This is a genomic window from Neobacillus sp. NPDC058068 (genome assembly GCF_042885335.1).
Classification (GTDB): domain Bacteria; phylum Bacillota; class Bacilli; order Bacillales; family Cytobacillaceae; genus Neobacillus.
The window spans coordinates 1-57,671 of record NZ_JBHVSI010000022.1; the positions used below are offsets into that span (position 1 = coordinate 1).

At 40.0% G+C, this 57,671-nt stretch carries 51 protein-coding genes and 1 pseudogene (1 of these 52 running past the window's edge); 1 reads left to right on the forward strand and 51 read right to left on the reverse strand.

Annotated elements, in window-relative coordinates:
• Positions 1 to 99: 99 nt before the first annotated feature.
• The 24 genes from recA to ACFVSW_RS22420 form a co-directional block, all read right to left on the reverse strand.
• Positions 100 to 1,140, reverse strand: coding sequence for a recombinase RecA (recA, locus tag ACFVSW_RS22305; RefSeq protein ID WP_387318813.1), 1,041 nt, complete (start codon positions 1,138 to 1,140; stop codon positions 100 to 102).
• A gap of 282 nt (positions 1,141 to 1,422) precedes the next feature.
• On the reverse strand, positions 1,423 to 2,676 hold the full coding sequence (locus ACFVSW_RS22310) for a competence/damage-inducible protein A (RefSeq protein ID WP_387318814.1): 1,254 nt from the start codon (positions 2,674 to 2,676) through the stop codon (positions 1,423 to 1,425).
• Positions 2,677 to 2,699: 23 nt separating this feature from the next.
• Positions 2,700 to 3,284 carry a CDP-diacylglycerol--glycerol-3-phosphate 3-phosphatidyltransferase gene (gene pgsA, locus ACFVSW_RS22315; RefSeq protein ID WP_387318815.1) on the reverse strand — a complete coding sequence of 195 codons (585 nt, stop codon included), beginning with the start codon at positions 3,282 to 3,284 and terminating at the stop codon, positions 2,700 to 2,702.
• 51 nt (positions 3,285 to 3,335) lie between these two features.
• Positions 3,336 to 4,256 (reverse strand): helix-turn-helix domain-containing protein, encoded by a 921-nt coding sequence (locus ACFVSW_RS22320; protein ID WP_387318816.1) that lies wholly within the window; start codon positions 4,254 to 4,256, stop codon positions 3,336 to 3,338.
• A gap of 21 nt (positions 4,257 to 4,277) precedes the next feature.
• Positions 4,278 to 5,069 (reverse strand): DUF3388 domain-containing protein, encoded by a 792-nt coding sequence (locus ACFVSW_RS22325; protein ID WP_387318885.1) that lies wholly within the window; start codon positions 5,067 to 5,069, stop codon positions 4,278 to 4,280.
• Positions 5,070 to 5,251: 182 nt separating this feature from the next.
• Positions 5,252 to 5,497, reverse strand: a complete 246-nt coding sequence (locus tag ACFVSW_RS22330; RefSeq protein ID WP_387318817.1) for a DUF3243 domain-containing protein — start codon at positions 5,495 to 5,497, stop codon at positions 5,252 to 5,254.
• Positions 5,498 to 5,576: 79 nt separating this feature from the next.
• Positions 5,577 to 6,299, reverse strand: a complete 723-nt coding sequence (gene ymfI, locus ACFVSW_RS22335; RefSeq protein ID WP_387318818.1) for an elongation factor P 5-aminopentanone reductase — start codon at positions 6,297 to 6,299, stop codon at positions 5,577 to 5,579.
• A gap of 74 nt (positions 6,300 to 6,373) precedes the next feature.
• A complete protein-coding gene (gene yfmH, locus ACFVSW_RS22340; protein WP_387318819.1) occupies positions 6,374 to 7,663 on the reverse strand; it encodes an EF-P 5-aminopentanol modification-associated protein YfmH in 1,290 nt (429 codons plus the stop codon).
• Positions 7,663 to 8,943, reverse strand: a complete 1,281-nt coding sequence (yfmF, locus tag ACFVSW_RS22345; protein WP_387318820.1) for an EF-P 5-aminopentanol modification-associated protein YfmF — start codon at positions 8,941 to 8,943, stop codon at positions 7,663 to 7,665. The genes yfmH and yfmF overlap by 1 nt, the downstream gene beginning before the upstream one ends.
• A 178-nt stretch (positions 8,944 to 9,121) precedes the next feature.
• A complete protein-coding gene (locus tag ACFVSW_RS22350) occupies positions 9,122 to 10,072 on the reverse strand; it encodes an ABC transporter permease (protein ID WP_387318886.1) in 951 nt (316 codons plus the stop codon).
• A gap of 76 nt (positions 10,073 to 10,148) precedes the next feature.
• Positions 10,149 to 11,192, reverse strand: coding sequence for an ABC transporter permease (locus ACFVSW_RS22355; RefSeq protein WP_387318821.1), 1,044 nt, complete (start codon positions 11,190 to 11,192; stop codon positions 10,149 to 10,151).
• A complete protein-coding gene (locus ACFVSW_RS22360) occupies positions 11,185 to 12,720 on the reverse strand; it encodes an ABC transporter ATP-binding protein (protein WP_387318822.1) in 1,536 nt (511 codons plus the stop codon). Before ACFVSW_RS22360 ends, ACFVSW_RS22355 begins: the two co-directional genes overlap by 8 nt.
• Before the next feature lie 206 nt (positions 12,721 to 12,926).
• A complete protein-coding gene (locus ACFVSW_RS22365; RefSeq protein WP_387318823.1) occupies positions 12,927 to 14,012 on the reverse strand; it encodes a BMP family lipoprotein in 1,086 nt (361 codons plus the stop codon).
• Positions 14,013 to 14,097: 85 nt separating this feature from the next.
• Positions 14,098 to 14,823 (reverse strand): GntR family transcriptional regulator, encoded by a 726-nt coding sequence (locus ACFVSW_RS22370; RefSeq protein ID WP_387318824.1) that lies wholly within the window; start codon positions 14,821 to 14,823, stop codon positions 14,098 to 14,100.
• Positions 14,824 to 15,212: 389 nt separating this feature from the next.
• Positions 15,213 to 17,561, reverse strand: coding sequence for a DNA translocase FtsK (locus ACFVSW_RS22375; RefSeq protein ID WP_387318825.1), 2,349 nt, complete (start codon positions 17,559 to 17,561; stop codon positions 15,213 to 15,215).
• Positions 17,562 to 17,673: 112 nt separating this feature from the next.
• Entirely contained in the window at positions 17,674 to 17,907 is a 234-nt protein-coding gene (locus ACFVSW_RS22380; protein WP_387318826.1) for a YlzJ-like family protein, read from the reverse strand.
• Positions 17,904 to 18,659 carry a ClpP family protease gene (locus ACFVSW_RS22385; RefSeq protein WP_387318827.1) on the reverse strand — a complete coding sequence of 252 codons (756 nt, stop codon included), beginning with the start codon at positions 18,657 to 18,659 and terminating at the stop codon, positions 17,904 to 17,906. Before ACFVSW_RS22385 ends, ACFVSW_RS22380 begins: the two co-directional genes overlap by 4 nt.
• Positions 18,660 to 18,763: 104 nt before the next feature.
• The gene (locus tag ACFVSW_RS22390; protein WP_387318828.1) at positions 18,764 to 20,431 is read right to left on the reverse strand and encodes a ribonuclease J; all 1,668 of its coding nucleotides are present in this window, start codon (positions 20,429 to 20,431) and stop codon (positions 18,764 to 18,766) included.
• Positions 20,432 to 20,581: 150 nt separating this feature from the next.
• A complete protein-coding gene (gene dapA, locus ACFVSW_RS22395; protein ID WP_387318829.1) occupies positions 20,582 to 21,454 on the reverse strand; it encodes a 4-hydroxy-tetrahydrodipicolinate synthase in 873 nt (290 codons plus the stop codon).
• Between the two features lie 92 nt (positions 21,455 to 21,546).
• Positions 21,547 to 22,791, reverse strand: coding sequence for an aspartate kinase (gene dapG / locus ACFVSW_RS22400; RefSeq protein ID WP_387318830.1), 1,245 nt, complete (start codon positions 22,789 to 22,791; stop codon positions 21,547 to 21,549).
• Positions 22,792 to 22,826: 35 nt separating this feature from the next.
• The gene (asd, locus tag ACFVSW_RS22405) at positions 22,827 to 23,876 is read right to left on the reverse strand and encodes an aspartate-semialdehyde dehydrogenase (RefSeq protein WP_387318831.1); all 1,050 of its coding nucleotides are present in this window, start codon (positions 23,874 to 23,876) and stop codon (positions 22,827 to 22,829) included.
• A gap of 199 nt (positions 23,877 to 24,075) precedes the next feature.
• Positions 24,076 to 24,675, reverse strand: a complete 600-nt coding sequence (dpaB, locus tag ACFVSW_RS22410; protein WP_387318832.1) for a dipicolinate synthase subunit B — start codon at positions 24,673 to 24,675, stop codon at positions 24,076 to 24,078.
• The gene (gene dpaA, locus ACFVSW_RS22415; RefSeq protein WP_387318887.1) at positions 24,672 to 25,574 is read right to left on the reverse strand and encodes a dipicolinic acid synthetase subunit A; all 903 of its coding nucleotides are present in this window, start codon (positions 25,572 to 25,574) and stop codon (positions 24,672 to 24,674) included. The genes dpaB and dpaA overlap by 4 nt, the downstream gene beginning before the upstream one ends.
• 187 nt (positions 25,575 to 25,761) lie before the next feature.
• Positions 25,762 to 26,004: a YlmC/YmxH family sporulation protein gene (locus ACFVSW_RS22420; RefSeq protein ID WP_387318833.1), complete on the reverse strand. Its 243-nt coding sequence runs from the start codon at positions 26,002 to 26,004 to the stop codon at positions 25,762 to 25,764.
• A gap of 326 nt (positions 26,005 to 26,330) precedes the next feature.
• On the opposite strand from ACFVSW_RS22420, the pseudogene ACFVSW_RS22425 reads away from it, so the two are divergent.
• Positions 26,331 to 26,516 (forward strand): annotated as a pseudogene (locus ACFVSW_RS22425) (IS5/IS1182 family transposase); the annotation flags it as partial.
• Between the two features lie 309 nt (positions 26,517 to 26,825).
• Here the strand turns inward: ACFVSW_RS22425 and ACFVSW_RS22430 are convergent.
• From ACFVSW_RS22430 to topA, 27 genes are all read right to left on the reverse strand, one after another.
• Positions 26,826 to 28,064: a M16 family metallopeptidase gene (locus ACFVSW_RS22430; RefSeq protein WP_387318834.1), complete on the reverse strand. Its 1,239-nt coding sequence runs from the start codon at positions 28,062 to 28,064 to the stop codon at positions 26,826 to 26,828.
• 101 nt (positions 28,065 to 28,165) lie between these two features.
• On the reverse strand, positions 28,166 to 29,113 hold the full coding sequence (locus ACFVSW_RS22435; RefSeq protein ID WP_387318835.1) for a polysaccharide deacetylase family protein: 948 nt from the start codon (positions 29,111 to 29,113) through the stop codon (positions 28,166 to 28,168).
• Positions 29,114 to 29,515: 402 nt separating this feature from the next.
• Entirely contained in the window at positions 29,516 to 31,633 is a 2,118-nt protein-coding gene (pnp, locus tag ACFVSW_RS22440; protein WP_387318836.1) for a polyribonucleotide nucleotidyltransferase, read from the reverse strand.
• Positions 31,634 to 31,852: 219 nt separating this feature from the next.
• A complete protein-coding gene (gene rpsO / locus ACFVSW_RS22445) occupies positions 31,853 to 32,122 on the reverse strand; it encodes a 30S ribosomal protein S15 (protein WP_387318837.1) in 270 nt (89 codons plus the stop codon).
• A gap of 170 nt (positions 32,123 to 32,292) precedes the next feature.
• A complete protein-coding gene (gene ribF, locus ACFVSW_RS22450; protein WP_387318838.1) occupies positions 32,293 to 33,243 on the reverse strand; it encodes a bifunctional riboflavin kinase/FAD synthetase in 951 nt (316 codons plus the stop codon).
• Between the two features lie 32 nt (positions 33,244 to 33,275).
• Positions 33,276 to 34,196 carry a tRNA pseudouridine(55) synthase TruB gene (gene truB / locus ACFVSW_RS22455; RefSeq protein ID WP_387318839.1) on the reverse strand — a complete coding sequence of 307 codons (921 nt, stop codon included), beginning with the start codon at positions 34,194 to 34,196 and terminating at the stop codon, positions 33,276 to 33,278.
• 71 nt (positions 34,197 to 34,267) lie between these two features.
• Entirely contained in the window at positions 34,268 to 34,639 is a 372-nt protein-coding gene (gene rbfA, locus ACFVSW_RS22460) for a 30S ribosome-binding factor RbfA (RefSeq protein ID WP_387318840.1), read from the reverse strand.
• Between the two features lie 17 nt (positions 34,640 to 34,656).
• Positions 34,657 to 34,938 (reverse strand): DUF503 domain-containing protein, encoded by a 282-nt coding sequence (locus ACFVSW_RS22465; protein ID WP_387318841.1) that lies wholly within the window; start codon positions 34,936 to 34,938, stop codon positions 34,657 to 34,659.
• A complete protein-coding gene (infB, locus tag ACFVSW_RS22470) occupies positions 34,935 to 37,289 on the reverse strand; it encodes a translation initiation factor IF-2 (protein ID WP_387318842.1) in 2,355 nt (784 codons plus the stop codon). Before infB ends, ACFVSW_RS22465 begins: the two co-directional genes overlap by 4 nt.
• 19 nt (positions 37,290 to 37,308) lie before the next feature.
• Complete coding sequence (locus ACFVSW_RS22475; protein WP_387318843.1) at positions 37,309 to 37,611, reverse strand: YlxQ family RNA-binding protein; 303 nt, start codon at positions 37,609 to 37,611, stop codon at positions 37,309 to 37,311.
• 8 nt (positions 37,612 to 37,619) lie between these two features.
• Entirely contained in the window at positions 37,620 to 37,892 is a 273-nt protein-coding gene (rnpM, locus tag ACFVSW_RS22480; protein ID WP_024026806.1) for an RNase P modulator RnpM, read from the reverse strand.
• A gap of 16 nt (positions 37,893 to 37,908) precedes the next feature.
• Positions 37,909 to 39,030, reverse strand: a complete 1,122-nt coding sequence (nusA, locus tag ACFVSW_RS22485; protein ID WP_387318844.1) for a transcription termination factor NusA — start codon at positions 39,028 to 39,030, stop codon at positions 37,909 to 37,911.
• A 34-nt stretch (positions 39,031 to 39,064) separates the two neighbouring features.
• A complete protein-coding gene (gene rimP, locus ACFVSW_RS22490; RefSeq protein ID WP_387318845.1) occupies positions 39,065 to 39,535 on the reverse strand; it encodes a ribosome maturation factor RimP in 471 nt (156 codons plus the stop codon).
• 206 nt (positions 39,536 to 39,741) lie between these two features.
• Positions 39,742 to 44,082 (reverse strand): PolC-type DNA polymerase III, encoded by a 4,341-nt coding sequence (locus ACFVSW_RS22495; RefSeq protein ID WP_387318846.1) that lies wholly within the window; start codon positions 44,080 to 44,082, stop codon positions 39,742 to 39,744.
• 154 nt (positions 44,083 to 44,236) lie between these two features.
• Complete coding sequence (gene rseP, locus ACFVSW_RS22500) at positions 44,237 to 45,496, reverse strand: RIP metalloprotease RseP (RefSeq protein WP_387318847.1); 1,260 nt, start codon at positions 45,494 to 45,496, stop codon at positions 44,237 to 44,239.
• 17 nt (positions 45,497 to 45,513) lie between these two features.
• Entirely contained in the window at positions 45,514 to 46,656 is a 1,143-nt protein-coding gene (gene dxr, locus ACFVSW_RS22505) for a 1-deoxy-D-xylulose-5-phosphate reductoisomerase (protein ID WP_387318848.1), read from the reverse strand.
• Between the two features lie 38 nt (positions 46,657 to 46,694).
• Positions 46,695 to 47,477 (reverse strand): phosphatidate cytidylyltransferase, encoded by a 783-nt coding sequence (locus ACFVSW_RS22510; RefSeq protein WP_387318849.1) that lies wholly within the window; start codon positions 47,475 to 47,477, stop codon positions 46,695 to 46,697.
• 26 nt (positions 47,478 to 47,503) lie between these two features.
• A complete protein-coding gene (locus tag ACFVSW_RS22515) occupies positions 47,504 to 48,280 on the reverse strand; it encodes an undecaprenyl pyrophosphate synthase (protein ID WP_387318850.1) in 777 nt (258 codons plus the stop codon).
• Positions 48,281 to 48,564: 284 nt separating this feature from the next.
• On the reverse strand, positions 48,565 to 49,122 hold the full coding sequence (gene frr / locus ACFVSW_RS22520; protein ID WP_387318851.1) for a ribosome recycling factor: 558 nt from the start codon (positions 49,120 to 49,122) through the stop codon (positions 48,565 to 48,567).
• Positions 49,122 to 49,847, reverse strand: coding sequence for a UMP kinase (gene pyrH / locus ACFVSW_RS22525; RefSeq protein WP_387318852.1), 726 nt, complete (start codon positions 49,845 to 49,847; stop codon positions 49,122 to 49,124). Before pyrH ends, frr begins: the two co-directional genes overlap by 1 nt.
• A gap of 121 nt (positions 49,848 to 49,968) precedes the next feature.
• A complete protein-coding gene (gene tsf, locus ACFVSW_RS22530) occupies positions 49,969 to 50,853 on the reverse strand; it encodes a translation elongation factor Ts (RefSeq protein ID WP_387318853.1) in 885 nt (294 codons plus the stop codon).
• A 138-nt stretch (positions 50,854 to 50,991) separates the two neighbouring features.
• The gene (gene rpsB / locus ACFVSW_RS22535; protein ID WP_024026817.1) at positions 50,992 to 51,690 is read right to left on the reverse strand and encodes a 30S ribosomal protein S2; all 699 of its coding nucleotides are present in this window, start codon (positions 51,688 to 51,690) and stop codon (positions 50,992 to 50,994) included.
• Between the two features lie 188 nt (positions 51,691 to 51,878).
• A complete protein-coding gene (codY, locus tag ACFVSW_RS22540; RefSeq protein ID WP_387318854.1) occupies positions 51,879 to 52,658 on the reverse strand; it encodes a GTP-sensing pleiotropic transcriptional regulator CodY in 780 nt (259 codons plus the stop codon).
• Between the two features lie 115 nt (positions 52,659 to 52,773).
• Positions 52,774 to 54,177, reverse strand: a complete 1,404-nt coding sequence (gene hslU / locus ACFVSW_RS22545) for an ATP-dependent protease ATPase subunit HslU (protein ID WP_387318855.1) — start codon at positions 54,175 to 54,177, stop codon at positions 52,774 to 52,776.
• Positions 54,178 to 54,197: 20 nt separating this feature from the next.
• Complete coding sequence (hslV, locus tag ACFVSW_RS22550; RefSeq protein ID WP_387318856.1) at positions 54,198 to 54,740, reverse strand: ATP-dependent protease subunit HslV; 543 nt, start codon at positions 54,738 to 54,740, stop codon at positions 54,198 to 54,200.
• Positions 54,741 to 55,077: 337 nt separating this feature from the next.
• Positions 55,078 to 56,379, reverse strand: coding sequence for an FADH(2)-oxidizing methylenetetrahydrofolate--tRNA-(uracil(54)-C(5))-methyltransferase TrmFO (gene trmFO / locus ACFVSW_RS22555; protein ID WP_387318857.1), 1,302 nt, complete (start codon positions 56,377 to 56,379; stop codon positions 55,078 to 55,080).
• 173 nt (positions 56,380 to 56,552) lie between these two features.
• Positions 56,553 to 57,671, reverse strand: partial view of a type I DNA topoisomerase gene (topA, locus tag ACFVSW_RS22560; RefSeq protein ID WP_387318858.1) — the 3' portion only. 960 nt of this gene lie beyond the right edge of the window; only the last 1,119 of its 2,079 coding nucleotides appear in the window; its start codon lies beyond the right edge, outside the window; its stop codon occupies positions 56,553 to 56,555.

Here is a 57,671-nt window from a genome sequence, read left to right on the forward strand (position 1 = left end):
GTCTCACCTGTCCCGCTGCTCCCGCAGGAGTCTCGCGCCTTCCACTCCAATCAACATTGTGCTCAAAATCAACAATGTGCTTTAACACAGCCAAATTAATTAATCAATTAACTCAAATTGATCGTCATCATCTGTTTCTGTAATAACCTTTTCGCTGTCTAAACCGTAATGATCGCGAATTTTTTGATGAATTTCTTGACGGAGATCAGGATTTTCCTTCAAGAATAACTTTGCGTTTTCACGCCCTTGACCAAGTCTTTCATCATTATAGGAATACCAAGAACCGCTCTTCTGAACGATATCTAATTCAGAGCCTAAATCAATGATTTCGCCTTCTTTAGAAATTCCTTCACCATACATAATATCTACTTCAGCAGTCCGGAATGGTGGCGCAACTTTATTCTTAACAACTTTGATCTTTGTCTTGTTACCGACCATATCAGTGCCTTGCTTAAGTGTTTCAGCACGGCGTACTTCTAGACGAATTGTCGAATAAAACTTGAGCGCACGGCCCCCAGGCGTGGTCTCGGGGTTTCCAAACATAATTCCAATTTTTTCGCGAATTTGGTTAATGAAGACAGCAATTGTCTTCGATTTGTTAATGGAGCCGGATAGTTTACGAAGTGCTTGGGACATCAAGCGTGCTTGTAAACCAACGTGAGAATCTCCCATTTCCCCTTCAATCTCCGCTTTTGGAACTAGTGCAGCTACTGAGTCGACTACAATAATATCAATTGCACCGCTTCGGACAAGTGCCTCTGCGATTTCAAGAGCTTGTTCACCGGTATCAGGCTGCGATAACAATAACTCATCAATATTAACACCCAACTTTTGTGCATATGTTGGATCGAGGGCATGCTCGGCGTCGATAAACGCTGCTTGTCCACCATTTGCTTGTACTTCAGCAATTGCATGCAAAGCAACTGTTGTTTTACCCGAGCTTTCTGGCCCATATATTTCGATTATTCTGCCGCGGGGGTACCCGCCAACCCCTAGTGCTGCATCAAGTGCTAATGAGCCGCTGGGAGATGTTAAGATCTTCGTATCTGTTTTCTCTCCCATCTTCATGACGGAACCTTTACCAAATTGTTTTTCTATTTGTTTTAACGCCATTTCTAAGGCGGCCTTACGGTCACTCACAAATAGTTCCTCCTTTTATAATAAAAATTTTTTTAAAATTTACTTGAATCTAGCAAAATAATACCTATTAATAATATAACCTCTTTCATCCAATTTGTCGAGTAAAAACACGAACATTTATTCTGTATCATTCCAAACTATTTATTCTGGCAAAATTGACAATTTAGCCCTTCAAACGCCTCTTATTACATAGTTAGTGGCTCGATAAGCACTAATTCTTAATTTGTCGGAAAATTCACCAAAACAGCATAAAAAAAACTCCAAAAAAAAATCACGGAATGCTTATTTCGCATTCTGTGATTCTTTCAGATTCTTTAATAAAAAATAACAGCCGAATTTTACGGCTCGATTACGGATCGCATCTCTTGTACCACTAAAGGTAATCTTTTCAACAATTGTCGGGCTTCCCTTAGCGGCAATTCCAATATAAACAGTGCCGACTGGTTTACCTTCCAGTTCTTCCGGACCAGCTACACCAGTAAAGCTAATTCCGATATCCGCAGCCAAAATCCTTGCCGCATTTTCCGCGAGCTCTTTTGCGCATTGCTCACTCACGGCGCCGTGTTTTTCTAGCGTTTCTTGATTCACCTGCAAAATATGCTGCTTAACCTCATTTGAATAGCAAACGACTCCGCCCTTAAACACTGAGCTTGCACTTGAAATCGCAGTTAACTCCTGCTGGAACAGCCCGCCTGTTAAACTCTCGGCAGCTGTAACGGTTAATTTTCTTTCCTTTAACACTTTCATCAGCTCATGCAATAGCGAAGTGTTGTCATAGCCATAAAGGAATTCTCCCACACGCTGATTGATCCTTTTTTCCACATCATCAAGCATAGTGTGTGCAATATTTTCATCAGGATGTTTTGCAGTCAATCTTAATGTTACCTCGCCATCACCTGCGAGCGGAGCAATTGTAGGATTGCTTTGCGCTTCAATGATATCTATGACTTCCGTTTCCAGTGCCGCTTCCCCAATACCGTAAAACCGCAGCACTCTTGAGACAATCTTCTCATTGGAACCAGTTTTTGAGGAAAGCGCTGGACCTCCATAATCAAGAAACATTGGTTCCATTTCTTTTGGCGGCCCAGGCAGGAGCATATAAATATGGCCCCCTGTTTCTAACACCATTCCTGGTGCCATTCCATGATCATTGGCAAGAATCTGAGATCCTTCTAGGACAAGGGCTTGCTTACGGTTGTTTTCTGTCATGACCCGGTTTGTCCGCTTGAAAAAAAGCTCAATCGAAGCAAATGCCATTTCGTCCATAACGAGCCCTTTTCCAAGGTGACGAGCAATCGTTTCCTTTGTCAAATCATCCTTTGTAGGTCCGAGCCCGCCAGTAAAAATAATGATTTCGGAGCGCGCTTCTGCATGTTCAATCGCAGCTTTTAATCTTTCAGGATTATCACCTACGACCGTATGATAATAAACATCAATTCCTAGTCCCGCTAAGTGCTGAGATAAGAATCTTGCATTCGTATTAACAATTTGACCGAGTAACAATTCCGATCCAACGGCGATAATCTCAGCGTTCACATTCATCTCTCCTCAGTCAAAGCCTACTTTGAGTTTTTTAGTATATGACTATTTTTCGCAAAATAATCCCAGCCAGACCATACCGTAAAAAATAATGCTACCCACAATGACACGATGTCAAAGCGAAATGGTATCAGCACAAAAATAAAATTATGTAACAAAATGGACGATATCGCGATTATCTGAGTCCATGTCTTAATTTTCCCCAGCATATTAGCGGCCACCACTTCACCCTCACCGGCAAGAAGCAGGCGCAGACCGGTTACAGCAAATTCCCTGCTGATAATAATGATGACGATCCAAGAAGGGGCATACACGTCATTAAGTTCCACTAGGACAATAAGTGCAGCCGATACTAACAGTTTGTCCGCAAGCGGGTCGAGAAATTTCCCCATATTGGTCACGAGATTATACTTTCGGGCGTAATGACCATCAATCCAGTCGGTTGATGAAGCGATAATAAAAATCAATGCCCCGACAAAATGGGTTACTGGCAGATTCGCCCCAAGAAAATTCATTTTCCCCCAATCAAAAGGAGCTAGCATAATGATCAAGAATAAGGGGATTAAAAGAATTCTTGATACAGTTATTTTGTTTGGAATATTCATAATTTTCCTCCACAAGTTTATTGAAAGCGAAAAATAGCCATCAATAGATGACTATTCGCTCTTCGGAACATATTGAATCGTAATGTTCTGAACATCTTTAGTCGGTGCAACTGCATACTCAAGCAATTGGTCATTTACATAGATTTCAGTATCAGCCGCGTTTCCAACTCTAATAACGGCACTGCTTTCTGCCGATAAATCTACGGTTTGGCTCTCGGGTCCGCCAGTTTCAAGTGTTTTTAGTGTTCCTTGAAAAAAGGATTTCCCTTTCCCATTTTTAATACTAACCCAAGTTTGACCTTTTGACACCAATTTGACAACAAATTTGTCTGCATTTTTTAAATCATAAGTTGAATTCTTGCCACTGCTTTGTACGACCGAAACTTCTTGTTTAGGTGCTTCTACTACAGGCGGCTTCTCTTCTTCCGGTTTTGTCGTTTCCTTGTCTTTTCCGCTGTCTTTTTCACTATCTTTTTCCTTATTATTATCTTTTTCATTCCCTTTTTCTAGCTTTTCGTTCGTAGTAAGTTTAACGGGATCATTCTCTTTATTCGTCAAGCTCTTTGAATCAGTGCCGGAATAGTGAGAAAAAAAATAATAGGCAGTAGATAATATACCAATAACAAACACACCGATTAAGATCTTCGGAAGAATATCAAAGATTTTTGAATTTCCATCTGTCATCGTTTTTTGTGTTTTCACTCTTGATAATTGCTGCGGTAAATCCTCATTTAAAGGTGCCGGAATTTCACTTTTATACGTTTCAAAAATTTCATCAGGATTGAGGCTCAGTGCCTCGGAATACTGCTTGATAAAGGCACGCACATAAAAATTCCCGGGCATGCTTGAATAATTACCCTCTTCAATACCAATTAAATAACGTTTTTGAATCTTTGTCATGGATTGTACGTCATCCAAACTTAATCCTTTCGCTATTCGGGCTTCTTTTAGTCGATTCCCTAATTCTGTCACCTATTAACACCTTCCAATTTATTAAAAATCAAAATCTCCAAAATCAGATCCGGAGAACATATTATGCTGGTCAACAATATCGTATGTAATCTCTTCTTCAGAGTCATTCCTTAGTTCGATAATGTAATCAAAATCTTCCAGGGTATATTCCGAGTTTTGTACGAATATATCAGGATGCTCCACTACCTTAACAGCCGGTAATCGCATAATTTCACGGACAAGCTGCCAGTGACGCTCATTTGCACGCCTTGTCGAGACAATCCCATCAAGAATGAACAGGTTATTTTCATTGTATTCATCTTCAATTAGTTGATTGCGAATCGTTTGTTTCAAAAGCGTGGATGATACAAACAACCAGCGCTTATTTGCACAAACACTTGCAGCTACAAGTGATTCTGTTTTGCCAACTCGGGGCATTCCGCGAATACCAATTAGCTTATGTCCATCCTGCATAAATAATTCTGCCATAAAGTCTACTAATAATCCAAGCTCATCCCTTACAAAACGGAAAGTTTTTTTATCATCGGCGTCCCTTTGAATATAGCGACCGTGTCTGACCGCTAGTATGTCACGGAGCTTCGGTTCTCTTAGTTTGATTAATTTTATTGTGTCCATTGTATGTAAAATTGACTCAAGTCGTTTAATTTGATCATCATCTTTTGCTAAAATAAGCAGACCACGTCTTCCTTCATCAACACCATTGATGGTGACAATATTAATTGAAAGCATACCCAACAAAGAAGAAATGTCTCCTAATAGCCCTGGACGGTTCTTTTGGATTTCATATTCTAAATACCATTCTTTTTTCAAAATTAAAAACCTCCTAAAAAGAAGTTTCGACAATTTTTTCACAATTCCTCATCTAAACCTAATAATAAATGATTTTGTATAAAGATGAAAGGAAAAACATATAAAACTTATATGGAGTACCACGCCGCAATAGGCAAGCCCCTTTTCCATACAAAAAAGAGAGGAGATGCCCCCTCTCTTTCCGATTATTCTCTAACAAGTTTAACCATAATATTCGCAATTGCCTGTTGTTCCGTCTTGTCAGCAACTGACCACATGTCAGAAAGAATTCTTTCCTGCTCATTTTTCGGATCCACTTGATTTGCTAAATAATCCCCAATTTGAAAAGCAAGATTGTTGATTGCACCTTCACTCATACCTTCATTTTGTGCGTGTTCAAGACGACCACCAAGAAATTCTTGCCACTGCTTCCAATTATCTAAAACAGACATCATCATACCTCCTTTTAAAATAGTACATCGTTATTTTGCGAATAAGCGGCTTAAACTATTCATGAAATATTTCCGATTATTATGTGTACCAGCCACCGTTAATAGCAAGGACTTGCCCCGTAATGTAGGAAGACTCGTCTGATAGTAAAAAGGCAACACTTCTCGCTATTTCTTCAGGCTGCCCAAGTCTTCCCATTGGGATCTCAAAAGAAATCCGTTCGAGCTCTTCCGTTGTAAATCCCTCCATCATCTTTGTTTCAACCGCACCAGGAGCGATTGCGTTAACCCGAATGCCGTTTAAAGCTACTTCTTTACTTAGGGCCTTTACAAACGCAATCTGTGCACCCTTTGATGCCGAATAGGCCACCTCACATGCAGCCCCAGTTTGACCCCAAACAGAGGTAATCACAATAATATTTCCTGTTCCCTTATTTAATAATTTCGGAAGCAGCTCTTTTGTCATCATTAGCGGACTTAATACATGAACATTTAGTAAAGCTTCTGCTTCTTCTTGCCTTAAATCCATTAATAATCCATAATGACTGTTTCCTCCACAGTGAATAATCGCATCCAAGGAAAAAATTTGCGAACATACTGTCTTATATCCATTTACGTCCCCCAAATCGGCATGGATGGGAATATACTCTCCACCATAAGGCTGAAGCTTGTTCAGTAAGTCTTTAATTGCTTGTTCATTTTTATGATAATGTAAATATAAATGATAACCTTTTGCTGCCAAGTTACAAGCAACCGCTTGTCCGATTCCACCGCTTGCTCCCGTGATTAGCGCGAATTTTTTCATAAAAACCACTCTCTCTCTAAAATAAACAATAATTCGGAGGAAAAGCGCCGAATAAACGGCGCTTCCTCACTTTGTTACTTTTTTGGAATTACCTGACATACGGAAAAGCGCTCCTCGGAAATAACTTCTGCAGCTAAAGTTTGTACTTCACCCAGGGTAATCTTTTCAAGTGTTGGCACAACATCGAATAAGTTCATCTCATTAAATGCATAACGGGTAAATTGATTCGCGATATATTCAGGTGAATTAATCGCCCGCAAAAATCCGCCAATCTTTTTCCTCTTTGCCCTTTCTAACTGCTCTTCTGAAAAAGTACTGCTGTTCGTAGCTTCTAAGAGCATTTTTTTAAGCTTTTCTGCCAGTTGATCCGGTTCGCTCGTGTCTCCGCCTATCATGGCGAAGCCAAAGCCTTGTTCCTGGGTATAGTCGTAGGCAAATGTTTCATCAATCAAACCTTCATTATACAGCTGGTTATAGTGTTCTGAACTTTTCCCAAACAATAAATCAAGAAATACATTCATTGTTAACTCGTTTTTTAACATTTCATTACCTGTTTGGTCTACATGGAGTGCTTTGATGCCTACTAAACATTTCGGTGTTTGCACATTCATTTGCAGCACTTGTTTTTTTTCTGCCGCACCTTGCGGCTCGTCTGAAAATTGACGCTTGATTTCAGGCATATCCTTATATTCTTTTTTTGCTTGGTTTTCCCTCACTTGATTCATGAAAAGCTCTGGGTCAACAGGCCCGACAATAAACAATAGCATATTGCTCGGATGGTAGAAGGTATTGTAACACTCATACAGCCAATCTTTTGTGATATGTGAAATCGATTCGATGGTGCCTGCAATATCGATTTTTACAGGATGATGTTGATATAGATTTTGAATCAGGCCAAAATATAAGCGCCAATCAGGATTATCATCATACATTGTAATTTCTTGCCCGATAATTCCTTTTTCTTTTTCCACTGTTTTTTCGGAAAAATAAGGTTCTTGGACAAAATCAATCAATGTTTCTAAGTTTTTTTCAACATCGGACGTGCTCGAAAACAAATAAGCAGTCCTTGTAAACGATGTAAATGCGTTTGCGGATGCTCCTTGGCGGCTAAACTGCTGAAACACATCGCCATCTTCCTTTTCAAAAAGCTTATGCTCAAGGAAATGAGCAATCCCATCAGGAACCTTGACATACTCCTCTTTTCCTAATGGAACGAATGTATTATCTACTGAACCATACTTGGTGGTAAAGGTGGCATACGTTTTATTGAAGCCTTTCTTTGGCAAAATATAAACATTGAGCCCGTTCGCCATTTTTTCATGATATAGTTCTTCCTGAACCTGGTCAAAAGTTATTTTCTCCATCAATCTCCCGCCTCCGTTCCTGTTAGGAAATAGATTGTATCAAGATCAATCTTTTTGGCCACAGCCATAATGGCTTCTTTCGTTGTTTTCTGCATCTCAGTCAGCCACGCTTCAAGATTGATATCTGTTTTTGCTATGATATTATGATAAAGTATTTCCTGCAGTCCTCTTGATGTATCAAGTGTTTCGAGCATTTGATTTTGAATGACAGCTTTTGTCTGGGCAATTTCCTGGTCAGTGAAATCCCCGTTTCGCATTGCTTCCATTTGTTCATGAATGATGCTAACTGCCTGGTCATAGTTCTTTAAATCAATCCCTGACATCACCATCATTAACCCTTTATGGCTTTCTAAACGACTGGCAGCATAATAGGCAAGGCTGGCTTTTTCACGGACGTTGATGAATAGCTTAGAATGTGAAAAGCCGCCGAAAATGCCATTGAAAACCTGAAGATCAAAATAATCGGGGTCACCATAAACAATGTTTGTTCGATAACCCATATTTAATTTACCTTGTTTTACATCCTGTTCTTCTTTAATCTCGTTTACTTCAGCCCGTTTGTTAATTTCCTGTGTTTTCACCTTTTTAGGTGTCCGGTCTTCAAACTGCAGCAGCTCTCCTGCTAGTTTTTTTACTTCTTCCTCGTTTACATCCCCAATTACATAAAGATCCATTTCATCCTCTAGAAACGCTCTTTTATAATAATCGTATAAATTCTCCGGCGTAATTTCATCGACATCTGCTGCTTCTCCATTCACCTGAAGGGCATAGGGTTCATTCTTACACATTTCTTCTAAAAGACGGACATTGGAATAGCGCATTTTATCATCAAAAACAGAGTGAATTCTCGCTTTATGTGTTCGCTTTTCTTTTTCAACCGTTTCGTGGTCAAAAGCACTTTCCGAAATGTTTGGATTGGTCAAAATTTCTGCCAGTAATTCAAAGCCTTTTTTTAATAAAGGAGTTGAATCGCTTAAAAATTTCTCATTAGCAATTTCTAATGTGAAACTCATGATATGGTATTCACCTTTTTTAGCTAAATCAACAAATAGCGTCGCACCATATAATTCATCGAGGTAGGACCGAAGTGCCGGTGTTGAAGTATATTTAGCTGAACTGCTCTGGAGCACTTGTGGAAGGAGAGCCCTTTTCGTTACGTCTTCTTTTGTCAAAGGTGCTTTCATTTTCCAAAAAAATGTATTCGTTTTGTATTTTTCCGTTTCAATTACATGGAGTTTAAACCCCTGCAATTCTGTGATGTTTTCCTTTACAGCGTCCATTTACGTTCCTCCTTATCTAATAAAGGTCATACTTAACAATATGTAAACATTTTTATAGTTTTTCCTCAGAAATAAAACATATACTTCTACTATAATTTGCCAAGCATGTTCAATACAAGTATTTACCCTTTAAAAGCGCAAAAGAACCCTCGATTTATCGAGGGTTCAAAGATTAAGATTATCTGCTTCCTTTGATGTAATGCACACCGTCTGCTTTTGGTGCTTCTGCACGGCCGATAAAGCCCGTTAGTGCTAATATCGTCAATACATATGGTGCGATAAACAGATAGACGTTTGGAATGTTGCTTAAGAAAGGTAAGCTTGATCCAATAATACTAATACTTTGGGCAAAACCAAAGAAAAGGGCTGCACCCATCGCACCAAGTGGATGCCATTTACCGAAAATCATTGCGGCCAACGCCATGAAACCTTGACCGCTGATGGTGGCATGGTTAAAGTTTTGAGAGATCGATTGGGCATACACTCCACCGCCAATTCCACCAAGAGCTCCAGAGATAATAACGCCATAATACCGCATTTTCGTTACATTAATCCCCATCGTATCAGCCGCCATTGGATGTTCACCAACAGAGCGAAGTCGTAAGCCAAATGGAGTTTTATAAATAAAATACCAGGCAATTACAGCGACAATAATCGCTACAAATGATGTCCAATACGTGTTTTGGAAAAATATCTCTCCAATATATGGAATTTTACTCAAATAAGGAATATCAACTTTACCAAAACTATGCTTTATGATATCTGTTTCACCTTTATCATAAATTAACTTGACTAGGAACATGGTTAAACCAACCGCAAGCAAGTTAATCGCTACCCCGGAAACCGTATGGTCTGCACGGAAGGTAATCGCTGCGACCGCATGCAGAATGGAGAAAATCGCACCGGCTGCCATCGCAACCAATAAAGCAATCCATGGTGTCGCACTTCCAAATGTATCAGAAAATGTTAAGTTAAAGACAATTGATGAGAATGCTCCAATAACCATTAAACCTTCTAGACCGATATTGACAACCCCAGAACGCTCGGAGAAAACTCCTCCTAATGAAGTGAAGACTAGTGGGGCTGCCCATAATAATGTTGAAGGAACAACAATCATTAATATTTGCATTAAGCTTAAGCCGCTATGTCCATTAGAAGCGGTGGCAAGAACAGTGTTTGATAGAGAAAATAATAATCCACTCATCTTACTTCACCTCCTTTTTGCTGAATCGTTCAAGAACAATCCTTATGATGTAGCTTGATGCGACGAAGAATACAATCAAGGCAATGATAATATCAACTAATTCTTTTGGCACCCCTGCAAGCGGCATCGATAAGGCACCAATTTTTAATATACCAAATAATAAAGCTGCGAAGAATACCCCAAGTGCCGTATTGCCGCCTAATAACGCTACGGCGATTCCGTTAAATCCGACACCAGTAAACCCGCCTTGAACAGCCATATAACCGAAAGTTCCCAACCCTTCCATCGCACCGGCAATTCCAGCAAAACATCCGGAAATAACCATGGAAAGAATAATATTTTTATTTACATTCATCCCGGCATAATGAGCGGCATCCTGATTGAAACCAACAGCACGTAATTCATAGCCCCTTGTAGTTTTCTCTAACAGGAACCACATGATAAAACAACAAATAATGGCAATGATAATACCCCAGTGGATGGAAGATCCAGTCGTAAGGTTTGACAGCCAGTCAGAACGTAATGATGCAGTCTCGTGAATCTTCGCTGTTTTTGATGAACCTTGGTTCATTTTCGTATTAACAATGTAGTTAACCGTGTGCAAGGCAATATAGTTCATCATGATCGTAACAATAACTTCATGGACGCGGAAACGTGCTTTTAACAATCCTGGAACGAAGGCCCAAAGACCACCGGCTATCATTGCGGCTAAAATGGCTAGCGGTAAATGAATAATTGCAGGAAGGTCGAAAGTTACTCCAACCCAAACAGCAGCAAGCCAGCCAACGATAAATTGTCCTTCAACCCCAATATTAAATAAGCCAACCCGAAAGGCAAAGGCAACGGCAAGACCCGCTAGTATATAGGGTGTCACCTGTCTAACGACCTCACCAATTTGATACACATCCCCAAAAGCCCCTTGTCCTAAGGCAATAAATGCATCTACTGGATTGTATCCACTCACAAGCATGATGATCGTTCCAAAAATAATTCCTAATATTACAGCAAAAATGGGTGTTAAGATATTGACTAAGCGTTTAGACATGTGTTCCTTCCCCCGCTTCTTTTCGATTCGAGCCTGCCATTAACAATCCGAGCTCTTGCTCTGTTGTTTCTTTTGGATCGACAACGGCAACAATTTGACCTTCATAAATAACAGCAATCCGATCGCTGACATTGATAATTTCATCCAACTCGAATGACACTAGTAAAACAGCTTTTCCATTGTCACGCTGTTCAATTAACCGTTTATGAATAAACTCAATCGCGCCAACATCTAGACCACGTGTCGGTTGTGCAGCAATTAATAAATCCGGGTTTCGATCCACTTCACGGCCAATAATAGCTTTTTGTTGATTTCCACCTGAAAGAGCCCGTGCCAAAACATATTCACTTGGTGTCCGAACGTCAAACTCTTTAATTAATGTTCTTGCCTTATTGTAAATTTCCTTAAAGTTTAAGATTCCGTTTTTCGAAAATGGCCGTTTATAATACGTTTGCAAAACCATGTTCTCGCCGATTGGGTAATTCAAAACTAATCCATGCTTATGGCGATCCTGTGGAATATGGCCAAGACCTGATTCGGTGATTTTCCTAGGAGAAAGACCAAACAGCTCTTTTCCATTTAACTTAACACTGCCTCTTTCTGCTTTTAGTAAACCAGTAATTGCTTCAATAAATTCAGATTGTCCATTCCCATCGATTCCGGCAATACCGACAATTTCACCGGCACGAACGGATAAATTCAATCCGTTGACAACCGTTACGCCACGAGAATCCTTAACGACCAAATCTTTAATATCCAATACATCTTCTTTAGGAACAGAAGGTGTTTTTTCCGTTTTAAAATCAACCTCACGTCCGACCATTAGACTAGCTAATTCATTCGGATTCGTTTCACTCACATTGACCGTTCCAATCCCTTTTCCTTTTCGGATGACTGTACAACGATCAGCCACTTCCATAATTTCTTTTAATTTATGAGTGATAATGATAATTGATTTACCCTCTTTAATGAGTGTTTTCATTATTTGAATGAGTTCTTTAATTTCTTGTGGTGTAAGTACAGCTGTTGGTTCGTCGAAAATTAATATCTCAGCTCCGCGATAGAGTGTTTTTAATATTTCTACCCGTTGCTGCATTCCAACGGAAATATCTGAGATTTTCGCTTGGGGGTCAACAGCCAATCCATAACGTTCCGAAATGTCGCGAACTTCTTTCTCAGCCTTTTTAATATTGATTTGTCCACCAGACGTAATTTCTTTACCAAGAATAATGTTCTCGGTAACCGTGAACTTATCAACAAGCATAAAATGTTGGTGAACCATCCCGATTCCAAGATCGTTCGCAATATTCGGATTTGATATGTGTACCGGTTCTCCCTTTACCCTAATCTCACCTTTTTCTGGTTGGTATAATCCGAAAAGAACATTCATCAATGTTGTTTTTCCGGCACCATTTTCACCGAGTAAAGCATGAATTTCTCCCTTTTTCAATTGAAGGGTAATGTTATCATTCGCGACGAAATTGCCAAATTCCTTACGAATGTTGAGCATTTCAATTACAAATTCCATCTTTTCTCACTCCCTGTGATAAGATAAAAGGAAATTATGACCAATAGTAGTAAGAGGTCAGACCTTTCCAAGTTTTAAAAAAACAGGGAATTTCTCCCCACTAAAATCTTCAATGAAATGCAGAATGTAGGTTTCTACACTTCAGTTAAGATTTCATTAAGAAGGAATAAGCGGGCAGGTACCATCCCGCTTATTCCTCAGTTGTATTATTTTGCACTAAATGTTTTTAATTCATCATGTGTTCCAGGAACTTTTACATCGCCTGATTTAATCTTTTCAATCCATTCTTTAACTGCCTTATCAATAGCATCTTTGTTTGCTGCTTTAGCATTGATTGGGGCTAAACCTACACCATCTTCTTGTAAACCATAGATAGCCAGTTCACCGCCTGGGAATTTACCATCTTTTGCCTTAGTAGCGATGTCATTAACAGCAACGTCAACGCGTTTAATCGCAGATGTTAAAACTACATCTGGACCCATATCGTTTTGGTCACGGTCTACACCAATTGCCCAAATTTCACGTGCTGGATCTTTTTTCTTTAAGTCACCAGCTTCTTTAAATAAACCGTTTCCAGTTGCACCGGCAGCGTGGAAGACGACGTCTGCACCCGAAGCGTACATTGTAGAAGCAATCGTTTGACCAAGCTCAGCTTTGTCAAATGCGCCTGAATATTTAACATCAACTTTTGCTTCTGGTTTTGCTGCTTTAACACCTGCTACGAAACCAGATTCAAAACGTTCAATTACTGGGATTTCCATACCGCCAATGAATCCAATATGATTCGTTTTTGTCGTAAGAGCTGCAGCTACACCAGCAAGGAAAGCAGCTTCTTGCTCTTTGAATAGAACACTAGCAACGTTTGGTTGTTTCACTTCATCATCGATGATGGCAAAGTTTGTTTTTGGCTGTTGTTTTGCGATTCCATCAACCGCGTCATGCATTAAGAAGCCAATACCATATACTAAATCAAAGCCTTCACGAGCAAGAGAATTCAAGTTTGTTGTGTAATCAGCATCAGAAGTAGATTGAAGGTAATTAAAACCACCTTTGCCTTTTTTCAAGCCGTTGTCTGCACCAAACTTTTGTAGACCTTCCCAAGCAGATTGGTTAAATGATTTGTCATCAACACCACCAACGTCAGTAACCATCGCTACAGAGAAAGCTTTTTCTTTGTCTCCACCCTTTGATGTATCAGTGGTTTTGTTGTCATCACTTTTTCCACAAGCACCTAAAAGTGTTCCAGCAGCAAGAACTAGTGATAGCGCCATTCCAATTTTACGCTTTTTCAAGGTATTGTACCCCCTATGAATTATGTTTGATATTGTAGGAATTTAATAAAGAAGACTGATTGCGTTTTCAAAAAGGAAAAAAAAATTATGTTCGCTTCCTTAATACGTGAAAACTAAATTTGTCCGCTTTAAAATAGTTTACCGAAAACAGGATTGGTTCATCTAATTCGTTGAAATGCATTTGTTTTAATACTAACAATGCAGTTTCAGGATCACATTCTAGGATCGGCGAAATTCTTTCATGATAGCCAATTGGCTCGATTTGGGCAACCGCGTAGGTAATTCTTCGGTTTGCCTCCTCGTCCAAAATATGGAAGATAGATTCTTCCTCATAGGAAAATGTTTTAGGCAAAAGTCTTTCAGGCACTTTGTCGACACAATAGACGACTGGTTCCCCATTTGCGGTTCTAACCCTTTCCATCACGAAAATTTCCTCATCAGCAGAACATGAGAAACGACGAATATCCTCATCGGTAGGACTATGAGTTGATGAGCTTAAGAAAATGGTGCCAGGTTTCATACCAACTTGTTTAATCATGTCAGTGACACTATTAAGCTGCTCAATACCGGAAGTAAACAGCGGCTTCGCATTTACAAACGTCCCGACACCATGGCGTCTAATGATAACGTTTTCTTCTTCGAGAATACGCAACGCTTCCCGAAGAGTTGCCCTGCTTACACCAAGCTGTTTAGCAAGATCGAATTCAGAAGGTAATTTTTCTTTTTCTTTGTATACTCCGTGTTCAATATCTTGCTTCAACCGATCGATCACTTGTAAATATAAATGCCGGTTATCTGACTTTATAGACATGCTGTTTCCTCCAGGCCTTTTCCTAAGACATCAGACATCTGATATCATTCCTACTAATCGAGATTTATAGTAACATTTTTTTCGAGATAAATAAATAGAAATTAAAAATTTCGTCGGAAAATGTCTGAATTAACGAAATGTCATAAAGTTTGCTGATATTTTTGTATGAAAATCTGCTATAATATAATATTTAAAATGAACGAAAGTGATATTTTAGGATAAAAGTAGTGATTTTTCTTTTTTTGATCATTCACCTCCTAATACTATAGTATCAAATTTTCTGAAAATTAGTATAAAAAAAGAGCCAAACGGCTCTTTTTTATTTTTATATAAGAAGTAATAAATTTCGACTTTGAGAATTGTCCAGCTCCACGGCGCTTGCATTTTTCTTATGAACTTTGTTCCTCTTTGGGTTTAGTTTGTAATACAGCCCTAGGTTTACTTCCTTCATATGGACCAACTACACCGCGTGCTTCCATTTCATCTATCAGCCGTGCGGCTCTTGTATAACCGATTCGGAAGCGGCGCTGAAGCATGGAAACGGATGCGGTTTGCATTTCTACGATTAACTCAACGGCCTCATCATATAGATCATCATCGACAGCACCTGTTACCTCGGGTATATCATCAGGGATCATCTCTTCTTGGTATTGTGCCTTTTGCTGCGAAATAACAAATTCAACTGTATTTTCAACCTCCTGGTCTGAAAGGAATGCTCCTTGGACCCGGACTGGTTTTGATGCACCTACTGGCAAGAATAACATATCTCCCCTGCCAAGCAGCTTTTCGGCTCCCCCCATATCCAAGATTGTTCGTGAATCGGTGGCGCTCGAAACGGCGAAAGCAATCCTTGATGGAATATTTGCTTTTATCACTCCTGTAATGACATCAACAGACGGTCTTTGAGTAGCAATGATTAAGTGAATGCCTGCTGCACGAGCCATTTGTGCAAGCCGGGTAATTGAGTCTTCCACATCTGATGAAGCGACCATCATTAAATCGGCCAATTCATCAACAATGACGACAATATACGGTAATAACGGCTGCTTGTCATTTTCTTCAAGATTATGCCTTCTTACATGGTCATTATAGCCTTCAATATTACGTGTTCCGGTATGGGAAAACAATTCATAACGTCTTTCCATTTCGCTGACTACCTTTTTTAACGCTTGTGACGCTTTCTTAGCATCGGTAACAACTGGCGCTAGCAAATGGGGGATTCCGTTGTAAACATTTAGTTCAACCATCTTCGGATCAATCATCATTAATTTCACTTCATGTGGTTTTGCCCTCATTAATATGCTCGTAATAATCCCATTAATGCAGACACTTTTCCCGCTCCCTGTTGCCCCCGCTACGAGTAAATGGGGCATCTTATTTAATTCTGCGAGAACTGCTTCACCGGTTATATCCCTGCCAAGACCGATAAGAAGTTTAGCATCAGGTTTGTCATTTTGGGTAGCTTCTAGAACCTCCCTTAGGGAAACCATCGCCACCTCTGAATTGGGAACCTCAATGCCGATGGCTGATTTTCCCGGGATAGGAGCTTCAATCCGAATATCTTTAGCAGCAAGGGCTAATGCCAGGTCATCACTTAGGCTGACAATTTTGCTTACCTTCACACCAACGTCTGGATGGACCTCATATTTTGTAACAGCTGGACCTAAATGCACTTGGGTTACACGTGCCTTCACCCCAAAGCTTTGAAATGTCCGTTCAAGTTTTGCGGCATTGGCATGGATAAGCTCATATTCCCCACTTTGGTCTGTTTTTTTCGGTAACATTAACAGTCTGAGCGGCGGCAATTCGTAAGCGACATTTTCCACTTCCGTAAACGTGATCGGTGGTGCATCATCATCCGCTTTTTCTTCTGGGGCGCTATTGCTTTCATTCGCAAGTTCTTTTGGATCTTTATTCTTTGGTGCCTCTTCTATGTAGGCCCTATCAGCAAAACTAGAAATAATCGGCTCTGGAATTTTGATTTCTTCCTGCTTAGGCTGCAGCCTTCCTTTTATCTCAGGTACGCTGGCATCTTGGCGTTTTTCTTTTGCTTGTTGTTTCTGAACTTTCAACTCCGTTTTACGTTCCTGTTGTTTTTGTTTCCAATCAGACATATCCGTTTTAAAGGCTTGCCATTGATTTTTTGAAAAATCTATCAGGGTAATAATAATTTTTCCAATAAAATCTCCAATCGATTTTCCGGTAAGTAGAATAATGCCGATAATGATAAAGATAAAGGCAATAATTTTCGTGCCTGTTTCTGCAAATAGATAATGAAATAGCGCAAACAATATTGCTCCGAGAATCCCGCCGCCTAAATCATGCGTGCTTGTTTCTCCGTTTAGTTCCATCCAAAATAATTCCCATGTATTTGCGATTACACTTGGATTCGTAAACTTCCCATTGTTCGTCAAGTTATGAAAGAGGGTTACATGACTAAGCAGCAAAATGGCCGAAACAAAAAAGTAGCTGCCAACTAACTTAATATGAAAAAAAAAGGGAATTTCCCGTTTCCACATCAAATACACACTTAATATCACCAGCCCGATTAAACCCAGCATATACCATTCACCCATCCAGAAACGGAAAAAGAGAACCGTTGCTTTGCCGACTGCCCCCAGCTTTGCTATTGAAATAATTGCTAACGCTAATATAGCAAGTGCGGATAGTTCATATTGGACGGTCCGTTTTAAATGGATATCTCTCTTTTTTGATTGTCTTCTCTTTTTCTTAGCCATCTAATCACCTTGTATGTATTATTTATGGTCGTCATTTTTTATTTGAAGAAAAAGGAGAGCAGCCGGTTTGGCTGCTCTTGTCTACATATCCTGATTATACCATACTCTATTACTACAATGCGGACAATCCTTCCTGGTTCACAGAAATTTTTGCCCCAGGGCAAATCCGTTCGTCCATAAAATGCTGGGGGTCGCTGCTAAGAATGCGGACAACCTGAACATTTTGCTGGTCAGCAGCATCTACCAATAGCGGTATCCCCTGAAAGGTAATCATCTGTTGTTTATTTATCATATCTGCTTCATATGGAAATATTAGTTCATTCGGCATCATCGTATATAAAATCACTGAATCAGCCCCTCATTTTTTTCTTTTTGCAGATCAATCATTTCATTTAACTTCTTCATTGCCTGTCCAAGCCCGCCGACATCATCTATTAATCCACTTTTTACGGCATCCGCCCCAATGACATTCGTGCCGATATCCCTTGTTAAATTCCCTTTCGCGAACATTAAATCTTTAAAAGTCTCTTCGGTTATTTTTGAATGCTTCGTGACAAAATTGACTACCCGCTCCTGCATTTTATCCAAATATTCAAAGGTAGCCGGGACGCCGATCACAAGACCTGTTAAACGAATCGGATGAATGGTCATTGTAGCCGTTTCAGCTATAAATGAATAGTCACAGGATACAGCAATTGGCACACCAATTGAATGCCCGCCGCCTAATACAATTGAGACAGTCGGTTTTGAAAGTGTCGCAAGCATTTCCGAAATCGCAAGACCCGCTTCCACATCACCGCCAACGGTATTTAAAATAATCAGAACTCCTTCAATCTTTGGGTTTTGTTCAATCGCTACAAGCTGAGGAATTATATGTTCATATTTTGTTGTTTTATTTTGCGGCGGCAAAGCTAAATGTCCTTCAATTTGCCCAATAATCGTTAAACAATGAATTTTAGAATCCTGTGAAAGCTGTGGTACATTTGTTTGCCCAAGCTGCTGAATTTTTTCCATTAAGGCAGAAGGAGCCTTTTCTTCTTTCTGCGGCTCTCCGCCTTCTTGGTTATCAGTATCATTTTTTTGAATATCGTTATTCATCCTAATACTCCCTTCAAGCATGATATATTTTAGTATTTACCTATGAAATGATTTCATGCTTGAAAGATTAAAAGGTACTGAAGCAGCGCCCCAGTACCTTATCTTTATACTTCCATAATTATTGGAAGTATCATTGGTCTTCTTTTTGTTTTTTCATATAGGTATCGGTATAAGTCATCTCTTATTTCTTGCTTTAAGCTTGCCCATTCAAATGAACCTTTTGCAGTAACTTTCTCAACAATATCCCGCACTAATTTTGTCGAATCCTCCATCAATTTTTCCGATTCGCGAACATAGACAAACCCTCTTGAAATGATTTCAGGTCCTGCAGCAATTTTCTTATCTTGCTTTGTTAAGGTTACAACTACGATGAGAATACCATCTTGAGATAAAAGTCTACGGTCCCTTAATACGATGTTCCCAACATCACCTACACCAATCCCATCAATGAGGACATTACCGGAGGGGACTTTTCCAGTAATAGACATTGTTCCTTCCTTCCATTCCAAGACATCACCGCGGTCAGGGATAAAAATCTGTTCATCTGTCAGTCCACACTCGATGGCCACTTTTCTATGTGCCTTTAACATCCGATATTCTCCATGTACAGGAATGAAAAATTTCGGTTTCATTAAATTGATCATAAACTTTAACTCTTCCTGGCTGCCATGGCTCGATACATGAATCGTTCGTTTGCCAGAAATCACATTAGCTCCTGCCCTAAACAGCAAATCAATTGTTTTGAATAAAAATACCTCGCTTCCCCTAAGTGGCGAAGCAGCGATTAAAACGGTATCCCCCGTTTGGATATTTAAAAGTTTATGTGTTTGCTTAGCCATTTTCTGAAGCGCCTCAATTGGCTCCCCTTGGCTGCCAGTCATTAAAATGACAATTTCACGTTCCTGATATTCCTTTAGCTCACTAATTGAGATTATTAAATCTTCCGGAACTTCTAAGTATCCTAAATCAAAGGCAATATGGTAAATTCGTTCAAGACTTTTCCCAACAACGGCAACTTTCCGTCCATTCTCCCTAGCAGCATTAAAAATATGCTGGACTCGGTTGATATCTGATGCAAAACAAGCGGCAATGATCCTGCCAGGTGCATTATAAAAAGCATTCGACATTTCTCGTTCTACTATCGCTTCAGATGCTGTATAGCCCGGTTTTTCAGCTTCGGTACTATCAGACAATAAACATAAAACTCCTTGGTCACCGATGGCTGCCATTTTTCCAATTTCCGGTTTATAAAGCTTGGTTGCCGCCTGATCAAATTTAAAGTCGCCAGTATAAACGATAATTCCTTCAGAAGTATGGATGCAAATTCCCACTGAATCAGGAATACTATGATTTGTTCGAAAGAAGCTTACATTTACAGAATCAAATTCTACAATCGAATCGGAATCCACTTCAATGAAATTCGCCTTCCTATTAAAGGTCTGCTCCTTTAGCTTTGCACTTGCAAGCGCAAGTGTTAGTTTCGTCCCATAGACGGGCACATCAACATGGCTTAAAACAAAGGAAAGCGCACCAATATGGTCTTCATGTCCGTGTGATAAAAAAATCGCCTTTATCCGTTCCTTATTGTCTTTTAAATAAGTAATATCAGGAATAACCATATCGATGCCAAGCATTTCTTCCTCGGGGAACATTAAGCCCGCATCAATGATAAATATGTCCTTATCCACTTCTACAAGGTACATATTCTTTCCGATTTCTCCTATACCACCAAGTGAAATGACCTTAATGGAATTATTTTTTTTCTGTATCAATTTCTATATCCTCCTATGCTATGCTGGGTTAACCCGACCGAAATCAGTTATGACTATTATACTTGATTTCAGAAAACCTTTACAACTTAATTAGCTATATTATCCAATGTGAAAAAAATAAGAGCCAACCGTTTTGGCTGGCTCATTCTTTTATTTCTTATTTAATATCGAAATTAAGGCTGCACGCTCTTGTTCGGTTAAGCCCACAAGCGGCAGTCTTACTGAGCCAACATCCATTCCTGCTACCTGCAGCGCAGTCTTAACAGGAGCAGGACTTGGAGCAGCAAATAATCCCTGCATAATCGGAAGCAAATGTTGATGTAATTGAGCTGCCTTGCGGTTCTCGCCGTCAAAAAATGCTTTAATCATTTCCTGCATCTCATTTCCAATTACATGTGAAGCAACTGAGACTATACCCACTCCGCCAATTGACAGAACGGGGATTGTTAAGCCATCATCACCACTATATAAAACAAAATCGTCATCCGTATTAGCAATTATATGCGTCATTGCATTTAAATCCCCGCTTGCTTCCTTTACAGCAACAATATTAGCTATCTTTGAAAGACGAATCACAGTTTCCGGAAGGATATTCACGGCTGCCCTTCCAGGAATATTATAAACCATTAGCGGAAGTGTAGTAACTTCAGCGATTGCTTTGAAATGCTGAAATAACCCCTCTTGATTTGGCTTATTATAATAGGGAGCGACTGCCATAATCGCATCCACACCAAGCTGTTCTGCTTTTTTAGTCAATTCAATCGAGGCATAAGTATTATTGCTTCCCGTCCCAGCAATCACTGGAATTCTCTTATTAACAACTTTTACAATATGATCAAATAATGCCAGCTTTTCTTCCTTCGATAATGTTGGGGATTCTCCGGTAGTCCCGGCAACTACTAAAGAATCTGTTCCATTTTCAATTAAATAATTTACTAATTGAGTGGTCTTTGCAAAGTCAATATGCCCTTTTCTATCAAAAGGGGTAACCATTGCCGTAGATACTCGCCCGAAATGAACCATTTTTTCCTACTCCTTTCGATACAGTTGGTCAGCCCCATCAGCCAATGTATCTCTTTATTTCTTTTCGCGAATGGTCCCTTTTTATATAACCATTAGAGATCTGTAAAATTGTATTCAAATATTTCTTCTTCTAATTGAAAGGCATCATGCAGGGCATTGACGGATTTAACTAGGTCATCCTGCTTTACCAGCACCCAAATAGTAGTATGGCTGTCCGCCGATTGTAAAATACGAATTCCTTTGTCGGAAAGGGCGGTAACGATTTTCGAGGTTACTCCTGGCACGCCTGCAATCCCTGCTCCTACAACAGAAACCTTCGCACAATGGCGTTCAATAACAGGGTCGTGACCCAATTCATTTAAGACTTGGATAGCACTGTCCGTCATTTCTTCCGTAACTGTATAAATAACACCGTTTGGTGAAATATTGATAAAATCTACACTGATTTTTTCATTAGCCATCGCCTTAAACACTTCGGACTGCAAATAGTATTGATCTTTTTTCGCAAAAACCTTTATTTGGGTGATATTTGAAACATGAGCAATCCCTGTTACAACTCGTTCCCTGATATCACTGCCGCGATTATTCCTATTTAATGTTGTTACTAATGTGCCAGGGGCTTCGGAATATGTGGAGCGAATGCGAATCGGCACTTTTGCCTGCATCGCAATTTCTACCGCCCTTGGGTGAATGACCTTTGCACCCTGATAGGCCATATTGCAAACTTCTGTATAAGTGACCACTGGAAGCGGACGGGCATTTTCAGCAATGCGCGGATCTGCGGTCATAATTCCTTCGACATCGGTAAAAATATCAATCCATTCGGCGTTAAGGGCCGCACCTAGGGCTGCGGCTGAGGTATCACTGCCGCCGCGGCCTATCGTCGTAATGTCACCATTTTTTGCCGCTCCTTGAAAACCGGCAACAATAACTACATCATTATTCTCTAATTCCCTTAGAAGCCTGTCACATTTCATTTCGTTGATTTTTGCATTTGTATGGTCGTTATTGGTCCTAAAACCTGCTTGAGCTCCCGTTAAAGCCACTGCCTTGATACCGCTCTCCACTAGCATATTCGAAAAAACGACACTAGAAATAACCTCGCCGCAAGACAATAACAAATCATGTTCTCGTTTTGAGATTTTACTTATATTCCCGCCGATTAATGATAATAAGGTGTCGGTTGCGTAGGGGTCTCCCTTTCTCCCCATTGCGGAAACAACGACAACTACTTTATAACCGTCTGATAATGCTTTTTTGATATGACCTTCTGCATGTTTCCTGCTCTTCTCATCTTTGACAGATGTACCGCCAAATTTTTGGACAATAATTTTCATGGTGACACCAAAACCTACCTTTGTTGGTTGTATCTTTATTTAACCAAACCTAATTTAACCAAACTTTCGGCAATTTGAACTGAATTCCATGCTGCTCCTTTAAGCAGGTTGTCGGAAACTACCCACATATGGAACCCGCGGTCTTCATCGATGTCTTTCCTGATCCGCCCAACAAAGACATCGTTTTTTCCAACGCAATTTGCCGGCATTGGATATACTTGATTTTCCGGATCATCTTGTAAAATAATTCCTGGAGCATCCATTAATAATGCTTTGATATCATTCGCACTTACGTCTTCTGCTTCAATTTCGAAATAAACAGATTCTGAATGCCCAACTGCAATTGGAAGACGGACGCACGTTGCCGAAACCTGTAATTCCGGCATGTTCATAATTTTCTTTGTTTCATTTATCATTTTCATTTCTTCGAATGTATAACCGTTTTCTTGGAACTTATCAATTTGTGGAATTGCATTAAATGCAATTTGGTAATGATTCTTATCAGCTTTCACCGGTAAAAGCTTTGGTTCAAATGCTTCTTTATTAAGAATAGACTTTGTCTGTTCCATTAATTCTTCTACTGCTGCAGCCCCGGCACCTGAAACCGCTTGATAGGTTGATACTATAACCTTTTTTAACCCATATTTCTGACGAACAGGTTCTAAGGCTACAACCATTTGAATCGTTGAGCAGTTTGGGTTAGCAATAATTCCATTATGGTGAAGCAAGTCCGCTTCGTTTACCTCCGGAACAACCAATGGTTTATCCTCATCCATTCTAAAGGCGCTAGTGTTGTCCACGACGATGGCACCACGTTTTACCGCTTCATGAGCAAGTTCCTTTGATACGCTTCCACCGGCACTGAATAACGCAATCTCTACTCCTTCAAAGCTCTCAGGCTTCGCTTCTTTAATCGTATATTCCTGACCATTTACATTCACTCTTTTCCCTGCCGACCGGGCTGAGGATAAGAGAGTAAGTTCTTTTATTGGGAAATTTTCATTAATTAGTGTTTGGATCATTTGTTGTCCTACTGCTCCTGTTGCTCCAACAACCGCAACATGATAACCATCGTGCTTACTCATGACATGTTCTCCCTTCAATCTTTCACGTGTATAATTTCTGGTCATTTTTATTATGAATATGTCACCAGCGGGAGTTATCCCCCCACTGATGAATAGTTAATTTATTTTAACATATTCCTATTAAGAAATAACCTTTTTTAATGGAAAATGGGCGGAACAGCATGAAACACCTTATTCATTTTGAAAGAAAGGGGAAGAATTAGTCACTGTCTTTATACCTTTCGACTAGGACAGGCTGAATCTGTCGGCCTTCAATTGCAGCTTCCACAGTTTCAGATAGTAGCGTCATCCTCGCAACCATTGAATTTGGTTTTTTCACCGGATCATCCTGACCATAGGGAATAAAATAGATGTTTTTTGTTGCCATTAACCTCATTAAATTTACACCATTTAAACCAAGTGCATCATTCGTTGAAATGCCAAGGACGACTGGCTTTAAATTTCTAAGAGTGGCTTTGGCAGCCATTAAGACGGGACTGTCGTTCATCGCATTAGCAAATTTACTCATTGAAACACCTGTTAAAGGAGCAATTACCATACAATCAAGCGGGATTTTCGGTCCTAAAGGCTCTGCATTGACTATGGAATCAATGACCTTATGTCCTGTTAAATCCTCAATCCTCTCAATCCAATCTTCCCCTTTACCAAAACGGGTTTCTGTATTTTTAACTGTAAAAGTTACAACTGGCATTACCTCTGCGCCGGCCTGAACTAATCTTTCAATTTCCGGAAATACAGCATCATACGTACAGTGTGAGCCAGTTAGGCCAAAGCCAATCCTTTTACCCTTTAAACTCATTTTACTTTCCCCTTTCGCCTACTTAAATCATCTTGAAGCAGTTGGGATAGAACATTTGCCAGGATTTGACCGGCTGTTTTTGGAGCCACAATTCCAGGAAGCCCAGGGGCAAGTAAGGCCTTTATTCCCCTTTTTTCCGCATATCTAAAATCAGTACCGCCTGGTTTGGAAGCCAGATCAATAATAAGTGAATGGGCAGGCAATTTGGAAATGACTGTTGCCGTAACAATTAAATGCGGAGCCGTATTAATTAAAATATCGGTATCCTTTACTTCATTTACTAAATCATTTAAATGGAAGGGGGTGAGCCCCATTTCCGTGATTCTAGCCAAATGTTCACTTTTTCTAGCCCCTACCTTTACTTTTGCCCCTAGTGCCGCAAAGGTTCGGGCCACACTCATCCCCACTCTTCCTAAGCCTAATATGGCAATATTTGAGCCGTGAATCGTGAAATCGGTATGCTGTATGGCCATCATAATCGTTCCTTCTACGGTTGGGATAGAATTATAGATGGCAACATCATCCCGCTCGAATAACTGGATTAAAGGCCGTTTGCTCTTGGTTGTAATTCCATTTAAATATGAATTACTAATCCCTGAATAAATCGTACAATGTTCAGGCGTTTTCTCCAGCATATCGCCAGTTATAATTACCTTTTCATTTGAAAAAATTGTTTCTACCTGACCTTCCAAATCTGTACCTGGCACAGGTAAAATAAGAGCATCCATATTTGAAAAATTAACTTCATCCAACTTTTCCTTGACTGCACCGGTGAAGGCGTGGTCAAGCTGTTCAAAACCAATCAGCGATATTCTCGCATCTAATTCGGTTAACTTGCGGATAATTTCCAGCTGTCTGGCATCCCCGCCAATCACGGCTATTTGCATCCCTGTCAGCATGAAAACATTCACCTTCTTTTTTAAAAATCCAACTAGGAATTCTTTTAATTGTCTAGCTCCTGCTTTTCTTCTTATCACTCCACCATCTTATGTAAGGACGCTTCAATCGGTGAGTTTTCCACCATGAGTAAAATTAAAAAAGCCCAAGCAAATGATGTTTTGCTTGGACCTTTTTAAATTCCTATCCTTAATCTTCTTCTGGTACATCTATAATGATCATTTCAGCACCTATTTTCTTTATATGGTGCCATGGTACTCTGATTTCCTCGCCTTGCTTTCGAAAGCCAAACCACTTCAATGAAGGAATTAGCAGCGCCTGTATTTGACCAGTTCCTTCATTAATTTCTAAGTCAGTAGATCCTAGTACCCCCAATCGCTCGGCCCTTTTTACATCGACAATTTCTTTACCGCTTAATTCACTGAGCCTCATCCAAAAGCCCCCCTCTACATCCCTTTTCTATTAGTTTATAGAAGGAAGTCCAAAATTAGAATAAAGAAAAACAGTTCGATCATTTTCTTTAATAATTCAACGCGTTAACTTATTATAATTTCATTAGTATACAGTCTTTTCAAAGGGTCTGTTGATTTCCGCTCCAGGCGGCTTCGCTTTCCGCGGGCGTGCCGGGGAGCCTCCTCGGCGCGTTCCGCGCCTGCGGGGTCTCCCCTGCCCCGTACTCCCGCAGGAGTCTTCGCCGCCTTCCGCTCCAATCAACAGTGTGGTATAAATAAAGATTTCGACTCAACCAATAAATTATAAAAATTAGAGAGGAAATCTTTGATGAAATTGTTCTCCAAGCAATGAATCGCAAAATGGTTGGAGGACGTGTTTTATTTATGGATTCAACTCATTTAAAGACAAACCCTAATAAAAATAAGTTTACAAAAGAAGAAGTGGAGGTAGAGACTCGCGAATATTTTGAGGAATTAAATAAAGCCATGCAACACATTTAGTAAGGTTAGAAAAGGTGTGTTGTAATACTTTAGATTGATTTGCCTCCCTGTTGATTGGAGCGGAGGGCACTCGACTCCTGCGGGAAATAGAGGTCACTGGAGACCCCGCAGGCGCCATAGGCGTCGAGGAGGCTCCAGGACCTCCCCGCGGAAAGCGAGTGCCAGGAGCGGAAATCAACAGGCCCATTTGCAGGGACAATCAATAAAATTGGTATTTAAATTCTGACAAAATAAAAAATTGCCGAGAAAAATACCCTTTCTCGACAATCCGACAGTTCGGAATGCGAACTGTTTTCTTATTTACGATAGTTTATTGGGAAATTCTCCATCTGGACTAATCAAGGTCACAGAATATTTGTCGGTAAAAACGGCTCTTGCCATGTCGTCCACACTTTTCTTCGAAACGAAATCAATCTGTTCAATAATTTCATCAAGGGAACGATGGCGTCGTAATAGAAGTTCGTTTTTGCCATTACGGCTCATTCGGCTATTTGTGCTTTCTAAACTTAACATCAAGCTGCCTTTAAGCTGTTCTTTACTATTCTTTAATTCTTTTTCGGTAATCCCATTTTGCTTTAATTTTTCAAGTGTCTCTTGAATTGTATCGAATAAAACATCCAGCTGTTTCGCACCAGTTCCACCATAGACAGTGACAATCCCACTATCCTGATAGGCAGAATGATAAGAGAACACGGAATAAGCTAAGCCCCTTTGCTCGCGGACCTCTTGGAATAGTCTCGAGCTCATACTGCCGCCCAAAATATTATTAAGCGTAATTAAACTATAGATGTCCTCATGTCCAACCTTTAGACCTTCAAAGCCAATACATAAATGAGCTTGCTCCGTTTCCTTTTTCCTTGAAATTCGATTGGAATGAAAAACGGGAACATTTTCAACGATTTCCTTTGAGCCGCCCTGATAGCTCCCAAAATATTTTTCAACTTCCTGAATAAATGCATCAGAGATATTACCAGCGATGGAAATAACCACATTTTCAGGAGTGTATCTTTCATGGATATATTCTCTTAGTGTGTCACCAGTAAATGTGTTAAGTGTTTCTTCCGTCCCAAGAATCGGATATCCAAGCGGATGATTTTCAAATACGGCTCTGCTTAGTAAATCATGGACGATATCATCCGGTGTATCTTCATACATTTTTATTTCTTCTAAAACAACGTTTTTCTCCTTTTTTAATTCCTCCTCAACAAAAGTGGAATTAAAAAACATATCTGCTAACACATCTAAGGCAAATTGAGAATGTGTATCAAGAACCTTGGCATAATAGCATGTATATTCCTTTGAGGTAAAGGCATTCACCTGACCGCCAATGCTATCAAAGGATTCAGCAATGTCCTTTGCAGAACGCGTGGTCGTTCCTTTAAAAAACATATGCTCTAGGAAGTGGGAAATCCCATTGTTTTGTGGATTCTCATCTCTAGAACCAGTTCCAATCCATACACCAATGGCAACGGATCGTACGGTAGGAATATTTTCTAATACAATTCTTACTCCATTTTGGCAAGTATATTTATTAATCATCGACTTCCTCCTGTCTATACACAGCAGATGCTACTACTCCAATTATTTATTATACTTTCTAGAAGTTATTTTCTCCAATTTTAAGAGATTTCTTGCTTAAATTATTTTATGATTCTTTCCTCGTTCATTAATTCTGAGACGGTACCAATCTTTAAATTCTTTTGCTCGATTAATGTAATTAATTGATCGAGTGATTTTGCTGTTGATTCTGTGGGATGCATCAGCACCATGGACCCGTTATCAATTTTTGACATCACGCGATTAATCAGGACTTCGGGAGATGGCTTTTTCCAGTCCACTGTATCCACTGTCCACATTACAGTTAACATATTTAGTTCATCAGCTACTTTAATCGTCTCATCCCGATAGCTGCCGCTTGGCGGAGCAAACCAAACACATTTCGCACCAGTCGCTGCTTCAATGATTTCATTCGTTTTCGTTATTTGCTCCCGAGCCAATGGAGCTGTCAACCGCTTCATATCCGGATGTGAATATGAATGATTTCCTACCTCATGTCCAGCACTCACAATCATTTTTGCAAGCTCTGGATTTTGTTTAACCCAATTCCCCTCTAGAAAAAAACTAGCGGTTACATGATGCCTCTTTAGGGTTGCAAGCATTTCTGATAAATATTCATTTCCCCATGCAACATTAATAATGAAGGATACCATAGGTTTCTCAGGATGGCCTTTATAAATTGGGGAAGGTGGCAAATCGCGCAGATGCACTTGTGGTTTTGTTTGGGTAAATACCAGTTTCTTTTCGTCAAAAACGCCTTTACTCTTCATATTTTTATAAGAAGCTGCAAGATCAACTTTGAGTCCGTTATATCCGGGAATGGCCTTCCAAACCCTATCAATTTTCGCATCAGAAGGTGGTATTTCGTATGTAGAAGCATGTTTAACGATACTTTGATATAGAGAATCTGACTGCTTTACTGTCGGGACTTCTGATTGCTTTATTGAAGCAACATACTTGTTCACCATTGGATTGTTAACTAATATCCATGCAGCCAAACCTATTACTAAAAGAATCCAAGCCTTTTTCATCTACCTTTCCCCCTTCCATACACTTTATGTATCGAAGGGACAAGGTAGAACAGAAAAACCGCAGCGGTTGAGGACGCTTTAACATAAAGGCTGTGTTAAAAGTGAATGTTGATTTCCGTTCCAGGCGCGAGCGGTTCGCGGGGCGGGCGGTGAGCCTCCTCGGCGCTAAAGCGCCTGCGGGGTCTCACCTGTCCCGCTGCTCCCGCAGGAGTCTCGTGCCTTCCACTCCAATCAACATTGTGCTCAAAATCAACAATGTTCTTTAACACAGCCAACATGAAAAAAGTCAGGGTGTGTGCCCTGACTTACTTGTTTTTTTCCGGCCTTCAAAAGCCTGTGTGTTGAGAATTGTCCAGCTCCAGGCCATACGCCGCTGAACAGGGCGTTTTGCTTTCCTAGTGATTACTGCTTTTCTTCAGCCTTTTCGCGCTGTTCCTTCAAAACCGCTTTCCTTGATAGGTTCACACGGCCTTGTTTATCAATTTCAGTTACTTTAACTAAGAATTGATCACCAATTTTAACAACATCTTCCACTTTCCCTACCCGCTCTTCCGCAAGTTCCGAAATATGGACGAGTCCGTCTTTTCCGGCAAAAATTTCAACAAAGGCACCAAATTTTTCAATCCGCTTTACCTTGCCAAGATACATTTCTCCAACTTGAACTTCACGAACAATATCTTCAATGATTTTCTTCGCTTTTTGATTCATCTCTTGGTTTGTCGAGGCAATAAAAACAGTACCATCTTGCTCGATATCAATCTTAACGCCGGTTTCTTCGATAATCTTATTGATTTGTTTTCCGCTCGGTCCAATGACATCACGGATTTTATCAGGGTTGATTGTCATAGTTAAGATTTTCGGTGCGAACTGAGAAAGCTCTGATCTTGGTTCCGTAATTGTAGCAAGCATTGAATCTAAAATATGCATTCTTCCCACTTTAGCTTGCTGCAGGGCTTCTTCTAAAATATCGCGGGAAAGACCTTCGATTTTTATATCCATTTGCAGTGCTGTAACACCTTTAGCAGTTCCTGCAACTTTAAAATCCATATCTCCGAGATGGTCTTCCATCCCTTGAATATCAGATAATACCGTATAGTGCTCGCCAGATTTCACAAGACCCATGGCAATACCAGCGACAGGTGCTTTAATTGGCACACCTGCATCCATCATTGCCAATGTACTTGCACAAATACTTGCCTGAGAAGTGGAACCATTGGATTCTAGAACCTCAGAAACAAGGCGGATCGTATATGGAAAATCCTTTTCAGATGGAATAATTGGTTCAAGGGCACGTTCACCCAAGGCACCATGGCCAATTTCGCGACGGCCCGGTCCGCGGATTGGACCTGTTTCCCCTACACTGAATTGAGGGAAGTTGTAATGATGCATAAAGCGTTTCTCTTCTTCAATTCCTAAACCATCAAGAATCTGTACATCACCCATTGCTCCAAGTGTACAAATACTTAAAGCCTGTGTTTGTCCACGCGTAAATAATCCTGACCCATGGGTACGAGGTAATATACTTACTTGCGACGATAATGGTCGGATTTCATCAATTTTACGGCCATCTGGACGGATTTTTTCCACCGTTATTAAGCGGCGGACTTCACCTTTAACCATCTTGTCCAAAATTTGTTTGACTTGTTTCAAATCTTCAGCTGTTGCTTCTTGTTCTTCATACTTAGCCAAAACTTGGTTTTTAACTTCTTTAATGGCATCTTCACGGGCATGCTTTTCTTGAACTTGAATAGCACTGATCATTTCTGATTCGCACATACCTCTTACTTCAGCTTCAAGTTCTGCATCTAATTCATACAATGAAATCTGTCTTTTTTCTTTGCCAACTTCGGCAACAATTTTTTCTTGGAATTCAATTAATCGTTTAATTTCATTGTGACCAAACATAATTGCTTCAAGCATGATTTCCTCGGGAACCTCTAATGCCCCTGCTTCAACCATGTTAATCGCATCTTTTGTACCAGCAACTGTTAAGTGAATGTCACTCTGTTCTGCCTGTTCAACTGTTGGGTTAACGACAAATTCTCCATTAATACGTCCGACAATAACACCAGCAATAGGTCCCTCAAACGGAATATCTGAAGAACTTAGCGCCAACGATGACCCGAACATTGCAGCCATTTCAGTCGAACAATCCTGATCCACACTCATAACAATGCTAATTACTTGAACATCATTACGAAATCCATCGGCAAAAAGCGGGCGGATAGGACGATCGATAAGGCGGCTGGCTAAAATAGCCTTTTCGCTTGGGCGGCCTTCTCGTTTAATAAACCCTCCCGGAATCTTACCAACAGCATACAACCGTTCTTCATAGTTAACTGTTAATGGGAAGAAATCCAAGTTTTTAGGTTCTTTGGAAGCTGTTGCGGTACTTAATACGGCCGTATCACCATAGCGGATCAATACTGCACCGTTTGCCTGCTTTGCCAATTGACCGATTTCGACGGTTAACTTGCGCCCCGCCCAATCCATCGAATATTCATGTTTCGTTTGTTCCATAATTTTACCCCTCTCCATCCAAATCACTTAGGAGGATGATGCGAAATATGACTATCCCGCTGTACTCATCTTACTAAAGATAGCTTATATTAAAAAAGCCATGAAGGCTCATTGTATAAATTCAAATTACTTATAGTATGCACATAATTGCTCTGACTTAAAATATGTATTAAAAATTTTAACCTAATAAAAAAGCGGGAAAATTCCCGCTTCTGTAGACTAACGACGTAGACCAAGCTTATTAATTAACACACGGTAACGTTGAACGTCTTTATTACGTAGGAAAGTCAACAGATTACGACGTTTACCAACCATTTTCAAAAGGCCGCGGCGTGAGTGGTGATCTTTCTTGTGTGTACGTAAGTGATCGTTCAAATTGTTAATTGATTCAGTAAGGACAGCGATTTGAACTTCTGCAGATCCAGTGTCGCTCTCATGAGTTTTGTACTCATTGATAAGTTCATTTTTACGTTCTTGAGTGATTGCCATCCGGATTCACCTCCTAGTTTTTCTATCCCCAGTTACCGAGCAAGCGTCGGTGACTCGACTTGCCAAGCAAAGGTTGTTTTTAATACGTAGTTAAGAATACATTGTTTTACGTCAAAAAGCAAGTAAAAACCTCATTATCTTGTAAGAAATACTTCATTACCTAAGCAAAATTAGAACGGTTGTCGATTTCGGTCAAAGTAATCTAAAACATTTTGTTTATCTTTTTCTATTTGAGTTACCAGTTCTTCAATCCCTGAAAATTTTTGTTCTTTCCGTAAATATAAATGCCATTCAATAACAACTTCATATCCATAAATTTCCCGGTTAAAGTCAAACAGATGTACTTCAACTGATAGCTTTACCGCTTCCTTATTAAATGTTGGTTTGTATCCAACATTGCAAACACCCTCATGCCATTCATTATCCACTTTCATTCTTACTGCATAAACACCGGTAGGCGGAACAATATATGCCTCATTTAAGCCGATGTTTGCCGTTGGAAAACCAATTGTCCGGCCCCGTTTATCTCCATGAATGACCGTGCCTGCCGTCGTATAAAACTTACCAAGAAGCGGTGGAAGCTCCACTGTTTTTCCTTCTTTTAAGAGATTGCGAATTCTCGTCGAACTAACCTTTTCGTTATTGTGCGCAAATTTTGCTACTACTGTGTGAGAAAATTGATCTCTTGAATGAAATGGCAAGGTTTCCATTGTTCCTTTACCCATTCGTCCATACGTAAAATCAAATCCGGCGACAACATGGTGAACATTAAGGGCAATGATAAATTGATCAATAAACTCCTGCGGTAGCAGATTGGCAAAATCTGCGGTGAAATGGACAATAAATAGATAATCAATACCTAAGCTGTCGATAATGTTAATCTTTTCCTCTAACGGAGTTATATACTGTACATGTTTCCTGCCTTTTCCTAACACAACTGATGGATGAGGGTCAAATGTCATGACAGCACTGTGAAATCCCGCTTTTTCCGCTAGCCGTTTGGCTTCGAGGATTACCTGCCTGTGACCGCGATGAACTCCATCAAAATAGCCAAGAGCCATTACTAATGGCGGAAATTCGTTACTTATGTTAGATGGAAAATTAAGTCTTATTATTTCCAAATGAAACTCACCTTTTCTTTTGCGGTAACCTTTTATTCTATCTCGTTTCTTAATACCTTAACTGGTTTAAGTAAACCTAGCTTGTTGGGATGTTTTGCATATATCGCCAATGCCAGGCCGTCTTTAGTTTCTGCAATAATAGGTCCGTTACTAGTGTTTAACTGTTCTGGTATTGGCAATAGTGCACCATTTTTCACTTTCTCTGCTACTTTATCATTAATCAGTAATTTCGGCAAATGAGAAAGTGCTGTTTCCAAAGGTCTTAAAACGGTTGAAATAGTCCCATCAGCCATCATTTTTTCAACCTCTTCAAATGTGAGGCAATCATTCAACGAATAGGATGCGGATTGAATTCTTGTCAGGTGCGACATATGTGCTGGATACCCTAGACGCTCACCAATCATGACCGCCAAGGTGCGGATATAGGTACCCTTACTGCAGCTGACTCTGAATCGGAAACTAATCGTTTCACCAGAATATTCAGTTCGCTCGTCAAGTAATTCTATGGAATAAATCTTCACTCTTCTTGTAGGGCGTTCCACTTCAATTCCTTTCCGTGCATATTCATACAGGCGGACTCCTCCGACTTTTACCGCTGAAAACATAGGGGGTGTTTGTTCAATTTCACCCGTTAATGAATTCAGAACCTGCTGAATTTCTTCAAGAGGAATGGTCCGATTAACCATTTTTTTCTCAACCATTTCGCCAGATGCATCCTCTGTTGTTGTCGAAAAACCAATTGTCACTTCCCCTTCATATGCCTTGCCAGCATCGGTTATGTACTCGGCAACCTTGGTTGCTTTCCCAATACAAATTGGAAGAACACCGGTCACATCAGGGTCAAGTGTGCCGGTATGACCTACTTTTTTTGTTCTTAAAATCTTTCTTAACTTAAAGACACAATCATGTGATGTTAACCCAGCAGGCTTAAATAATGGTAAAATCCCTTCCAAGATTAACTCTCCTCACTAAAATATTCAAAAAAATGGATAGACCAGTGTCTATCCATTTTTCCGTTAAAATGTTACTCTTCTTCATTCTTATCAATTGGTTTATCATCTGTATGCAGTTGATGGAGCAGCGTCTCAATCCGATTGCCATAATCGATTGATTCATCCCATTCAAAGATGATTTCAGGTGTTTTACGAAGGCGAATACGCTGACCAATTTCTGTCCGGATAAAACCTTTTGCCTTGGCCAGACCTTTTAAAGTATTTTCCCGTTGCTCTTCATCACCTAATACAGAAATATAGACCTTAGCTTGTTGTAAATCTCCAGTTACTTCAACATCGGTAACCGTCACAAATCCAATCCGTGGATCTTTGATTTTGCGACTGATGATGTCACCTAGTTCTTTTTTCATTTGTTCTCCAACACGATTTGCTCTGTGGCTCATCACATTCACCTCTTAACTTAAAGCCAATCCATCTCGGTGATCGTTCTTTCTATTTCCGGAAACGAGTCGATAAATTTCAACGCATTTTGCAGCTCCTGCTCTGTCGAAATTCTTGAGGAAGTGACTGCTGCGATCGCAATCTTTGTTCGCTGCCATACATCCTGATAGTCAACTTCAGACACGGATACGTTAAACTTTTGCTTCAATCGTGTAAGGATTCGCTGCAAAACGGCTCGTTTCTCTTTTAACGAATGGGCATCGTAAATGATACATTCACAAACGGCAGCGCCGATGATCATTTACGTTCAATTTCTTCCATTACGTATGCTTCAATGATGTCTCCTTCTTTAACATCATTAAAGTTTTTAATGGTGATACCACATTCATAGCCTTGTGCGACTTCTTTTGCATCGTCTTTGAAACGTTTTAGGGCATCGATTTGTCCTTCAAAGATGACAACTCCGTTACGAATTAAGCGAATGCCGCTGTCACGGGTAATTTTACCATCCGTCACATACGAGCCAGCAATCGTACCAACCTTCGAAACCTTGAATGTCTGGCGAACCTCAGCTTGACCGATGATTTTTTCTTGGAATTCAGGGTCAAGCATCCCCTTCATTGCCGCTTCAATCTCTTCGATAACTTTATAAATGATCCTGTGCAGACGGACATCCACTTTCTCAGCATCTGCAGCACGTTTCGCGTTTACATCTGGGCGAACATTAAAGCCGATAACGATGGCATTTGAAGCCGCCGCAAGACTAATATCCGACTCATTAATCGCACCTGCACCACTGTGGATAATTTTGATGTTGACACCTTGAACGTCGATTTTTTGCAATGAAGCAGCTACGGCTTCTGCAGAACCTTGAACATCTGCTTTAAGGATGATGTTTAAGTCCTTCATTTCACCTTGCTTCAATTGTTCAAACAGCGTTTCTAAGCTTACAATCGATTTTTCCCCGCGATGGGCAACCAATGCCTGATGGGAGCGCGCTTCCCCAACTTGTCGAGCTGTCTTTTCGTCGTCAAACACAACGAAGCGGTCTCCAGCCTGTGGCACATCACTTAATCCAGTAATTTCAACTGGTGTTGATGGGCCTGCTTCTTTGACACGGCGGCCTTTATCATTCACCATCGCACGAACACGGCCATGTGTATGACCAACAACAATCGGATCACCAATTTTTAGCGTTCCGTTTTGTACGAGCAAGGTGGCAACCGAACCGCGGCCCTTATCCAATTGGGCTTCAATTACGGTTCCAACAGCTTTTCTATTTGGATTTGCTTTATATTCTTCTACTTCACCGACAAGAAGAATCATTTCTAAAAGATTATCTATTCCTTCGCCATTTTTTGCAGATAGCGGGACAAAAATAGTATCCCCACCCCATGCTTCAGATACTAAACCATGTTCAGTAAGTTCCTGCATAACACGATCAGCATTTGCGGCCTCTTTATCCATTTTATTAACAGCAACAATAATTGGAACCTCAGCTGCTTTTGCATGGTTAATGGCTTCTACAGTTTGCGGCATTACACCGTCATCTGCAGCTACAACAAGAATGGTAATATCGGTAATTTTAGCACCACGTTGACGCATGGTTGTAAACGCAGCGTGTCCTGGTGTATCAAGGAAGGTGATTTTCTTTCCGTTTTCAACCACTTGATACGCGCCGATATGCTGGGTTATTCCACCAGCTTCTCCTTCAGTTACCTTTGTGTTTCGAATCGAATCAAGCAATGTTGTTTTACCGTGGTCAACATGCCCCATAATGGTAACGACAGAAGGTCTTTCTATTAAGTTTTCCGCACTGTCATCCGTAAAATACACTTCAAGGTCGGTTGTATCGATTTTAATTTCTTCCTCGACCTCGACCCCATATTCCCCAGCGATTAATTCAATTGCATCTTTATCTAACACCTGGTTAATTGTAGCCATCACACCAAGCAAGAAGAGCTTTTTGATGATTTCTGATGGTTCGCGGTAGATTTTTTTCGCTAGCTCTGCTACCGTTAGCGATTCACTAAAGGTAATTTTAGCTGGAAGTTCTCTCTCTTTTCTCTTTTGCGGTGCTGCTTGCTGTACTGGTGTATGGTTTTTCTTCTTATTATTATGATTATTACGATTCTGATTATTATTGTTATTATAAGGTTTGCTCTTTCCTTTTCCCGAACTGAAGGCTTTATTTTCTTTTGATTGAAATTCTTGGTTTTGCTTTTTACCTTCGGCCGCTTTTGGAGGAGACACTACTTTCACCTTGCTAGGAGCAGAATTTTTATCTGCAGCTTCCTCAAATGCTTTAGGTGTTTTCGACTGCACTTGCGGCTTTTGTCCCGATTGTGCCGGTCTTTGATTTTGACGATTTTGCTGCTGGGCAGGGCGATTGCTTGGGCGTTTTTGCTGTCCGCTTTCCTGCTTTTGCTGCGTATTGTTTACCGGCTTTTGCTGTGTATTATTTACCGGCTTTTGCTGCGGTGAATTGGTTGCCTTTTTATTGTAGGCGGCATCAAGTTTCTTGATGTCTGCATCTTCTATTGTTGCCATATGATTGGAAACCTCTATATTCATTTCTTTTAATTTTGTAATGATATCTTTACTTGAAATATTGTGTTTTTTTGCGTATTCATAAACACGGATTTTACTCATATTTTCACCCCCGCTAGATTTAATCGAGCAACGTTATCAATTTTTTTGCAAATCCATCATCCATAACAGCTACAACAACGCGGGCTTCCTTGCCAATTGCTTGACCAAGAAGATGACGGTCCTCAACCATTTTAAATGGAACTTCATAGGAATTACATTTATCTGTAATTTTTTTTGTCGTATTTGCAGATGCATCTGCGGATAATAGTACGAGCTTTGCTTTGCCGTTTCTAATTTCCTTGACGGTTAATTCCTCACCCGTTGTGATTTTACGCGCTCGATTGGCCAAGCCAAGCAATGACATCCATTGTTTTTGATTCATGTGGATGGTCAGTTCTCCTTCTCTATTAACTCAAGTAGTTCTTCGTAGATAGAATCATTAATTGAAACCTCTAAATGATTAGACAAGGTGTTTTTTTTCTTGGCTAGTAAGACAGCTTCTTTGTCCTTTGAAAGGTATGCACCTCTACCGGATTTTTTTCCAGTCAAATCGATGGATACGTCTCCTTCTTTAGAGCGAACGATGCGAACGAGTTCTTTTTTCGGTTTCATTTCACCGGTAGCCACACATTTGCGCATTGGAACTTTTTTTCTAGAGTTCACACGTCTCACCTCAACCTTAATCTATATCTTCTTCGAAATCGAAATCAGTATCAAGCTGGTCATCAAAAAGCCTGATTGGTTCTTCACGCGGGTATATTCCCATTTCACGCGCTTCCGTTTCTGATTTGATATCAATTTTCCAGCCGGTTAATTTCGCGGCAAGCCGGGCATTTTGCCCCCGTTTACCAATTGCCAGGGAAAGCTGATAATCCGGCACTACAACCGTCGTTGCTTTTTCGTTTTCACTCACCATAACATCTAAAACCTTCGATGGACTTAGTGAATTAGCGACAAAGACAACTGGATCATCAGACCACTTAACGATATCGATTTTTTCACCCTTTAATTCATTTACAACTGCTTGAACTCTTGCTCCCTTAGGACCGACACAGGAACCAACCGGATCTACTTCTTGATTGTCCGAGTGTACAGAAATCTTCGAGCGATCCCCGGCTTCACGGGCAACAGATTTAATTTCCACTGTTCCGTCATAAATCTCTGGGACCTCAATTTCGAATAAGCGTTTCAGAAGTCCTGGATGTGTCCGAGAAACGAATATTTGCGGGCCTTTGGTTGTTTTTTCAACTTTGGTTAAAAACACCTTGATTCGGTCGTGGGGCTTATAACGTTCATTTGGCATTTGTTCATTTACAGGAAGTAATGCCTCGATTTTACCAAGGCTGACATAAATAAATTTAGAATCCAGACGTTGAACAATACCAGTCATTATATCTTCTTCACGATCGATAAATTCTGAATAAATGATTCCTCGTTCTGCTTCTCTAACTCGCTGTGTAACCACTTGTTTAGCAGTTTGGGCTGCGATTCTGCCGAAATCCTTTGGAGTAACCTCTATTTCAACAACATCTTCAACCTGATAGTTTGGATTAATTTGTCTTGCATCCTCTAAAGAGATTTCCAGACGTGGATCAAAAACCTGATCGACAACCTCTTTTCGCGCAAAAACTCGCATCGATCCTGTTTGTAAATTAATATCGATTCGAACATTCTGAGCTTGATTGAAATTACGGCGATATGCCGATACGAGTGCTGCCTCAATCGCTTCAATTAAAATCGCTCTGGAAATACCTTTTTCTCTTTCCAGTATTGTAAGAGCATCTAATAATTCGCTGCTCATTTGCTTGTATCCCCCTAATCCTATTCAATTTTTCTTAAGAAAAAATAACAGCTAATCGTGCCATTGCCACTTTTTCATATGGAATTTCTATCAATTTCTTCCGGGTCTTGATTTTGACCTCAATCTTCAATACTTGACCATTAAATTCCAACAATGTCCCTTCGAAGCTTTTTTCACCATCAATTGGTTCATATGTTTTGATAAACACATTTTTGCCAATTGCCATTTGAAAATCTTTGTCTTTTTTTAATGGGCGCTCTGCTCCTGGTGAGGACACTTCAAGAAAATAATTATGGGGAATTGGATCGATTTCATCGAGTTTTTCGCTGAGCCGCTCACTGACAAGTCCGCAATCCTCAATATCAACACCGTTTTCTTTATCAATATATACCCGAAGAAACCAACTTTTTCCTTCTTTCACATATTCAACATCCACTAATTCCAAACCAAGCTCTTGAAAAATTGGTTCAGCAAGCTCTTCTACAACTTCCGTTACTTTGCTCATGCTTTACCTCCTTTTCCGATAATTTCACCCATATTGTATGTAGTTCACGGAAAGTTTTATCAAGTAACACAATACAAATATTAGTAAACAAGACGAAAGAGTGGGTTTCCCCACTCTTAGACACGAGAGTATTTCTTAGTATTTCCAATAAAACTATACCATAACCAACATTTTTATGCAAACCATAACCTAGGCAGAGCGCCTTGTTAGAAAAGGGATAGCTGGTTTTGTTCTGGAAGGGATTTAAGGCAGCCTTGTTTGTCCAAATATTCAAGAATGGTCTTGGATACCTTTCCTCTCTGCTGCAGGTCTTCTTTTGATAAAAATTCTCCTTCTCCCCTTGCCTTCACAATGTTAAAAGCAGCATTTGTTCCCAGACCTGGAATGGAATTAAAGGGGGGAATTAATGTATTGCCTTCAATAATGAAATCTGACGCATCCGATTTGTACAAATCGTAATTTTGGAAAACAAACCCTCTTTCGGTCATCTCAAGGGCCAATTCTAAAACTGTTAATAAGTTTTTCTCTTTATTTGAGGCTTCTAAGCCCTTTGCATTTATTTCTTCTATTTTTGCCCGGATGGCTTCTGACCCGCGCGACATCGCCTCAATGTCAAAATCCTCGGCGCGGACTGTGAAATAGGCGGCGTAATAAAGAAGCGGCAGATGAACTTTAAAATAGGCAATTCGTACTGCCATTAACACATAGGCAGCCGCATGCGCCTTTGGGAACATATACTTAATCTTTTTACAAGAATCAATATACCATTCCGGAACTTCATTTTTCCTCATTTCCGCTTCCATTTCTTCACTTAAGCCTTTTCCTTTACGGACTGATTCCATAATTTTAAAGGCAAACGAAGGCTCTAGTCCTTGATAAATAAGGTACACCATGATGTCGTCCCGACAGCCGATTACTTCGCTCAAGTTACACGTTTTATTATGGATTAATTCTTGGGCATTTCCCAGCCAAACATCTGTCCCATGTGAGAGTCCTGAGATTTGAACGAGTTCTGAAAATGTTGTTGGTTTTGTATCCTCAAGCATTTGTCTTACGAATCGCGTTCCAAACTCTGGTATCCCAAGTGTCCCTGTTTTACACATAATCTGCTGTTCTGTCACACCTAAAGATTCAGTACCGCTGAAGATTTTCATCACTTCAGGATCATCCGTTGGAATTGTTTTCGGATCCATCCCGCTCAGGTCCTGAAGCATCCTAATAACCGTCGGGTCGTCGTGACCGAGAATATCAAGCTTTAACACGTTATCATGGATGGAATGGAAATCAAAATGAGTTGTCTTCCATTCAGATGTTCGATCATCTGCAGGGAATTGAATCGGTGAAAAATCATAAACATCCATATAATCAGGAATAACGATGATGCCGCCAGGATGCTGCCCCGTTGTTCTTTTCACCCCTGTACAGCCAGAAGCAAGCCGGTCCACTTCAGCGCCGCGCAAGGTAAGATTATTATCGTTTTGATAGGCTTTTACATAGCCAAATGCTGTTTTATCGGCCACCGTTCCAATCGTACCGGCACGGAACACATTATCCTCACCAAACAGGACCTTTGTATAGTTATGGGCACGCGGCTGATACTCACCCGAGAAATTTAAATCGATATCCGGGACCTTATCCCCTTTAAAACCAAGGAATGTTTCAAATGGAATATCATGCCCGTCTTTCGTGTATTTGGAACCGCACTCGGGGCAGTTTTTATCTGGCAAATCAAATCCAGATCCAACAGACCCATCATTAAAGAACTCTGAGTGCTTACATTTAGGGCAAACATAATGCGGCGGCAATGGATTAACTTCCGTTATTTCTGTCATGGTGGCAACAAGGGATGAACCGACAGAACCCCTTGAGCCTACAAGGTAGCCATCATCCAAGGATTTTTTTACAAGCTTGTGAGAAATCAAATAAATAACGGCAAAACCATGTCCAATGATACTTTTCAGTTCTTTTTCCAGGCGTGCTTCAACAATTTCCGGTAGTGTATCACCATAAATTTTCCGTGCCATTGAATAACTCATTTCGCGCATTTCTTCATCGGCACCTTCAATTCTTGGTGTATATAAATCATCTTTTATTGGTTTAATGTCATCAATCATATCGGCGATTTTATTCGTGTTAATGACGACAATCTCCTTAGCCTTTTCCTTACCCAAAAACGAAAAGGCATCCAGCATCTCATTAGTTGTCCTAAAGTGGACATCAGGAAGCTTGTGGCGGTTCAGCGGGTTGGCCCCGCCTTGCGAGTTAATTAATATTTTCCGATAAATTTTATCATTTTCATTTAAATAATGGACATTTCCCGATGCGGCGACAGGAATGCCTAATTTATCGCCAAGGTTTACAATCTTAGTAATAATATCTTCCATTGCCTTTTCATCGCGGACCAATTCCATTTCAATCAACGGAGCATTAACTTCTTTCGGCATGACCTCGATATAATCATAAAATCGTGCTGCTGCTTCAACTTCCTCAGGAGATTTTTGCATCATTCCTTCAAAAACTTCGCCTTTGCTGCAGCCTGAGCCTACAAGGATGCCTTCTCTGTATTTTTGAAGAACAGATCTCGGAATTCTCGGCACTCTGTAAAAATACTCTATATGAGAAATCGAAACTAGTTTAAATAAGTTCTTTAATCCAGCCTCAGTTTGCGCTAAAAGTGTGCAATGAAATGGTCTAGCACGTTGATAGGCATTCCCTTTTCCCATGTTATTGTTAAACTCATCATGGTATTGGATCCCTTTTTCAAGCGCGTCTTTAAGCATTTTTAACAGTAAATACCCTGTTGCCTCAGCATCATAAATAGCACGGTGATGTTGGGTTAGGTCAATATCAAACTTCTTAGTCAGTGTGTTTAAGCGATGGTTTTTCATTTCGGGATAAAGAAACCGACCCAGCTCTAGTGTATCAATAACCGGGTTAGCGGCCTTATCTAGTCCAATTTTTTTATAGCCAACATTTAGGAAGCCCATATCGAAAGAGGCGTTATGAGCAACAAGGATTGCATCCCCCGCCCAGTCATAAAATCTTCTGAGGACTTCTTCAACTTCCGGGGCAGTTTGCACCATATCATCTGTAATCCCGGTAAGGTTAATGGTCGTTGCCGATAAACGGTGGTGCGGGTTAGCAAATGACTCAAACCGATCAATGATGTCCCCATCTTTCACCTTAACGGCCGCAAGTTCGATAATCGTATCATATACTGCAGAAAGACCTGTCGTTTCAACGTCAAAGACTACAAATGTATCTTCCGCTAGTAAACGGTTTGCGTCATTATAAGCGATTGGTACGCCATCATCGACCAAATTCACTTCCACACCGTATAAAATTTTAATGTCGTTTTTCTTTCCGGCACCATATGCCTCTGGAAATGATTGGGCACCGGCGTGGTCTGTCACGGCAATGGCTTTATGGCCCCATTTTTTTGCTTGGGCAATAAGTGCACTTACAGGTGTCACAGCATCCATTTGACTCATTGGTGTATGCAGATGGAGTTCCACACGTTTTTCATCATCCGGTGCTGTATCCTTCCGCTGAGCAGGTTTAATTTCATTTATGTCATTTCCAATCATCACGAGGTCACGAACGAAGGTATCGTTTTGAATGCTTCCCCGAACCTTAACCCACATCCCCTTTTTAACAAGCTGAAAAAGAGCAGCATCTTCTTTATCTCTCGAAAACATTTTCACCATAATCGAGCTGGTATAGTCGGTTATTTTGAAGGTAAGCAGTGACCGCCCGCTTCGGAGCTCGCGAATCTCGGCATCAAAGATATAGCCTTCAACCGCTATTCTTCTTTCCTCATCAACAATATCTATGAGACTGCGGAATTCACTATTATCCTTAATGGTGAGTCCAATCGTAAGTGGGCCTTGTGGAGCATCTCCAGATGACTGGTCCTTTTCAGCCTCTTTCTTTTGTAATTCAACCAATGCTTGAAGTCCTCGTTCCTGGTCTTCCTTTTGCTTGGCAAGTAAGAATTGCTGATATTCTTCATTTTTTTCTTCGATATTTATTTCCGTCTCAATCGATAAAATAGGAAATCCGAAAGATTGATAAATATCAGTGATAGTCCCGCCATATTTCCGCTTTATCGCTTGACCCTCGGTATCATTACGGACAGTGACAGTAAGCTTATTCCCATTCACCTCGGGGTGTTGTTCATTTAGCAGCTTTAATAGCGGCGGTGCAATACCATCAATTTGCTGAATACAATAACTCCAATATTCTTTTATTAATTCTGGTGACATTGTTTGATTGGATACTTGAATATTATATGAAATTGTTGCGATATTCGAAAAGGTTCTCTCTAACTGAGTCATAAACCGAAGATAAACATTGTAGGGAAGGATTTTTTCAAATAAAAATTGAAAATGCCATTTCCTTGCTTTCTTTTCAACTAAAAGTCTTTCTATTTGCGCGTTGTTGAAATGGACTACAATCGTATCCTCAACCAATTGCAGCTGCTGGAGCAAGAGTTGAAATCGCTCTTTATTCCCTAAGGTTTGATCGCTCAAGCGTCTCTCTCCCATCTATTAAAAAATCACTTATTTTCTCTATGTCAAAGCATTATTATATCATATGATACATGATGATTCGGATTAATTCGACAGAAAACTTCATCCATTTACGGAAATCCTTTTATGGAAAATAAATAAGGGGCCGTAGTCACGGCCCCTTACGTTATTATAAGAAAAATCTTTGTATATCATTCCAGGTAACAACAAGCATCAGCAGCATAAGGAGAGCGAATCCGATAAAGTGAACCATTCCTTCCTTTTGACGGTCAATTGGTTTCCCGCGCACTGCTTCGACAGCAAAAAACATTAATCTTCCACCATCAAGAGCAGGGATAGGCAACAGATTCATAATCCCTAAGTTAATGCTTAAAATCCCGGCCCATTTCATTAAGTAATAAATTCCTGATTTGGCTACCTCAGCAGTTGAATTGTATATTCCAACAGGACCAGATAACGCATCGATTGAAAACTGTCCGGTTACAAGCTTACCAACCATGACAAAAATTTGCTTTGTCCAGAAATAGGTTTCAGTGAATCCGGATTTAACAGCTTGCACCGGAGATTTTTCGACGGGGCTGTAAACACCGATGATCCCCATTTTCTGGCCTTCAACTATTTTCTCGAGCGGTGTAACAGGAATTTCCGTTTCAGTGCCATCACGAATGACTGCAAAATCAAGTTTTTTATTTGGGTTTTTTCGAATGATTTCAACAACATCTGACCAGCTCGAAATTTCAGAGCCATTAATACTCTGGACGACATCATCTTGCTTAAGCCCTGCAGCTTTGGCAGCACCATCAGGGGTTATTACACCCAATTTGGGTTCATTTGAAGGTACACCCTGCAGTAAAGCGATGATAATAAACACAAAGAAGGCAAGAACAAAGTTCATCATCGGACCAGCAAAAATCGCCAAGAATCGTTGCCATAATGTTTTTGAACCAAATTGCCGGTCAATTGGAGCAATTTGTGATTCCACGCCATTTTCAACGATAACCGCCTGTGGATGAATGGAAAATGTTCGTAAGCTTTCATTTTCATCTTCCGGGAAACCCTTTATGACTAATTCCCGTTCAATATCCGCATGCTCCACTTCTACAATCCGGCAATTGGGGAACTTTTCTTTATTATTAAGGATTATTTTTTCTACTTTTTCTTCCTTGTCAAGCAAAAGGCCAATCCGGTATCCCGGCTTAATTTCAACCATTTCTGGATCTTCGCCTGCCATACGGACAAACCCGCCAATTGGCAATAATCGAATCGTATAGGTGGTTTCTCCTTTTTTATGCGTGAACACTTTAGGACCCATACCGATTGCAAATTCGCGGCAAAGGATCCCTGCCCGTTTTGCGAAAATGAAATGACCTAGTTCATGAAAGAAGACGAGTGCGCCAAAAATAACAATAAAGGCTATAACTGTACTCAAAAATAAAACCACCTTTTTTATAGAAGTGAATGTACAAAATGTCTCGTTTCTTTATCTACCTCTTGGATTACAGCTAAACTTGGGTGCGCTATGGTTTGATGTTTGCTTAATGCCTTCTCAATCAAATCTTCAATCTGTAAGAAACGAATCTTCCCCTCTAAAAATGCTGCGACTGCTGCTTCATTAGCAGCATTCAAAACAGTTGGCATCGTTCCACCTTCTTTACCAGCGATATAAGCAAAATGAAGGCAGCGGAACCTGTCAACATCCATTACTTGAAAGTGCAGTTTGCCAATCTGCGCCAAGTCCAGCCGATTGGCGGACAAACGCGGAAGCCGATCCGGGTATGTAAGTGCATATTGAATCGGCACTCTCATATCAGGTGTTCCTAATTGAGCAATAATACTGCTGTCATGAAATTCAACCATCGAATGAATGATACTCTCTTTATGGAGCAGTACATCAATTTTTTCATAAGGTATTTGAAACAGCCAATGAGCCTCAATTACTTCCAATCCTTTGTTCATCATGGTTGCGGAATCTATTGTGATTTTCGCACCCATTGACCAATTGGGATGGTTTAATGCTTCTTGGACTGTTACATTTTCTAATTCTTTCCGGGAGCGATCACGAAAGCTGCCCCCTGAAGCAGTTAAAATTAATCTTTCAATATTTTTCTCTTTTTCTCCTTGTAATGCTTGAAAAATAGCGGAATGCTCACTATCAACTGGAAGCAGCGAAACATTATTCCTTTTGGCGGCATCCATAACTAAATGGCCTGCCGTAACAAGTGTTTCTTTATTTGCGATTGCAATTGTTTTTCCGCATTCAATTGCCTGTAAAGTAGGATTTAAACCAACACTGCCAAGAACGGCATTAACAAGAATGTCTGCTTTTTCATAAACCGCAATTTCGATTAGTCCTTCATTACCATACGTAAACTTTATATGTGGGAATTCTGCTTTTAATGTATTACAGTCATGATAATCTTGTACAGAAATAAGCTCGGGCTGAAATTCTCCAATAATTTTTCGTGCCATTTCTATATTTTTACCTACGGAAATGGCAGCTAATTTAAATTCTGTTGGATGCTCTCGAATTACATCTAATGTCTGAGTGCCAATCGACCCTGATGCTCCCATTAAACTAATAATTTTCACAAATTTCAACTCCTAAAAAGTAAAGCACATTCACTTTATTACCAAAGGTGGAAAAAGTGCAATAATGGCCAGACAAATAATAAGCTGTCAAAGCGATCGAGGATTCCACCATGACCGGGTAATATTTTACCGGAATCTTTTACGTTAAAGTGACGCTTAAATGCTGATTCAACTAAATCCCCAATTTGTCCGAACACAGAAAGTACCACTGTTATTCCGATTATCGAGCCTTTAATATCAGTGAATAATACAAATAAAACTGCTACAATGACTGCACATACGACACCGCCGATTGATCCTTCAACCGTCTTGTTAGGACTGATTTCCGGCCAAAGCTTTCTCTTTCCCAATGCTTTCCCGATAAAGTAAGCCCCTGAATCTGTCGCCCAAATCATAAATAAGGAATATAAAATATAGACAAGTCCACCCTCTACCCTTGTTTCAAAGAAAAAGTAAAAGCCAATGCCCACATAAAGTGCGGAAAGGATAGAGAATGAAACGTCTTCAAATGTAAATCGATTCTTTGTGATCACGGTATAAGCTAATAATAAGAGTATAAACACAATGCACAGCTCTGTTTTTGAATAATAGAAAGTATCTAGGACATGCTTATATTTCTCAGGGAAAAGGAGGGCCCAAAGAAACAAGACTGATAATAATCCGTGACCGGAAAAGATGCTTAGGTTTTTCATTTTATATAACTCATACAAGCCAATAGTCGCCAAAAAATACGTTAAAAGTACAAGAGGAATTCCACTATAATAAACAATCGGCAAAAATAATGCCGCAGCAACGACTCCTGTTATGATTCTTTGCTTCATCTAATAGTTCAACACCTTTTTTTGTTCTATAAACCGCCAAACCTACGCTGGCGATTTTGGAAGGTTTCTATTGCTTCCAGCAAATGTTCCTCACTAAAATCAGGCCATAATACATCTGTAAACCAAAGTTCGGAGTAAGCCAATTGCCAGAGCATAAAGTTGCTCAAACGTATTTCACCACTAGTCCGGATTAATAGGTCTGGATCAGCAAAATTAGCCGTCATCATGTAAGATGAAAAGGCTTTTTCGTCTAGTTCTGTTTCCTTCAGTATGCCATTATTGCAATCATTTAAGACTTGCTTAACGGCATCGAGAATTTCCGACCTGCTTCCATAATTCAAGGCAAAGTTTAAGACTAGTCCATTATTATGTTTTGTTTCTTCTATAGCTTTTTCAATTGCATGCAAGGTATGTACTGGAAGCTGATTTTTATAACCCATCATTTTCACTTGAACATTGTTCTCAACTAATTCAGGAAGAAATGTACCTAAAAATTCTTCTGGCAGCCTCATGATATATTCCACTTCATTTTTTGGACGCTTCCAGTTTTCAGTCGAAAAAGCATATAATGTTAGCGTTTTGATTCCTAGCTTATTTGCCAGCATCGTTGTTTTCCGGACAACCTTCATACCTTCATGATGGCCGGCAATTCGTGGCAACGCCCGTTTCTTTGCCCACCGTCCATTGCCATCCATAATAATTGCCACATGATTAGGAACAGGCATTTTTTTTATTTCTTCTATTTTATCTCGGAGTGTAGAAGAATCTTTTGGGTTCTTCCCAAGCCAAAATTTTTTAAACATAACATTGCTCCTCAATTAGTTAATCATTTCCTCCGATAATAAATCATTTCCAGCAAACCCAGTCTGATGTAATGTAAAGGAATGTCAGGGTAGCATGCTCTTATCATACCAAAAAAGCTAGAAGATATCTCTACTAAATAACTTATGTAAAATTAAAGAAATGAAGAATAGTAAATCAGAGAAAGTCCAATGCAATATATACAAATTGAAAAAGGTTTAACAATAGTGAAAAAAACCCCCTAAGAAGAGGGTTCTTACTAGAAATCCGGAAATCCGGAAGCAATTTACACTTCTAAAATTTCTTTTTCTTTATCTTTGGTGATTTGATCAATTTTCGTAATATTATCGTCTGTTAACTTTTGAATATCATCAGAATAGCCGCGAAGAGCATCCTCGGTAATGTCGCCATTTTTCTCCAACTTCTTTAAATCATCATTGGCATCACGGCGAATGTTACGGACAGCAACTTTAGCTTCTTCAGATTCTTTTTTAACTAATTTCACAAGTTCCTTGCGGCGCTCTTCTGTCAATTGTGGTATCGCAAGACGAATGACCATCCCGTCATTAGAAGGATTTAATCCTAAATCAGACTTAAGAATTGCTTTTTCAATATCACCAAGGATGGATTTATCATATGGCTGAATAACAAGCAGTCTAGCTTCCGGTGTAGAAATCCCCGCCATTTGGTTAACAGGTGTAGGTGCACCATAATAATCAAACGTAATTCTGTCAAGCAATGAAGCACTCGCTCTTCCGGCACGGATGCTGGCAAGCTCGCGTGAATAAGACTGAATCGCTTTTGTCATTCGATCCTTTGTAGTAGAGATGACTTGTTTTGGCATTAATTTTTCCCCCTAACGATAGTTCCAATTTTTTCGCCCATAACGGCTTTTTTAATATTTCCTTGTTCCATAATTGAGAAAACAATGAGTGGGATATCATTATCCATACATAAGGAAGAAGCAGTTGAATCCATGACCGCTAAGCCTTCCTTAAGAACATCCAGGAATGATAGGTCTTCGTATTTCGTAGCATTCGCATCAATCCGCGGGTCGGCAGAATAGACCCCATCCACATTGTTCTTCGCCATTAAAATGACTTCCGCATCAATTTCTGCTGCTCTTAAAGCAGCCGTTGTATCTGTAGAAAAATAAGGGTTACCTGTACCTGCCGCGAAAATGACAACTCGCTTTTTTTCTAGATGCCTAATGGCACGACGTCTGATGTAAGGCTCCGCAACCTGGCGCATTTCAATGGATGTTTGCACCCGGGATTCAATCCCTAAATTCTCCAAACTATCTTGAAGTGCTAAAGAATTCATGACCGTAGCCAGCATGCCCATATAATCGGCAGTTGCCCTATCCATACCCATTTCACTGCCGATTTTCCCGCGCCAAATGTTGCCGCCGCCAACAACAACTGCAACTTCAACTCCGAGCTCTGCTATTTCCTTTACTTGAATCGCAATCGATTTGATGACAGAAGGTTTAATTCCAAAGCTCGATTCACCTGCAAGTGCTTCCCCGCTCAATTTTAAAACCACGCGTTTGTACTTAGGACCGCTCATATAAACCTCCATATGTATAAAATTTATCTTAAAAATAGGGAACACACCGTGTCCCCTATTCAAAAACCTATTACAGTAACATTCCCTTTTAACTTCTTTTTTTAAGTTAGAGAATATTTGACTATTGTTTGTTTACTTGGTTCATAACTTCTTCAGCAAAGTTATCTTCACGCTTCTCGATGCCTTCGCCTACTTCGTAACGTACGAATTCGCGTAAAGTTGCACCTTTAGATTCAACAAATTGACGCACTTTTTGATCAGGGTTTTTAACGAAAGTTTGGTCAAGGACACATACATCTTCAAAGTATTTTCCAAGACGACCTTCTACCATTTTAGCAACGATATTTTCAGGCTTGCCTTCGTTAAGAGCTTGTGTTGTTAACACTTGACGCTCACGTTCAACTTCTTCTTGTGATACTTGATCACGAGAAACATATTTTGGTCTTAGCGCAGCGATGTGCATCGATACATCTTTAGCAGCATCGGCATCTGTAGTCCCCTCTAGAACGGATAGCACGCTGATGCGTCCACCCATATGAAGGTAAGCGCCAAATGCATCATTATCTGTTTTTGACAGAACAGCAAAACGACGAAGTGAAAGTTTTTCTCCAATTTTAGCAATTGCAGCGTTGATATGGTCGGCAACAATTGCACCGTTTTCCATTGTTTGCGCTGTCGCTTCTTCAACAGTTGCAGGTTTGTTTTTAATAAGATGTTCAGCAAGTTCTTTCACAAGTGTTTGGAAACCTTCGTTTTTCGCAACAAAGTCCGTTTCAGAGTTTACTTCAAGAATAACAGCATCATTCCCTGCTGTTAAGATAGAAGTTAAGCCTTCAGCTGCAACACGGTCCGCTTTATTAGCAGCTTTTGCGATTCCTTTTTCGCGTAAGAAATCAATTGCTTTTTCCATATCACCATTTGTTTCTGTAAGTGCCTTTTTACAATCCATCATACCTGCACCCGTTTTTTCACGAAGTTCTTTTACCATTTGCGCAGTAACTGCCATAATTTTTTTCCTCCTTAAATTTCTATGTATTCATATCTTTGCCAATGAACGTTAAGATAAACTATTCTTTAAAAAAAGGTGATAAAGGGTCTCCCTCTTATCACCTTTTCATGAAATCACTACTTGGAATTGTCTTGCTTATGCTTGAACTTCTTCGCCTTGTTTTGCTTCAAGGATGGCATCTGCCATTTTACCTGTTAAAAGCTTAACCGCACGAATCGCATCGTCATTCGCTGGAATCACTACATCGATTTCATCTGGATCACAGTTTGTATCAACAATACCTACGATAGGAATGTTTAATTTCTTAGCTTCTGCAACTGCGATGCGCTCTTTACGAGGGTCGATGATGAAAAGTGCATCAGGAAGCTGTTTCATATCTTTGATCCCGCCTAAGAATTTTTCAAGGCGTTCTTGTTGTTTCTTTAATTGAACAACTTCTTTTTTCGGTAATACTTCGAAAGTACCGTCTTCAGACATTCTTTCGATATCTTTTAAGCGGGCAATACGCTTTTGGATTGTTTCAAAGTTAGTTAATGTACCACCTAACCAGCGTTGGTTAACATAGTACATACCAGAACGGCCTGCTTCTTCTTTAACAGAATCTTGAGCCTGTTTCTTTGTACCAACAAATAGAACTGTTCCGCCGTTACCAGCAAGTTCCTTTACCCAGTTGTATGCTTCTTCAACCTTTTTAACTGTTTTTTGAAGGTCGATGATGTAGATACCGTTACGCTCTGTGAAGATATATTTCTTCATTTTCGGGTTCCAACGGCGAGTTTGGTGTCCGAAGTGTACACCAGCTTCAAGCAATTGCTTCATAGAAATGACTGACATGTTTATTCCTCCTAATGGTTTGTTTTCCTCCGCTCTTCTCATTTTTAAACAGAAACTGTCATGAACAGCACCATCTGCTTAAATCAAAGAGCGTGTGTATTAACACCATGAAATAATATAGCACATGTACTATAAACAATCAAGCTGAACTTATAAAAAAATCCCCAGGCATGCCTGAGGATTAATTATTATTTAGATCTTAGTTTATCAAGTTCTACTAGAAACTTGTCGTTTAAGACCTTGATATATGTTCCTTTCATACCAAGGGAACGAGATTCAATTACGCCTGCGCTCTCAAGCTTTCTTAACGCATTAACAATGACCGAACGGGTAATACCAACGCGGTCCGCGATTTTTGAAGCAACCAATAAGCCTTCATGGCCATTTAGTTCTTCAAAAATATGTTCAATTGCTTCTAACTCACTATAGGATAATGAACTGATTGCCATTTGAACAACCGCTTTGCTCCTAGCTTCTTCTTCAATTTCTTCTGATTTTTCTCGTAAAATTTCCATTCCTACAACTGTTGCACCGTATTCAGCAAGAATAAGGTCATCATCTTGGAATTTTTCATGCAGTCTTGCAAGGATTAATGTGCCGAGACGCTCCCCGCCGCCAATCATCGGAACAATTGTTGTCCATCCTTCACGGAATAGCTCTCTGTTCTCTACTGGAAAAGCGGTATATTGACTTTCGACATCAAGATTTGATGAAGTTTCTTGAATATTAAATAACCCATTTGTATACTCTTCAGGAAATTGACGGTCTTCGAACATTTTTTTCATTCGTTCGTTTTCAATTTGCTGATAAATGGAAAAGCCTAAAAGTTTCCCGCGGCGGCTGACAATATAAACATTCGCTTCAATCGTCTCACTTAAAGTCTCAGACATTTCCTTGAAATTAACTGGCTTTCCAGCGGCTTTTTGCAATAATACATTAATTTTTCTCGTTTTTGATAGTAAATCCATCGTGTTTCTTCCTCCTAATTGACTAAAACCATTATTAAATTTATTGTTTTTTTGATGTAATAGCTATATATGCTTCAAACGTCCTACCATATAATCAGGTGAAGGAGTCCTGTTCCTAAAGGATGAATTGGCTTAAATCTTTATTTTTAGAAATAGCACCAAGCTTATCATCTACATACTGTGGTGTAATTGCGACTTTCGCCAATGAAATATCAGGAGCTTCAAAAGACAAGTCTTCTAAAAGCTTTTCTAATATCGTATGAAGACGTCTTGCACCAATATTATCTGTATTTTGATTCACTTCGAATGCTATTTCAGCGATTCTACGAATAGCATCGTCAGAAAATTCAATTTGTATACCTTCTGTTTCCAATAATGCTTGGTATTGCTTAATTAAGGCATTATCCGGTTCAATCAAGATTCTAAAGAAATCATCAACAGTCAGCTTCGTTAATTCCACGCGAATTGGAAAACGCCCTTGAAGTTCAGGAATTAAATCAGACGGTTTTGCCATATGAAATGCTCCTGCCGCGATAAATAGAACATGATCTGTTTTAATCGAACCATATTTGGTTACGACTGTCGAACCTTCTACAACTGGCAGGATATCCCTTTGGACACCTTCTCTTGATACATCGGCAGAGGAGCCGCCAGAATTTTTGCTAGCAATTTTATCAATTTCATCAATAAAAATAATCCCTGTCTGTTCGGCACGATAAATGGCTTCAGATGTTACTTCATCCATATCAATGAGCTTTGCAGCTTCTTCGCTTGTTAATACCTTTCTTGCTTCCCGAACAGTTAATTTTCTCTTTTTGCGTTTTTTCGGCATAAAGTTGCTGAGCGCATCCTGCATATTCATACCCATTTGTTCAATTCCCGAGCCTTGAAGCATATCAAACATGGATGGCGCCTGCTCCTCGACATCTACCGTAACGATTTCATCCTCTAATTCACCCAAAGCTAATTTCTCTTTGACAATCTTCCGTTTTTCCTGAACCGAGTAATCTTCCTGATGTGTCTCTTGCTCTTCAGTGGAATTTCCGCCCCCAAACAACATTTCCAGCGGATTTTTATAGTTGGATGCTTTTTTTGCTGTAGGAACGAGTAAATCAACAAGCCTGCCGTTGGCATTTGCCTCGGCCCGTTCTTTTACACTCTGCATTCGATCCTCTTTTACTAAACGAACAGATGTTTCCGCAAGATCTCTAACCATTGATTCAACATCACGGCCAACATAACCAACTTCTGTAAATTTAGTAGCTTCTACCTTAATAAACGGGGCACCGACGAGCTTGGCAATCCTTCTGGCAATTTCTGTTTTCCCAACCCCGGTCGGTCCAATCATCAAAATATTTTTTGGAATGATTTCTTCCCGAAGCTTATCATTCAATAAGCTCCTTCGATATCGGTTCCTTAGTGCTACCGCTACCGCCTTCTTTGCATCCTTCTGTCCAATAATATACTGGTCAAGCTTTTCTACAATTTGGCGCGGGGTTAAATTAGTTGTACTTCCCATAGTTATTAATCTCCTTCCCGTTATAGCTCTTCCACGATGATATTGTGGTTCGTGTATACACAAATTTCAGCAGCTATTTCTAAAGAAGCTTTCGCTATTTCTTTCGCAGATAAATGTTCTCCTGAATATTTTTTCAATGAACGCCCTGCAGCTAATGCGTAATTTCCCCCAGAGCCAATTGCGAGAATACCATCGTCAGGTTCGATAACCTCACCAGTTCCGGATACGAGCAGCAAATAGTCCTTATTCATGACAATTAGCATGGCTTCTAACTTTCTGAGGATTTTATCGCTCCTCCACTCCTTCGCAAGCTCGACAGCTGCTCTTTGAAGATTACCATTAAATTCCTCTAATTTTCCTTCAAAAAGTTCAAAGAGGGTGAACGCATCGGCAACAGAACCGGCAAAGCCGGCCAGCACCTTTCCATTAAATATCTTTCTAACCTTTTTTGCTGTGTGCTTCATCACTACAGCATTGCCAAATGTAACTTGACCATCACCTGACATGGAGCATTCACCATTATGATGGATTGCAAATATAGTTGTTGCATGAAATTGGCCCATTTAGCTAGCCCTCCTTTTGGAGTATTTTCCTTTTGCGTCTTGGACTGATATGTAACAAAAGAATAAATCTAGGACATTTAGTTATGGAAACTGTATTCATTTATACCCTCAGATGATTTGCACTATACGTTTTTCAAGTAATATTCGTTGTTCATCCATGGAAAGTAAGAAAATACTGATAGCATGTTGGGAATGTTCAATTCTATATTTTGAGTAATTACTCTCCGTTTGTAAATACACAATAAATAAAGTTAATAAAACATTCACATTTATCACAATATTTTCTTTGCAAGGGCTACTAAATCGTAACATACTTCGATAACCCTTGCAATAAACTTTACAAAAATTTCACAAAGTTCTGAATTGTTTCCAAGGCACGGTTTGCATGCTTTAGGTTTCTTTCCTGTTTCCCTTTTATTCTTTCTGGCAATTCTGGGAATAATCCGAAATTTGCATTCATCGGCTGGAAATTACCAGGATTGGCCGTGGTGATATAACGCGCCATGCTTCCAATAGCGGTTTCAGCAGGAAATACAACAGGGTCCATCCCTTGAACCAATCGGGAGGCATTGATGCCGGCAATTAATCCGCTAGCCGCCGATTCGACATATCCCTCAACACCGGTCATTTGACCAGCGAAGAATAAATCTTCACGGTTTTTGAATTGATAAGTTGCTTCCAGTACCTTTGGTGAATTGATAAAGGTATTGCGGTGCATAACACCATAGCGAATAATTTCTGCATTTTCAAGTCCGGGGATTAACTGAATAACTTCTTTTTGTGCCCCCCACTTTAAATGTGTCTGAAATCCGACAATATTAAATAGAGTTCCAGCGGCATCATCTTGACGGAGCTGTATAACTGCAAATGGCCTTTTTCCGGTTTTCGGATCCTCTAAACCAACCGGTTTTAATGGTCCAAATAACATCGTCTTTCTCCCTCTTGATGCCATTACCTCAATTGGCATACAGCCTTCGAAAAAGATTTCCTTTTCAAATTCCTTTAATGGCACTGTCTCTGCAAGAGTAAGGGCTTCATAAAAACGATTAAACTCTTCTTCCGTCATTGGACAGTTTAAATAGGCTGCATCGCCCTTATCATAGCGGGATTTCAAATAAACCTTATCCATGTTTATACTTTCTTTTTCCAGAATCGGTGCTGCGGCATCATAAAAATAAAGGTATTCCTCGCCCGTTAAGCTTTTCAGCTGTTCCGAGAGGTGCGGACTTGTTAGTGGTCCTGTTGCAATCACAGTATGACCTTCAGGAATTTCGACTACTTCCTCGTTAACGACAGTAACGTTCTCATGGTTTTTGACCAGTTCGGTAACTTTTGCAGCGAATTCATGACGGTCAACCGCCAATGCACCGCCTGCCGGAACGGAACACTCGTCAGCCGCGGCTATAATCACGGAATCAAGCTTTCTCATTTCTTCTTTTAAGACGCCAACGGCATTTGTCAATGTATTGGCCCTGAGTGAATTACTGCAAACCAATTCTGCAAATTTATCTGTATGGTGCGCTGGTGTCTGCTTTACTGGACGCATCTCATAAAGGCGCACCTTAATGCCGCGTTTTGCAATTTGCCATGCCGCTTCACTTCCCGCCAATCCGGCACCAACTACGTTTATTTCTTTCATGTTATACCTCCTGAAATTCATCCATAAACATTGGTTAAGTAATATTTTGAGTAGAAGAGTACTATTTATATATCTTTCCCACATTTAAGTCCATCTAGCATTGTACTATACGGATGAAAAAGAAAAAAGTTTTAAATACTTACAAAAATAAAAAGAGTGGAACTTTCCCACTCTTAGCTTTGCGGCTCTTCCTTGTAATCACAATTCGAACATTGGACCTGAACACCTTTTTTTAATTTCTTTTCAACTAGCAGGCCTTCACATTTTGGACAGGGGCGAGGTAATGGTTTATCCCATGAGATAAACTCACATTCCGGATATCTGGTACAGCCATAGAACAGCCTTTTTTTCTTACTTTTACGTTCGATAATTTGTCCTTCCTTACATGTAGGACAGGTAACACCAATTTCCTTGACGATCGGTTTTGTATTGCGGCAATCAGGGAAATTGCTGCAAGCCATGAATTTTCCGTACCGGCCCATTTTAAACACCATCGGGCTGCCGCAGTTTTCACAATCCTCGCCAGCAGGTTCATCTTTGATTTCTATTTTTTCCATTTCTTTTTCTGCTATTTTTAAATTTGTCTCGAACTCTTGGTAAAATGTATCTATGACTTTTATCCAAGTCATTTTTCCATCTTCAACATAGTCTAATCCCTTTTCCATCCTCGCAGTAAATTCCACGTTTATGATTTCCGGGAAAAACTCTACCATCACTTCATGAATGATTTCCCCTAGTTCAGTAGGTACAAACCGTTTATTATCAAGGGCAACATATCCCCGCTTCTGAATTGTATCCAATGTTGGCGCATATGTCGATGGGCGGCCAATCCCCAATTCTTCGAGCGCTTTTACAAGACGGGCTTCCGTATACCGCGGTGGCGGCTGCGTGAAGTGCTGCTTAGGATCAATATCCTTTTTAAACACTTCATCTCCTTCTTTGAGGTCCGGAAGCATTTTATCTGGTCCATCTACTTGGTCATCTGTGCCCTCAACATAAAGCTTCATAAAACCAGGAAACTTTATTTTAGACCCGGTAGCTCGGAATAGTACATTTCCATTCTGCAAGTCCACACTCATCGTATCCATGATTGCTTGGGCCATTTGACTCGCCAAGAAACGCTCCCAAATTAATTTGTATAAACGAAATTGATCTCTAGAAAGAAATGCTTTCAAACTATTCGGGTCTCTGAACGTGCTCGTTGGTCGAACCGCCTCATGGGCATCTTGAGCTTTTCCTTGTTTTTTTTCTTTCCTCTGATCATTCTTTAAATAACTTTCACCATATTCTGC

Coding starts and splice junctions, on each gene's coding strand:
- pgsA (WP_387318815.1), bottom strand. CDS start 3,284: ATGAATATTCCAAACAAAATAACTGTATCAAGAATTCTTTTAATCCCC.
- ACFVSW_RS22330 (WP_387318817.1), bottom strand. CDS start 5,497: ATGTCTGTTTTAGATAATTGGAAGCAGTGGCAAGAATTTCTTGGTGGT.
- ymfI (WP_387318818.1), bottom strand. CDS start 6,299: ATGAAAAAATTCGCGCTAATCACGGGAGCAAGCGGTGGAATCGGACAA.
- yfmH (WP_387318819.1), bottom strand. CDS start 7,663: ATGGAGAAAATAACTTTTGACCAGGTTCAGGAAGAACTATATCATGAA.
- yfmF (WP_387318820.1), bottom strand. CDS start 8,943: ATGGACGCTGTAAAGGAAAACATCACAGAATTGCAGGGGTTTAAACTC.
- ACFVSW_RS22350 (WP_387318886.1), bottom strand. CDS start 10,072: ATGCAAATATTAATGATTGTTGTTCCTTCAACATTATTATGGGCAGCC.
- ACFVSW_RS22355 (WP_387318821.1), bottom strand. CDS start 11,192: ATGTCTAAACGCTTAGTCAATATCTTAACACCCATTTTTGCTGTAATA.
- ACFVSW_RS22360 (WP_387318822.1), bottom strand. CDS start 12,720: ATGGAATTTGTAATTGAAATGCTCAACATTCGTAAGGAATTTGGCAAT.
- ACFVSW_RS22370 (WP_387318824.1), bottom strand. CDS start 14,823: ATGTCTATAAAGTCAGATAACCGGCATTTATATTTACAAGTGATCGAT.
- ACFVSW_RS22375 (WP_387318825.1), bottom strand. CDS start 17,561: ATGGCTAAGAAAAAGAGAAGACAATCAAAAAAGAGAGATATCCATTTA.
- ACFVSW_RS22385 (WP_387318827.1), bottom strand. CDS start 18,659: ATGAATAACGATATTCAAAAAAATGATACTGATAACCAAGAAGGCGGA.
- dapA (WP_387318829.1), bottom strand. CDS start 21,454: ATGGTTCATTTCGGGCGAGTATCTACGGCAATGGTTACCCCTTTTGAT.
- dapG (WP_387318830.1), bottom strand. CDS start 22,791: ATGAAAATTATTGTCCAAAAATTTGGCGGTACATCTGTCAAAGATGAG.
- asd (WP_387318831.1), bottom strand. CDS start 23,876: ATGAGTAAGCACGATGGTTATCATGTTGCGGTTGTTGGAGCAACAGGA.
- dpaB (WP_387318832.1), bottom strand. CDS start 24,675: ATGAGTTTAAAGGGTAAAAGGATTGGCTTTGGCCTAACTGGCTCACAC.
- dpaA (WP_387318887.1), bottom strand. CDS start 25,574: ATGCTGACAGGGATGCAAATAGCCGTGATTGGCGGGGATGCCAGACAG.
- ACFVSW_RS22420 (WP_387318833.1), bottom strand. CDS start 26,004: ATGAGGCTCAGTGAATTAAGCGGTAAAGAAATTGTCGATGTAAAAAGG.
- ACFVSW_RS22430 (WP_387318834.1), bottom strand. CDS start 28,064: ATGATTAATAAATATACTTGCCAAAATGGAGTAAGAATTGTATTAGAA.
- ACFVSW_RS22435 (WP_387318835.1), bottom strand. CDS start 29,113: ATGAAAAAGGCTTGGATTCTTTTAGTAATAGGTTTGGCTGCATGGATA.
- pnp (WP_387318836.1), bottom strand. CDS start 31,633: ATGGAACAAACGAAACATGAATATTCGATGGATTGGGCGGGGCGCAAG.
- rpsO (WP_387318837.1), bottom strand. CDS start 32,122: ATGGCAATCACTCAAGAACGTAAAAATGAACTTATCAATGAGTACAAA.
- rbfA (WP_387318840.1), bottom strand. CDS start 34,639: ATGAGCCACAGAGCAAATCGTGTTGGAGAACAAATGAAAAAAGAACTA.
- ACFVSW_RS22465 (WP_387318841.1), bottom strand. CDS start 34,938: ATGATCATCGGCGCTGCCGTTTGTGAATGTATCATTTACGATGCCCAT.
- infB (WP_387318842.1), bottom strand. CDS start 37,289: ATGAGTAAAATCCGTGTTTATGAATACGCAAAAAAACACAATATTTCA.
- ACFVSW_RS22475 (WP_387318843.1), bottom strand. CDS start 37,611: ATGAATCAAAAACAATGGATGTCATTGCTTGGCTTGGCCAATCGAGCG.
- nusA (WP_387318844.1), bottom strand. CDS start 39,030: ATGAGCAGCGAATTATTAGATGCTCTTACAATACTGGAAAGAGAAAAA.
- rimP (WP_387318845.1), bottom strand. CDS start 39,535: ATGAGCAAAGTAACGGAAGTTGTAGAAGAGCTTGCTGAACCAATTTTT.
- ACFVSW_RS22495 (WP_387318846.1), bottom strand. CDS start 44,082: ATGGGAGAGAGACGCTTGAGCGATCAAACCTTAGGGAATAAAGAGCGA.
- ACFVSW_RS22510 (WP_387318849.1), bottom strand. CDS start 47,477: ATGAAGCAAAGAATCATAACAGGAGTCGTTGCTGCGGCATTATTTTTG.
- ACFVSW_RS22515 (WP_387318850.1), bottom strand. CDS start 48,280: ATGTTTAAAAAATTTTGGCTTGGGAAGAACCCAAAAGATTCTTCTACA.
- frr (WP_387318851.1), bottom strand. CDS start 49,122: ATGCCAAAACAAGTCATCTCTACTACAAAGGATCGAATGACAAAAGCG.
- pyrH (WP_387318852.1), bottom strand. CDS start 49,847: ATGAGCGGTCCTAAGTACAAACGCGTGGTTTTAAAATTGAGCGGGGAA.
- tsf (WP_387318853.1), bottom strand. CDS start 50,853: ATGGCAGTTACTGCGCAAATGGTAAAAGAACTTCGTGAAAAAACGGGT.
- rpsB (WP_024026817.1), bottom strand. CDS start 51,690: ATGTCAGTCATTTCTATGAAGCAATTGCTTGAAGCTGGTGTACACTTC.
- codY (WP_387318854.1), bottom strand. CDS start 52,658: ATGGATTTACTATCAAAAACGAGAAAAATTAATGTATTATTGCAAAAA.
- hslU (WP_387318855.1), bottom strand. CDS start 54,177: ATGGGAAGTACAACTAATTTAACCCCGCGCCAAATTGTAGAAAAGCTT.
- hslV (WP_387318856.1), bottom strand. CDS start 54,740: ATGGGCCAATTTCATGCAACAACTATATTTGCAATCCATCATAATGGT.
- trmFO (WP_387318857.1), bottom strand. CDS start 56,379: ATGAAAGAAATAAACGTAGTTGGTGCCGGATTGGCGGGAAGTGAAGCG.